The sequence below is a fragment of the Limosilactobacillus balticus genome (assembly GCF_014145615.1).
Taxonomy (GTDB): Bacteria; Bacillota; Bacilli; order Lactobacillales; family Lactobacillaceae; genus Limosilactobacillus; species Limosilactobacillus balticus.
Genome location: NZ_JACIVH010000066.1, coordinates 62,672 through 120,342, shown reverse-complemented (window position 1 = coordinate 120,342; position 57,671 = coordinate 62,672). Strand labels below are relative to the sequence as shown.

Below are 57,671 nucleotides of genomic sequence, written 5' to 3'. Positions count from 1 at the left end.
GCGAATTGTCTTATATAATTCGATCTTTTGCCGTTGATCAGCAATATAGTCCGTTGGTAGGTAAGCTTCAACCCCTAACTCAACTTCCGCATCAGAGTGAATAGTTTGCTTCTTACCCTGCTTTTTAGCTACCGCATCACTAAGCATCGCTGAATAAAGGTCATAACCAACAGAATCGATAAATCCATGCTGCTGTTTTCCCAAGAGGTTACCAGCTCCCCGAATAGCAAGATCGCGCATCGCAATCTTAAATCCAGATCCCAACTCGGTAAAATCACGAATTGCGGCCAACCGCTTTTCTCCTAATTCTGTTAAGACCTTATTAGGTTGATACATAAAGTAAGCATAAGCCACCCGATTACTACGACCAATCCGTCCACGAATCTGATATAACTGTGCTAACCCCATCCGATCAGCGTTTTCAACAAAGAGAGTATTAGCGTTGGGGATATCAACCCCCGTTTCAATAATAGAGGTAGTTACTAACACATCGTAATTTCCTTGAATAAACTCATAGAGGACTGTCTCCAGTTCATTTTCACTCATCTGACCATTAATATAGCCAATCCGTGCTTCAGGAACAAGTTCTTGTAACCATGCCACTGTCTCTTCAATGTCATGAACGCGATTATGAAGGTAATAAACCTGTCCGCCACGTTGCATTTCACGAATAATTCCATCACGAATCGCACCACTATTTTGCTCCATTACATAGGTTTGGATTGGGTAACGGCCAGCGGGCGGTGTTTCAAGAACTGATAAGTCCCGTACGCCCAGCATTGACATATGCAAGGTTCGGGGGATCGGGGTTGCTGTTAAGGTTAAAACATCAACATTATTTTTTAATTGTTTTAGCTTTTCCTTATGCTTTACCCCAAATCGCTGTTCTTCATCAACAATTAACAGCCCAAGGTCCTTGAATTCAACATCTTTTGATAGGATTCGGTGAGTTCCGACAACGACATCGACACTTCCATCCTTTAGCCCTGCTTCTGTCTCTTTGAGCTCTTTTGGCGTCTTAAAACGTGACATCAAGGCAATGTTGATTGGGAATCCCTCAAACCGGCGCACGAGGGTGTTGTAATGTTGCTGGGCAAGAACAGTTGTTGGTACCAAGAAGGCAACCTGCTTCCCACCAGTAACTGCCTTAAAAATTGCCCGCATTGCAACTTCGGTTTTACCATAGCCGACATCTCCTACCAATAGTCGATCCATCGGCTTTGGCTTTTCCATATCTTCTTTAATTTCATCAATACTTCGTAACTGATCACGAGTTTCATTATATGGGAAATTAGCATCAAATTGTTTTTGGAGATAATCGTCTTTCGGAAAAGCATACCCCTTCTCCGCTTCTCGCTTAGCATATAAGTCAACTAATTCATCAGCGATATCTTCAATTTTTGAAGAAACGCGCCGTTTAGTCTTTGCCCATTCGTTACCGCCAAGCTTGTTGATATGCGGAGTCTTCGATTCTGATGAGACATACTTTTGAACAAGGTTTAGCTGGGTTACTGGAACATATATCTGAGCGTTGTCCCGGTAATTAATGATCATGTAGTCTTGATGAACATGATCAACTTCCATCGTCTTAATTCCACTAAAAATCCCAATTCCATGATTGACATGAACTACATAGTCCCCCGGTTTAAGGTCAGTATAATTTTTTAATCGTTCGGCATTGGCAAGTTTTTGTGGACGATGATGAACTTTCTTTACTTGCTTAAACATCTCGCCTTCCGTAATAACAATCAGCCCAGCAAGCGGCATTTCAAATCCATTGTTTAAATTAGCAGCAACAATTTGAACAATATTCGGCTTGATGTTTGTTAATTCAGTTTCTGTTGCGGTGATCTCAAAGTCAGCAAGCGTTTGGGCAATTTGCTTTCGTCGTTCTGGACTATTAGCCATCAGGACCACCGTTTGCCCTTGATCAATCCACCGTTGAAGTTCGGCTTTCAGTAGTGGCATTTGTCCAAAGAAACGTTGCATGGTTCTGCTTTTTAGGTCGGTAATTTGGCTAAGTTTAATATTACCGAGACCTTTTTTAAATAGGGCGCCATAAATTTGCGGATGCAGGTCTTTTTTTATTATGGTCGATACGTCATTGCTAAGATCTGGAACATCTGTTAATTGATGGTGAGCAACCTTATCTTTAAACCAGCCTACATCTTCTTGGGTCATCTGCTTGGCAAATTGCTTTATCCGCGTCAAATCATCAAAGTAAATTGTCCCATCATCAGGAAGATAATCAAATAAGGAATGCTTAGCCGGATAAACCAGGTTGCTAAATTCTAAAAGTTCATTAGGCAAGTGCTGGTTCTTAAGCGCGTTCAATAATGGTTCAAAGCGGTTAGCCACCTGCTGTTTAATATCAGCATCATCAGCACTTAATTCTTTCACTACCTTTTTGTATTCAGCATCAAGCGCTTTAGCCACCCGCGAAAATTCAGTCGATGGGATGATAAAGTCTGTCGCTGGCAGTATTTGAACTTCTTCAACATTATCAATACTTCGCTGGGTACTAGCATCAAAATACCGGAGCGAATCAACTTCTGTATCAAAGAGATCAATTCTAACCGGATTATCAGTATTTAAGGCATAGATATCAATAATCGACCCACGAATTGCAAAATCACCAGGACGCAAAACCATTTTTTGATATTGGTACCCCATTGCGCTTAACTGCTGCCGAATTTTAGCTGGATCCACTTCCCCGCCAGGCTTAATTTTTAACGAGGACTGAGCAAAGTATTCCGGTGAAATAATATTGCGCCGTAATCCCGCGGCAGATGCAACCACAACTGCCGGTTCTCTATTAATCAACGCATTTAAAGCCAGTACCCGCTGAAGACGATAGTTAGGAGAACTAGTTGCTACTTCTGCCGCTAAAACCTCCTCAACCGGAAACTGGTAAACGCGATTAGCAGGAAGAAGGTTCTCTAAGTCACTAGCTAATTCCTGCATATGGGAAATTGTGTCGGTCACTACCAGAATTGGTTGTTGCCCTTCTTTAGAAAGAGCACTTAGTAATTCAGTTCGTGCCGATCCAGAAATCCCCGTTATCAATTGATGATGCTTGGGTTGGAGGTCAGCCGTAATTTGTTTAAATGATGGCGTCTTCTCGATTAAATTTTCTATCTGCACCATCAACGCCACCTTTCTATTTTAATTGTAAGTATTCATTAACTTGGCAAAGTCTTCTCCATTAATCCAGTCTTCTAATGCATGCTCAGCTTGTTCAACTGCTTGATCAAATTTTGGTCGTTCATCTTTAGAAAATTTACCTAAGACATGACTTACCACCGTTCCATGTTGGGGATGATCAATTCCTACTTTTACTCGGTTGAAGTTCTTAGTTCCTAACACGCTGATAATACTTTTAAGTCCATTATGGCCACCAGAAGCTCCATGTGTTTTTAAGCGTACTTTGCCAACTGGCATATCTAAGTCATCATTAACAATTACAAGATCATCCAAATCAATATCATAATAATCTACTAACGGTCCGACTGCTCGTCCTGAATCATTCATAAACGTCGTTGGCTTAACCAACATTACTTTTTCACCATTAATTACTCCACTGACTGCGACCGCTTCTTGTTTTAGGTGCGTAAATGCTCCCAGATGATAATCTCGTGCTAGTTGATCAACTACCATAAAGCCAGTATTATGACGGGTCTCATCGTATCGCGTCCCAATATTTCCTAAGCCAACAATCATTTTCATTGTTCTTTCATTCCTTTCACGCAAAAAAGCTGCACGGTCACTCTTCCCGTCCAGCATAAATTTTAATTAGTATTATACCCTATGTTACTTTTTTCAGCATACTGATTTGAATTAACAGTATAAAGTTTCTAATCTTTTTCTAATCCTTTTGATAGAACTGTGTTATTATAATGAGTGCATTTAATCGATAAAAAGGATGTTAATTATGATTTTCAATTCATTAATCAAACCAAAATCAACCTTAACAACTCTTCCAGAAACAGCAACATTGGATGAGGCACTGACTGTCTTGGAGGATACCGGCTATCGGTGTGTACCGGTTTTGGATAAGTCGGGGAAAATTTTTCGGGGAAACATTTATAAAATGCATCTTTACCGGCACAAAGCACGACAAGGGGATATGCATTTACCAGTAACTGCATTATTAAAGAATGCCACAAAATTCATCTCAATTAACGCGGCTTTCTTTTCCATCTTCTTTGCTATCCGTGATCTTCCATATATTGCAGTCCTCGATAAGGACAACCAATTTTATGGGATATTAACTCATAATAGTCTTTTGCGAATGTTAGCTGCTGGCTGGAACGTGAATAATGGGAGTTATGTTTTAACTGTTATCACCCCTGACGAACGGGGCGCTCTGGTAACTGCTGCCAAAGAAATTACTCGTTTTTGTCAGATCGTAAATGTCATTTCACTCGATCCAAAAGATGAAACAATGAAACGGGTCTTATACACCTTGCCTGCTGATGTTACTAAAGAAAAGATGGAACGAATTGTTAAACGACTTGAGAAAAAAGGGTTGGAAGTTTCGGAAATTGAAGACTTGCACCAAAGCTATTAAATTAAAGAGAGTGGGAAATAACCCTCTCGACAAGGCGGTTGGCTAAGCTAGAACGATGATTAGCACGGCACGGGCTGATTATCGTTCGTACTTAGAATTGAGTCTTGTGGTTATTTTTCACGTTATCTTACTATTGTTTATAAAAGCGATTGAGGCTGAGAGAAAACAAAAGTTTTCTCCCAGCCCCTTTTAATTCTCAAAATATTAATTTCCGTTGGCGATTCCTCACCCAATTTTCCCACCTGCTTTCAACACTTATTTTGCATTAACCAAAACGTTTCCTAAACCACTATCGAACTCAACTTCCCACTTACCAGCAGTGAGCTTAGGTGGTAAGACAAATGTTCCGGATGATACCATTTGGCCCTTGGTAAATGCTTTTCCTTGTTCAGCTAATTTTTGTACTAACCATTGAAGAGACTTAAAGGGATTGCCCAAAACTTCTGATGATACCCCTTCTTTTAATTTCTCACCATCTTTGAATAAAACAGCATGAACATTAGCAGCATCCTCAACGTTTTCAAATACACTATCTGCATCATGTTCTTCACCATATACAACAAGACCACCAACAGCACAATCAGCCATTACATTATATTTTCCTAAATCTGGAAACCAGTCGACAAAACGTGCATCAGGTAATTCTAAGGCACCCGCAACAGTTACCTTATGAAATAAATCTTCTAATGTATCACTAGGATGCAAGTCTTCTTTTGCGCGGAAGGTTAATTCAACCTCTAATAACGGTTCGTTTAACATCTGCAAGTCAACATCCGCTGGTGACTGGAGGAATCGTTCAGCAACTTGTTGTCCGTACAATGGTGAATCAGCATCAAACATGTCTTGAGTTTCTTTACTAGTTAACGAAACTTTATAGCCTGCAGTTGGCTTTCCTTTTAACTTTACTACCGCATCTTGAACTGCATATGCGGTTTCATCATCAGTAACAACATCTTTCCATTCTTCCTCGTTTAACGGCGTATTAGTGTCATAAGCTTCAAAAAGAGCCCTAGCAAATTCTTCCTGTCGTGCGTTTAATTCAGTCATAATAATTACCTCCAAGACAAAATATTTTCTTAAAATTTAGAAAGAAAAAAGCGTCCTTACATTGCTTTATCGCAATTGTAAGAACGCTTCTGCGCGGTACCATCCTACTTTGATCAACTCGTAGTCAATCCTCTCATTCACAAACAATCATTTGTGGCCAAAATAATGGATGGCAGCCAACCTCAGCTTACTTGGTTTCAGCCGGTAACTCAGGAACGATTAACAATTAGAAATCTCGATCAGCTCACACCACCCGCTAATTCTCTGTCACCAATTTCAAATCGTTATTTCCTTCAGCGCTTTTCTAATCTAAATTTAATCGTTGGATATAACATACCGGTCATTCCCTAACTTGTCAATAACTATTATGAGTTTTTTTTAATTTTGTTTGATATTAACTTTGGTTTCAGCTGGTTTCGTCTCGGCAAGGACCTTCCCATGACGAATATTATAAAGAACTTCAACATGCTTATTAAGGGCATTATAGAAGTCATGGGCATTTAATAAGATACAGTTTGCCGGTTTTCCTACTTCAATTCCATAATCATCACTAATATGCAATGTCTTCGCACCGTTATAAGTTACGTAATTAAAGGCATCTTGCAGTTGGTGGTAACCCATTAAGTGAGCAATATAAACACCCATCGTAACTGCATCTAACATATTACCATCACCGAGCGGATTCCACGGATCTTGGATATCATCCTCCCCAAAGGACACATTAATCCCCGCTTCTGTTAATTCCTTAATCCGGGTAACGCCGCGACGCTTTGGATAAGTATCGAAGCGGCCGCCAAGGTGAACATTAACTAATGGATTAGATACAAAGTTAATACCACTCATCTTTAATAGACGGAATAATTTATAAGTATAAGCATCATTATATGATCCCATCGCTGTCGTATGACTTGCCGTAACCCGGTCCTTCATCCCTCGTTCATAGGCTTCAGTCGCTAAAACTTCAAGGTTACGCGAAGCAGGATCATCAATTTCATCACAGTGAACATCCACTAAACGATCATATTTATCTGCGAGGGCCATTAAGAAATGGACAGATTGCCAACCATATTCAGTTGTAAATTCAAAATGGGGAATGCCACCAACAACATCTAATCCTTCCTTAACCGCCTGCTCCATTAATTCACGGCCATGAGGATAGCTGAGAATACCTTCTTGTGGAAAAGCAACCAACTGCAAGTCGATTTGGTCTTTTAATTCTTCACGCAGTTCAAGGAGAGCACGGGCGGCAATTAAATGGGGATCGGTCACATCAACATGGCTTCGGACGTGTTGAATTCCATGACCAACCATATTTAGTAATGTCTTTTTCGCACGCGATTTAACATCTTCCTTCGTTAAATCTTGTTTCCGTTCACTCCAAATCCGGATCCCATCAAATAAAGTCCCAGTTTCATTCCATTCTGGCTGACCAGCAGTAAGCGTAGCGTCTAAGTGAACATGAGAATCAACAAATGGTGGTAAAAGTAAATTTTCTTTACCGTCAATAACTTTTTCCCCGTCATGGGGTGTTAAGTTAGCTTTAATCTCACTAAATTTTCCATTAAGAATTCGAACATCGACTACTTCTTCATGATTATCAACATGGACATTTTTTAATAGCATAATTCATCTTCCTTTCGGTCAACCAGCAACATAATTCCATAATATAGGATACCACTCAAACACATATCAATAAATGTGGCCCCAATCGTATTTACGAAGATTGGCAACTGATGAACGCCTAAGAAGAAGGCAACCCCAATAGCAAAGACAATAATTGCTACCCAGTTGACGCCTCCCCGATACCAATATTTTCCACCAACTTTACCTAATTCAGCAACATCGTATTGCCGATGAGCGCGGAAATAAAAATCCGTACAAATAATAGCAATCGTAGGTCCTAATACCATCCCCACATAGTCAAGGAACGATTCAAAAGCACTCAGGAAACTACCGACAAACATCGGAATAAAGGTCACAACTGTCGCAAGCAATACTACGATCCATAATGAATACTTTAATTTGAGTTTTGTAAAGATATTTGAAAGAGCTGACCCTGCCGCTAATAAGTTAACAGCATTAGCCGTCATTGACGTTAAAATAATAACAAGGAGGGCAACTACCCCCAAGCCTAACTTACTAGCAATCGTTGACGGATCAGAGTTATTTGCGTTATATACCCCACTTGAAATTGCAATACTAATTGTTGAAATTAGGCCGATGAAAGCAAACCATACAACCCCTAGTAAAGCACCAAGGAACGGCGTCAAAGTTGCATTCTTTTCTTTAGCAGTAAAGCGGGTGAAATCAGCACCGGCAGTTACCCAGGCTAAATTAAAAGCTGCTACATAATCGACCGCCGCACCGACTGCCATTTTTGATTGCGCGGGAACATGCCAATTTACAATTTGACTAAAGGAAACAGTGCGAAAAACAGCTACTGACTCCCAAATGACGAACACAAGAACAAGGATTATTCCTAAGCGTTCAATCATTTGAACTGAACGTGATCCACTAGAAACACTAATAATGTGGAGCACGCTCATGATAATAATCCCGACTATTAACCCTAAATAGCCACCATGCTGTCCCCACACAGGCCATCCTAACAAGTCATGGAAAAGAATACTTACTGATTGGGCCGCGATAAAAGTATTAACTGCTGTCCAACCAATAAATTGGGTAATATTAACTAATGATGGGAGATAACTGCCCCGTTCACCAAATGAAGCTCGACTTAAAGTCATCGTTGATACCCCGGTCTTATAACCAATATAACCAACTAAACTTAAAAATACATATGATAAGGCGGATGACAGTACTAAAACCTTCATAGCAACCGCAAATCCACAAGCGGCGAGAACCCCGCCGACAAACCATGTTCCATTATTGGCATTTGCGCCGACCCACGTTGCAAACATATCCCAAGTATTAGTCTTTCTGTTCTTCATTGGAATACTAAAAATTGTTGTCCCCTTTTGCTCTTTCACAAGATGTCCTCCTTAGACTTAAAAAAGCTCTAGTCCCTTTAATGGTCCTAGAGCTTTACAAAAGAGGAAGCATAGTTTTTGTGCCCACTATGCTTATATTATTTTGTCTTTTGTAGTCTCTCTGGGCTACATTAAAAGAACCGTGGTTAATTTAATAGTGAGTATAAGAGTTCTAACGCAAATTGTCAAACTCATTTATTTTCATCATAGGCAGCATTTAACCCTACACTAATTGTTAATGCTTTATCCACCTTTGCCATTGTTTCTGGCGACAAATGAGCAATTCGGTCTTTCAATCGTTGTTTATCAATCGTTCGTAATTGCTCCAACAAAATGACCGAATCATGAGTTAAAGGTAACGACTTACCTTTTAATTGGACATGAGTAGGCATCTTCTTTTTTTGCATTTGGGCAGTAATCGCAGCAATGATTACTGTTGGACTATAATGATTTCCCACGTCATTTTGAAGAATCAGGACTGGACGAACGCCACCCTGTTCCGATCCAATTACCGGGGATAAGTCAGCGTAATAGATGTCACCCCGTTTTACTTTTCGTTTTGTCATTACCTTCGCTTCCCTTAATTATTTACTTTGGCGATAAATGCGATGAACCCGATTACTAATATTAGTTAGGATTTCATAGTTAATAGTTCCGGCCTGTTCAGCTAAATCAGTTGCTGTAATTTCTTGATCGCCGGACTTGCCCATCAATACTACTGGAGTGCCGACTGGGTAATACTTAGGAAGGCGAATCATCATTTGATCCATACATACTCGTCCTGCAATATCACAAAATTGACCGTCAACTAATACTTTATAACCAGTCATACACCGTGGATAGCCATCAGCATAACCAATGGGCAAGGTGGCTAACCATTCATCTTGCTCCGCCGTATAAGTAGCACCATAGCTGACAGATCTCCCAGCTTTTAATTGCTTAACAAAAGAAATTGATGAAACTAATGAACTAACAGGCTGTAAGTCAAGCGTCAATTTTAAGTCACGTCCAGATGGGTTTTGTCCATACATTGAAATACCCATTCTAACTGTATTAGCCGTGATTGTCTCCCGATGCCATAAACCAGTCGCCGAATTTGCCATATGAACATATGGTGGCAATTCGTCAAGACTAGCAACAAATTTATGCCAACGTTGGACTTGCTGATTAAAGTAATTTTCATCAGGACTATCAGCAGTTGCAAAATGGGTGAACATCCCCTCAAATTCAAATTCAGGATTATCAAGCAACTTAACAGCTTGCTTAAATGTATCTACCGCTGTAAAACCAATTCGTCCCATTCCTGAATCAATCCCAAGATGAACCTTTAATGGTTTCTTAGGCTTGGCAACTTGTGCTAGCCGATGATATTGTTCAAGCCAATCTAAGGAACCGACTGTTAAAGAAACTCCGGCTTGAGCAGCAATCAACGCATCTTCAACTGGTGTAATCCCAAGAACAAGCGTCATCGCTTCAATACCATTATCCCGTAATTCTAACGCTTCATCTAATATTGCCACGCATAAACCACTTGCGCCACTGGTCATTGCTGTTTGGGCAATTGGAATCAATCCATTGCCATAAGCATTTGCTTTTACAACGGCAAGGATTTTACTATTTTCCGGCAACACTTTTTTCTGTTCTTGAATATTATGACGTAATGCATCTAAGTTAACTATTAATGATGTATCTCGCAAACGTCCATTAACCATTTATTTATTCTCACTTTCTAAAATTACTTCTGTCATTACTAAGGTAGCAGTATGACTCACTGAAGCATGAGCATTACCATTATACGGCGATTTAGTCACAATCGGCGCCCCATATTGGTTATCAATGATTTCAATATCATGAAAGCCTAGTTTAGCACCAATCCCCGTTCCATATGCTTTAGCAAAAGATTCTTTTAATGACCACCGACCAGCAAGATATTCTACTGATCGCTGACCACTAAATTGACTATACTGTTCTAATTCAGGCGGTGTCAATACATGCTGGATGAATTGAGAATGCGCTGTCGCAGCTTTCTTAACTCGTTCAATCTCGGTTATATCAATTCCAATTCCCTTAATCATCGAGCGTTCGTCTCCTTAATTCTCACTATTATCTACCGCTTAATCTTATCGAAAATGAGCGCTTCTTGCAATTATTGTTACATTAGTTCATCATTGTCCTGTTATATAAAATTATAAATAAAGTTTATGTTTTTCTAGTTACAATTAGCTCAGAAAAAGTTATAATTTTAAGGCAATAAGCATTCTTATTTTTGAATATTTCATTAATTTTTTCTTAAGGATTTTATAGTAAGGTGAAAGTAACTCACCCTATTAGCCGAGATACATAATTAATGGTATTCTTGATATGAATGCCAATTACAAATTTACAAAGATGAGAGAAGGAGAACTATGGCTCAGATTATTCAACGCCATCCTGCATTACGATTCATCTTAAAAACATTATTTTACTTTGTAGTGCTTCTTTTATTAATCTATCTTTATGGTTATTATGGAGCAGGCCAAGAGCCATTTATCTACAACGAATTCTAATGCGGAGGAAATAGATAATATATGAGTAAGAATATTATTACCGTCTTTGAGCAAATCGCCAAAGACAACTCAACGCGGATCGCATATGATGAAATGGGCAAAACGACCACTTATGCGGACTTAAGCTCAGCGGTTGATACTTTAGCGGCGTGGCTTAGTACTCAATCTTTGCCTGATCGTAGTCCGATTCTTGTATATGGTGATCATCAAGTTGAAATGATTATTAGCTTTTTAGCAGCACTAAAAGCTGGACATACTTATATTCCCGTGTCCAACGATTCAGCAATTCCACGGATGCAATCAATCCTAGATACTGCTAAACCGGCGATGATTATTGCTGTTAATGATTTTCCAAGTAATGATCTTCAGTTTGATGCCCCAATTGTCGATCATCAACAACTTGAAAAGATTTTAGCAACACCACAAACTTTTGATACTTCAGCAATGATTAATGGTGACGAACTAGCTTATGTCCTCTTTACATCTGGAACTACTGGTTCACCAAAAGGGGTTGAAGTTAGTCACGATAATTTTATGACCTTTGTTGACTGGATGTTAAGTGACGAGTTTCAAATTAAAGAACATGCTAATTTCTTAGGTCAACCACCATACTCATTTGATCTTTCAAATATGTACTGGTTACCGGCATTACTTAACGGTGGGACAATCAAGGCGCTTCCTCACGAAGTTGTTGAGAATTTCGGTCAGATGTTTACTGCCTTACCAACCCTTGATCTGGAGGTATTTGTAGGGACGCCATCCTTTGCTGATATGTTAATGCTTAGTCCGGCATTTAACCAACAAAAAATGCCAAGTTTAAAGACCTTCCTCTTCTGTGGGGAAGAATTAACAGTAAAGACTGCTAAAGGTCTCCATCAACGGTTCCCAGATGCTAAAATCTTCAATACTTACGGCCCGACTGAAACAACAGTCGCCGTATCAGGAATCGAAATTACACCGGAAATCATTGAAAATAATGACCGCTTACCAGTTGGTTATGCTAAGCCAGGGGTCAAATTATCCATTTGGAATGGCAATCAAGAAATCACTACTCCTGGTGAACAAGGTGAGATTGTAATCAGTGGTAATAGTGTGGCACGGGGCTACATGAATAATCCAGAAAAAACAGCCAAGTCATTCTTTAAGATTGATGGTGTGCCTGCTTACCGGACAGGGGATGCAGGAACCCTTGATAGTGATGGCTTACTTCACCACAAAGGCCGCATGGATTTCCAAATTAAATTACATGGTTACCGGATTGAACTTGATGAAGTTCGTGCCTCTCTTGAAAAAAGTCCTTTAATCAAACAAGCAGTTGCGGTTCCAAAATATAATAAAGACGGCAAAGTTACGCACCTGATTGCTTATGTTATTCCAACTGAAGCGACAGACGATGAGGCGGGATTAACAAAACAGATTCGTGAAAGCCTAAATGGTTTAATCATGCCATATATGATGCCTACCCAATTCATTTACCGTGAATCATTCCCAATGTCTGCAAATGGCAAGATTGCAGTTAAACAAATGATTGCTGAGGCTAACAAGTAATGATTGATTGGATTTCAAACCTTCCTAATTTCAGTGCTTATGGAACCCCGGTATACTTCTTCTACTTACTTCTTGCTATTTTGCCGTTGGGAATCGGCCTTTACTTTGGGAAGAGGTTTAGCTGGTATGAAGCATTAATTAGTTTCATTTTTATCTTCTTAATGTTCGATGGTTCAAGCTGGCAACAAGGAATTTCATTAATTGCTTATGTTATTTACCAGACAATTATTGTGATGGCTTATCATCGCTACCGGCAAAATAATAATTCGAGTGGCGTTTTTTACTTTACTGCCGCCCTATCAATTTTGCCGATTGTAATTGTTAAGCTTTCACCAGCAATGGTTGGTCATAACTCCCTCCTTGGGTTCTTGGGAATTAGTTATTTAACTTTCCGGGCAGTCGGAACAGTAATTGAAACGCGTGACGGAATGATCAAAGAGATTTCCCCATGGAAGTTCATTCGTTTCATTCTCTTCATGCCAACCATTACTTCTGGACCAATTGATCGTTATCGGCGTTTTGAAAAAGATTATAAAAAGGTCCCGACTAGAGAGGAATATTTAAATCTTGTTAATACGGGAATCTTCTACTTATTCCTTGGGTTCTTGTACAAGTTTGTCATCGGTTATTTCTTTGGTCAGCGTTTTTACCCCTTCTTCGAAAAAGCGGCCTTGGCTGATCCATCATTCCCTTCTTGGAACTTAGTCGGTGTCATGTACACTTACGGACTTTACTTATTCTTTGACTTTGCTGGTTATTCATTGTTTGCAGTTGCTATTAGTTACTTTATGGGTGTACGCACCCCAATGAACTTTAAGCAACCGTTCAAATCGAAAAACCTTAAAGAGTTCTGGAATCGTTGGCACATCAGCCTTTCTTTCTGGTTCCGTGATTATATCTTTATGCGGTTCGTCTTTCTTGCCACCAAAAAACGATGGTTTAAGAATCGAAATGCCTTGTCATCAACCGCATATATGCTTAATATGTTACTAATGGGCTTTTGGCATGGAATTACCTGGTACTATATTCTCTATGGTTTTCTCCAAGGTCTGGGCCTAGTAGTCAATGACTGGTGGCTGCGTTTCAAGCGTAAAAACTTAAAACAGCTACCGCATAATAAGTTCACTACTGGAGTTGCTATTTTTGTCACATTTAACTTTGTAATGTTTACTTTCTTAATCTTCAGTGGGTTCTTAGATACTTATCTATTCAAATAATTTTAGGAGGATTTTAATTATGCAAGAACAAATCATTAATATTTTAGCTGATGCAACTGGTCGGGACACTGCAGACTTTAGTGATGCAAGTCAAAATCTTTTTGAAAGTGGTCTTTTAGATTCAATGGCAACTGTTAGCCTTCTGCTTGGTTTACAAGATGCTTTTGGCGTTCAAGTACCGGTTTCAGAATTTGACCGTAGCCAATGGGATACTATTGAAAAGATTGAAGAACGGGTAAAGGAGCTCCAAAATGCATAATGGCAAAAAGCTGTGGTCAATCTTTGGCCCGCTGATTGTCGCTTGTCTATTAGTAGTTCTTTTGTTTTCACTGCCGATTAGTAAAAAGCACTCAGCGGCGATTGAACATAAAGCTGCAGTATCACTAAGCCCCGTTGTTTTTAAGAATCAATCAATCAAACAACAAGCGCTCAGTGATAAGCATACCCACTATGTTCCATTCTTTGGTTCTAGTGAATTACGGCGAATGGATCGCTTCCATCCTTCTGTAATGGCTGCTCGTTATCATAACTATACCCCTTTCCTTTTTGGTTCACGGGGTACCCAATCTCTTCCGCAATTCTTTAACATTAATTCAATGGAAACGCAGATGAGAAATAATAAGGCAGTCTATATCATTTCACCACAATGGTTTACCAAGCAGGGTGTTCAACCACCAGCTTTCAAGTACTACAATGGTGAACTCGCTAACCTTAACTGGCTTCAACACGCTAATCCTAAATCACCATACGATCGCTACATTGCAACACGATTAATTGCAATGCTTGGAAAAGATGGGACTGTTTCTTCATATGCCAAAAAGATTGCAGAAGGAAAAGCCCTGAGCAGTTTCGACATGGGAATTATCCGCTTCCGGCTTAACATGCTGGTTCATGAAGATGCCATTTTCTCTGGTTTTCAATTGAATAACAACTATGGCAAGCATATCCTCCCAAACGTTAAGAAACTTCCTCCGCGTTACAATTACAATGAACTTTATGATGATGCAATGAACGAAGCCGCACGTGATACTAATAACAACCGTTTTGGTATTAAAAACAGCTTCTATACCCAGCGTGTGAAGAAAAACTTAGCGAAAACAAAGGGATCACAACGGAATTTCAATTATACTAAGTCACCAGAATATGGCGATCTGGAAGTAGTTTTGAATCAGTTTAAGAATACCAATTCAAATGTCCTCTTTATCATCCCACCGGTTAATTCAAAGTGGGAAAAGTACACGGGGATGGATATGAACATGTATTACCAATCTGTTGAAAAAATTAAATTCCAACTTCGTCAACAAGGATTCAATCATATTTTGGATCTTTCTCATGATGGTGATAAGCCTGGATTTATGGAAGATACCATCCATATCGGTTGGGCTGGTTGGGTAAAAGTTGATAAAGCTACTAATAGTTTTATTTCTAACAAGCAACCGCAACCACATTATCAAATCAATAGTAAGTTCCTTTCACCTGAATGGACTAACTTAACTCCAACTCCTGACAACTTACAGAAATTCCAAGAAAAATTACATTAATAAAAGCGAGACTTGAAGAATTTTCTTCGGGTCTCGCTTTTATTAAACTACTAAATCTAATTGATCGACAACGTCTTGCAATAAACTCATTCCTGCTAAACTATTGCCATGTTGATCAAGAGCTGGACTAAAAACACCAATACCACATTTTTGCGGGGCACAAGCCAATAAGCCACCGCCAGTACCACTTTTAATAGGGAGTTCAATTTTAATTGTGTATTCTTTGGATTCTTCAAACGAACCAACTGTTGTTAGCAATTCTTTTACCAACTCGTTATCTTCATGACTAATAAGACGCTCATGATCCCAAGGTTTAATTCCATCATTTGCCAAGACTGCTCCTAAGTTAGCCAGACTTTGCGACGTCACCATCATTGAGCTTTGCATAAAATAAGTTATCAATGTTTGATCAACAGTCTCTAAAATATCCTTATCTTTCATATAGTAAGCCAGTGCATGAAGGTCTTTATCATTCATAATTGCTGACCGAAATAAACGCTCATTCAGGCTAATGCATGGGTCATTGCAGATCTCACGGCAGAACCCGAGAAGGGCATTAAAACTATTCTGCCCCATCAACTGGTCAATTAAGGCTGTCGTTAACAAGGCGGAGGAATTATTAAGGTAATTTACTCGGTGTGCTTGCTCGGTCAACTCGTCATCCAATAGTACCGAACTTAGGCTATAATCTGCTGAACCATTTTCCAGTTCTGCTAAGACACGTTTATGTCCTAATCTCTTAATCGCTAATATTAAGGCGACGACCTTCGCAATACTCTCGATCGCAAATCTCGTTCCAGCCATTCCAGCGGTCCCAATTTCATCCTCGTCAACGTCATAAATGGCAATGCCCAGTTGCTGCGGATCAACAATTCCTAATATCGGAATATAGTTTGCAACCTTACCATGAGCTGTTTCAGCAAAGTTTTTATCAATCAATTGCTCTAATTTTTGCATCGTCAAAACCTCTCTCACGCAAGGCATAAATAACCCTGCAGCTCCTCAAGTACCAAACAAGAAAAATTAGCCCCCCTTTACACTTAATTTGCATGATGAAATAATAGCCGAATATCTACATGAGCTCATCTTCTCAGATACTAATCATCATAATAATCGTAACAAATCCATTATAAATAAATCAAATAATCAGCATAAATATTTTTATAAAAAGATAACGAAATACCCCGCTCTTATTTACACATTCCTAAATAAGAGCGGGGTATTTTTAATTTATCCTAAACCAGTTTAAGTTTATCAAACGACTAATTAATTTAATCGCGTTTCTTACCTAATCCTGAAAGTCCGAATAAGCCTAATAGACTGGCAATTGCTAAACCAGCAATGCTTAAGCCACGTTCTGTTTCATTACCTGTTTGTGGTAATGTTTCCTTGCTATTTGTATCAGCAGCTTTTTCTGTCTGTTGACCAATAGTAAGGTTCGTTCCATGACTTCCCGTTAGGTCGGCTTGGGTATTGTTACCTTGAACCGAAGCTTGAGTTGCATTGTTATTATCTTGGCTAGCACTGTTACCTTCAGTTGGCGTTTCAGTATTAGTTTGGTGGTTAGAAGAATTATCAGATTCAGTAGGAGCGTTTGAAACCTTAATATTTTCAATTGCCGCAATTCCAGCTGCCTCTGCTTCACCAATTGCACTAGCAGTAGTAGCATTGTCAATCGCTGTCCGCGCATTTTCTGCTGCTTGTTCAGCTTCATTAATCAACGCTTCCTTCGCTGCTGGGCTTAGGTTAGAATTGTTGATTTCTTCCTTCTTAGAATTCAAAGCATTATCAATGTTCTTCTTCGCTTGATCACGAGTCTCTTCAACAGTTGGTACTTGAATATCTAAGATTGCTTGTACGCCATTCTTCGCAGCAAGTTCAGCCGCGTCATTAGTTGTTGCCGCATCAATGTTCTTGTTTGCAGCAGCAGCTTCTGTTTGTGCTTGATCAATTAGCTTTTGTTTTTCAGCGGCGGTTAAGTTTTGAGCGGCGTTAATTTCAGCCGTCTTAGCTGTTAATGCATCGGCAATAGCTTGTTTAGCATCACTCTTTGCTGCATCCAGAGTTGGGATGGTTACATTTAAGATTTCGTTGATTCCTGCTGTTTCCGCATCCTTAACAGTAGCGTCAGTGGTTGCACTCTTAATATTATCAATTGCCTTATCTGCAATCTCGTCTACTTGGTTCTTCAATGCTTCTTTTTGCGTCTCAGTCAAGTTCTTAGCTGCTTCAATTTGAGTCTTCTTAGCATCCCGAACTTGTTCAACTGCTGTAATTGAAGCATCTTGAGCATCAGTTAACGTTGGTACTGTAATATCAAGAATTGCTTGAACACCGTTATCCCGAGCAGCATTGATTTCCGCACTAGTTTGGGCGTTATTTACGTTGTCAACAGCGGTCGTGTATGCTGCCTGAGCCTGTTGCTTAAGATCTTGCTTAGTAGTTTCAGAAAGATTATTAGCATTATCAATTTCACTGACTTTATCAGCTAATGCTCTATCAAGGACAGCAACGGCATCCTTTTGTTGATCTTCTCGACCAGGAACCTTAATGTCAAGGATTGCTTTAACACCATCAGTCTCAGCGTTCTTAACTGCTTCATTAGTTGTTTCCTTCGCAATATTATCCTTAGCGGTATTAGCCGCAGTTGTAGCGTCCTTAATTAAAGCATCTTTTTCAGTATTAGAAAGGTTAGTTGCAGCATTAATTTCTGCCATCTTTTCTTTCAATACCTCATCGATTACCTTAGTTGAAGCCTTCTTAGCATCATCAAGACTCGGAACAGTTACATTTTCAATTGCTTGAGCACCATTGTCTTCTGCAGTTTGAACATCATTATTGGTTGTAGCATTATCAATATTCTTCTTCGCTTGATCCGCTTCGTCTGTTGCTTGATTAATCAAGTCTTGCTTTTGACTATCTGAAAGGTTTTGCGCATTATTGATTTCATTCTTCTTTTCGTTGAGAACATCATCAATCAGATTCTTTGCTTGGTCCTTCGCGGTTTCAAGACTTGGGACTGTTACATTAGCGATCGCGTTAATACCATCTGTAGTAGCTGTTGTAACCTCACTATCAGATGTTGCTTGATCAATATTATCTTTAGCTGTATTAGCCGCGTTATTAGCTTCATCAATTAAGTTGGCCTTTTCCTCAGCAGTAATATTAGTAGCATTGTTGATCTCATTAACCTTATTAGTTAAGGCATCATCAATTGCCTTGATCGCTTCATTCTTAGCAGCTGATGTTGTTGGAACATTAATAGCGTTAATCTTTTCAATCCCAGCATTCTTTGCCTCTTCAACACCTTGGTTAGTAGTTGCGTTGTTAATAGCATTCTTAGCATTATCGGCAATGCGATTTACCTGATTGATTAGACTTTGCTTTTCATCAGAAGTTAGTTGTGAGGCGTTATTAATTTCTGTTTCCTTTTGTTTAAGGGCATCATTAATGGCATCAATGGCACTTTGCTTAGCATCAGCAAGAGTTGGTACTGCAATGCCTAAAATCTTATCAACACCTGCTTGAGATGCAGCTAATGCTTGATCATTGCTGGTAGCTTGATCAATCTTTTCAATGGCTGTATCTGCTTCTGCGTTAGCACGGTTAATTAATTCTTGCTTAGTAGCAGAATCGAGGTTTGAAGCAGCATTGATCTCATTAGTCTTGCTTTCTAAGGCATCCGCAATTGCTTGCTTAGCATTAGTCTTAACTTCATCTAAGCTTGGCACTTTAACATCAAGAATATCTTGAATACCCTTGTTTTCCGCATCCTTAGCTGTTTGATCATCCTTTGCTCCATTGATTGCATTAATGGCATTATCAGCAATTTGATCAACTTGCTTAGTCAACTCGTCCTTTTCATCTTGGCTCAAGTTGTTTGCGTTCTTGATTTCTTCCTTCTTCGCCTCACGTACTTCATTAAGAGCATCGATACTATCTTGCTTCTTTTCATTAAGACTTGGAACAGCAATATTAAGAATGGCTTCTACACCGTCTGCACTTGCTTTATCAGCATCGTCATTGGTTGTTGCCTTATTAATATTATCAAGGGCCTTATTGTATTCCGCATCAACTTGTTGAGTTAAGTTGGCCTTTTCATCTGCAGTTAAGTGACCTGCTTCATCGATTTGGGCAAGCTTAGTAGATTTAGCCTCGTCTAAGGACTTGATTGCATTCTGTTTATGATCTTCTAAGCCAGGAACCTTAGTATCAACAATTGCATCGATACCCTCTTTTTCGTCCTTGGCAACTTCTGCATCATTAGAATCATTGTTAATCTTATCCTTTGCCTTATCAGCAATATCAGTGATTTGGTTGATAAGATCATTCTTTTCTCGGTCAGATAAGTGAGTTTGCTCATTAATTTCCTTCGTCTTATCTGCTAAAGCATCATCAATTGCCTTCGTGGCTTTATCCTTAGCATCATCAAGACTTGGAACGACAATATTGGCGATCTTTTCTGCGCCAGCATCTCTTTCCGTAGCTACATCGTCATTAGTTGTAGCTTGATTGATCTTGTCTTTGGCTTCGTCAGCGGCGTTTTGTGCTTGGTGAATGAGGTCTTGCTTCTCTTGATCAGTCAAGTGGGAAGCATTATTAATCTCATCTTCTTTTTGCTTAAGAACGTCATCAATTAATTGACTAGCATCTTTCTTCGCATCATCAAGACTTGGGACAGTGACATTTGCAATAGCATCTACACCATCTGTCGTAGCCTTGTTGACTGCTTCATTGCTCGTGGCATTCTTAATGTTTTCCTTCGCCTTTGCTGCTTCCTCGTTGGCTTGATCAATCAAGTCTTGCTTTTGTTTATCAGATAAGTTGGTTGCATCATTGATTTCTTTAGTCTTGTTAGCTAAAGCATCATCAATTGTTTGGTCAGCTTGATCCTTGGTTGATGAAGTTGTTGGAACTGCAATATCGTTGATTGCAGCAACTCCGGTATTCTTAGCATCTTCAACCGCTGGAATGGTAGTAGCTGAATCAATTGCCTTCTTAGCTGCCTTTGCTTCTTGGTCAACTAAGTCATTCAAGTCCTTAGCTTCATCGGTGGTTAATGGTGCCTTTGCAATTTCAGCCTTCTTACCAGCAACTGCATTGTCGATAGCTGCATTAGCTACATCCTTATCAATGGTTAATGTACCAGCATCAGCTGCCTTCTTAACATCATCATCAGTCTTCGCATTATCGATGGCTTCTTGGGCCTTCTTAGCATCGGAATCGATTTGATCCTTCGCAGCTTGCTTTTCGGCATCAGTCAAGTTGTTATCTTGGTCAATTGCCTTCTTAGCATTTTCAACTGCTGTGTTAAGGTCAGTGGTTGCTTGGTCCTTAGCTGGTGACTTAGTTGGGATTTCAATACCATTAATAGCTTTAATACCATTGTCTTCTGCTTCGGTTACTGCGACATTGGTAGTTGCGTTATCAATTGCAGTATTAGCAGCGTTTTGGGCATCAGTAACTTCTTGCTTCAATGCAGCTTTTTCTTCGTCAGTTAAGTTTGAAGAATCGATTGCATTGTTCTTTGCTTCGGCTGCTTCTGCAATAGCTTTCTTAGCTGCTTCTTTAGCTGTTGACTCAGTTGGCACTTCAGTATCATTGATATTCTTAATACCATTGTCTTGCGCAGTGGTTACAGCTTCTGGGGTAGTGGCATTATTGATTGCTTCTTTAGCAGCTTGAGCCTTTTGATCGACTTCATTATTTAAAGCAGTCTTTTCTTCATCAGTTAATGGTGATTTAGAAATTTCGTCCTTCTTACCAGCAACTGCATTATCGATGGCGGCATTAGCAATGTCTTTATCAATGGCAAGCTTACTATTATCAACGGCACTGTTTACCTCATCATCAGTCTTCGCATTATCGATGGCTTCTTGGGCCTTCTTAGCATCGGAATCGATTTGATCCTTCGCAGCTTGCTTCTCTTCGTCAGTTAAGTTGCTATCTTGGTCAATTGCCTTCTTAGCATCGTCAACTGCCGTATTAAGGTCAGTGGTTGCTTGTTCCTTCGCAGCTGACTTAGTTGGAATTTGAATGTCTTTAATTGCAACGATGCCGTTTTCTTTAGCAGTTGTTACTGCTTCATCCGTTGTTGCACTCGTGATATTTAATACTGCGTTACTGTATTCTGCTTGAACTTTATCCTTCAAAGCATTCTTTTCATCAGTAGTTAAATCAGCAGCATTATCAATTGCGCTATTCTTAGCATCACGGGCTACATTCAACTCTTCAATCGCCTCTTGTTGCTTCTGAACTAGAGTTGGAATAGTGATGTTATTAATACTATCTAAACCTGCTATTTCTGCATTCTTGACTGCATCATTAGTTTGAGCAGCCTTAACTTCCTTAGTTGCATTATCAGCGGCTTCATTGGTTTGATCAACTAAAGCTTGCTTTTCTTCATCAGTTAAGTGAGCAGCGTTATTAATGTCATTTAACTTAGCATTCTTAGCACTTTCAATTGCATTAAGAGCATCAGTTTGCGCACCGTCTAGAGTTGGAATAAATAGATCAGTAATTTGCTTGATTGCGTCATCACGGGTTGCAGTAACTGCATCATTGGTAGTAGTTGCTGCATCATTAATCTTAGCAATTGCATCGTTAGCAATTTCGTCTACTTGATCAGTTAATTCTTTTTGCTCTTCAGCACTTAAGTTAGATGCAGCGGAGATTTGCTTATTCTTAGCATCTTGAACTTGTTTAATTGCATTAATTGCATCTTGTTTAACTTGATCTAAACTTGGAACAGTCACATTAGCAATATCTGCAATCCCCTTGTTTTGTGCTGCAGTTACAGCATCATTGGTAGTGGCATTGTTGATATTGTCTTTTGCATTTTTAGCTACTTCACTTGCTTGAGCGATTAAGTCTTGCTTTTCTTCAGTACTTAAGTTAGATGAATTATTAATTTCATCTGTCTTAACTTGTAAAGCATTGTCAATTGCAGTGTTTGCTGCATTTTTAGCATCTTCTAGTGAAGTAAAGCTAATGCCTTTAATGTTGTCAATTCCTGCATTGGCTGCATCGCGAGCAGCATCATTGGTAGTGGCATTTTCAACATTATTCTTAGCAGTAGTTGCTGCATCATTTACCTGATCAACTAATTTTTGCTTTTCAATATCATTCAAGTTAGAAGCATTGTTAATCTCATGTACTTTAGACTTCAATGCATCATCAATAGCTTGGTTAGCATTCTTCTTAGCATCATCAAGAGTTGGAATAGTAACATTTTCGATGTTTTGAACACCAGTAGTTGCAGCAGCTTTAGCATCATCATTTGTTTGAGATTGGTTGATGTTGTTAATTGCTTCAGTTGCGGCATTAGTTGCATCATTGATCAAACTTTGCTTTTCATCTTGAGAAAGGTTAGAAGCATTATTGATTTCGTCAGTCTTGGCATCTAAAGCCTCGTTAATGAGATCAATGCTTTCCTTCTTAATATCAGACAAGTTTGGAACTGTTACATCAGCAATTGCTTTTTCACCGTTGGTTTGGGCAGTCTCAACATCAGCATTAGTAGTGGCATTGTTGATATTGTCCTTAGCAGTATTTGCTGCTTCAGTTGCTTGATTGATTAAGTCAGTCTTTTCTTGGGTATTGATGTTAGAGGCATTGTTGATTTCATCAGTCTTCTTTTGAAGAGCATCATTGATGGCAGCAATTGCCTTATCTTTGACTGAAGAAGTAATTGGAATTTCGGTATTCATAATTTCATTTACACCGTTTGTTTGTGCAGTAGTTACTTCTTCAACAGTAGTCGCGTTAGCAATATTTTGTTTTGCATTATTTGCTTCAGAATTAATTAAATCAGTGTAAGCTTGCTTTTCTTCAGTAGTTAATGGATCTTGGATTTCCTTAAGCTTACCAGCAACTGCATTGTCGATAGCGGCATTAGCAACATCTTTTTCAATTGAAACCTTACCGCTGTTAACTGCATTGTTGACGTCATTGTCAGTCTTGGCATTGTTGATAGCTTCTTGAGCAGTCTTAGCATCAGAGTCAATTTGGTCTTTAACTGCTTGCTTCTCTTCATCAGTTAAGTTGCTATCTTGATCGATTGCTTTCTTAGCTTCATCAACAGCAGTATTAAGGTCAGTGATTGCCTTTTCCTTATTTGCCGATGTTGTTGGAACTTTGATATGGTCAATTGCACTAACACCATTGTCTTTAGCTTCAGTCACTGCAGCGTTGGTAGTTGCATTATCGATCGCTTGATCTGCGGCATTTTGGGCTTCAGTAACTTTTTGCTTCAAGGCAGCTTTTTCTTCATCTGTTAAGTTTGAAGAGTCAATTGCAGCATTCTTTTCATCAGCTGCCTTAGCTACAGCTTCCTTGGCCGCTTGTTTTTCAGCGGATTCAGTTGGCACTGAAATCTCATTGATATCCTTAATACCATTGTCTTGGGCAGTGGTTACAGCTTCTGGAGTAGTTGCAGTGTTAATTGCATCTTTAGCATCTTGGGCTTTTTGATCTACTTCATTGTTTAAAGCGGTCTTTTCTTCATCTGTTAATGGTGATTTAGAAATTTCAGCCTTCTTGCCAGCAACTGCATTGTCGATGGCTGAATTAGCAACATCCTTATCAATGGTTAATGTACCATCAGCAGCTGCTTTCTTAACATCATCATTAGTCTTTGCATTGTTAATTGCTTCTTGTGCATTCTTAGCATCAGAATCAATTTGATCTTTAACGGTTTGCTTTTCTTCATCAGTCAAGTTGTTATCTTGATCAATTGCTTTCTTAGCTTCATCAACTGCTTTATTAAGGTCAGTTATTGCTTGTTCCTTAGTAGTTGATGTAGTTGGTACTTTAATACCGTCAATTGCATTCACGCCATTGGTTTGAGCTTCAGTCACTGCAGCGTTGGTAGTTGCATTATCGATCGCTTGATCTGCGGCATTTTGGGCTTCAGTAACTTTTTGCTTCAAGGCAGCTTTTTCTTCTGCTGTTAAGTTTGAAGAATCAATTGCATTGTTCTTTGCTTCTGCAGCTTTTGCTACTGCTTTCTTAGCTACTTCTTTGGCTGCTGACTCAGCTGGTACTTCAGTATTATTAATATTCTTAATGCCACTTTCTTGTGCAGTACTTACAGCCTCTGGAGTAGTTGCATTATTGATTGATTCTTTAGCAGTATTTGCCTTTTCATCTACTTCATTGTTTAAAGCAGTCTTTTCTTCATCAGTTAATGGCGAGTTAGAAATTTCGTTCTTCTTACCAGCTACTGCATTATCAATTGCTGCATTAGCTACATCCTTATCAATGGTTAATGTACCAGCGTCAACGGCCTTCTTGACATCATCATTGGTCTTAGCATTGTTGATGGCATCTTGAGCGTTCTTAGCATCAGAGTCAATTTGATCCTTAGCAGCCTGTTTTTGTTCATCAGTCAAGTTGCTGTCTTGATCGATTGCTTTCTTCGCTTCATCAACAGCAGTATTAAGGTCAGTGGTTGCCTTTTCCTTATTTGCTGATGTTGTTGGAACTTCAATGCCTTCAATTGCACTGACACCATTGTCTTTGGCTTCAGCCACTGCAGCGTTGGTAGTTGCCTTATCAATAGCTTGATCTGCAGCTGTTTGTGCATCAGTAACTTTTTGTTTCAATGCAGCTTTTTCTTCATCAGTTAAATTTGAAGAGTCAATGGCATTGTTCTTGACTTCGGCTGCCTTAGCTACAGCTTCCTTGGCCGCTTGTTTTGCTGCTGATTCAGCTGGCACCTCAGTATCATTGATATTCTTAACGCCACTTTCTTGAGCACTAGTTACAGCTTCTGGAGTAGTTGCAGCATTGATTGCTTCTTTAGCAGTATTTGCCTTTTGATCTACCTCATTGTTTAAAGCAGTCTTTTCTTCATCAGTTAATGATGAATTAGAAATTTCTGCTTTCTTACCAGCGACTGCATTATCAATTGCGGCATTAGCAACATCTTTATTTATTGCTAATGTACCAGCATCAGCTGCCTTCTTAACATCATCATTAGTCTTTGCATTGTTGATGGCATCTTGAGCAGTCTTAGCATCCGAATCAATTTGATCTTTAGCTGCTTGTTTTTGTTCATCAGTCAAGTTACTGTCTTGATCAATTGCTTTCTTAGCATTTTCAACTGCTGTATTAAGCTCAGCGGTTGCTTGGTCCTTAGCATCTGATTTAGTTGGTACTTCAATACCATTAATTGCATTCACGCCATTGGTTTGAGCTTCAGTCACTGCAGCGTTGGTAGTTGCATTATCAATGGCTTGATCTGCAGCATTTTGGGCGTCAGTAACTTCTTGCTTCAAGGCAGTCTTTTCTTCAGCTGTTAAGTTTGAAGCGTCGATTGCATTGTTCTTTGCAGTCGCTGCTTCGGCTACCGCCTTCTTCGCTGCTTCTTTAGCAGTTGACGTAGTTACTTCAATACCATTAATTGCTTTAATACCATTGTTTTGAGCTTCAGTTACTGCTGCATTTGTCGTTGCATTGTCAATTGCTTGATCTGCGGCATTTTGGGCGTCAGTAACCTTTTGCTTCAAGGCAGCTTTTTCTTCATCTGTTAAGTTTGAAGCATTAATTGCATTGTTCTTTGCTTCTGCAGCTTCTGCTACTGCCTTTTTAGCTGCTTCTTTGACTGCTGATTCAGTTGGAACTTTAATGCCATCAATTGCAGTAACTCCATTATTTTGTGCTTCAATTACAGCATCATTAGTCGTTGCCTTAGTAATGTCTTCCTTTGCTTTATCCGCAGCCGTATTAGCTTCTTGTATTAACGCAGTCTTTTCATCAGTAGTTAGATCACTAGCTGAATTAATTTCTTTTAATTTTTTAGTTAAAGCATCGTCAATTGCTTTATCTGCATCAGATTTCACAGTATCTAAGCTTGTTGGAACAATCTTCTTAATTGCATCCACACCATCTTGGCCTGCTTGAGCTGCTTCGTTGTTTGTCGTAGCAGTTTCAATATTGTCTTTAGCCTTATTGGCTTCAGTAGTTGCTTGATCAATTAGATCTTTCTTTTCTGCATCACTAAGATTATCAGCTTTATTAATTACCTCAGTTTGAGCAGTAAGAGCATCATCTACTGCTTTATTAGCTGCCTTCTTGGCATCCTCTAAGCTTGGAACAGTAACATTATTAATATTAGTTGTTCCTTCATCTTGTGCAGTCTTAATTGCATCAGCTGTGGTTGCTTTATCAATGTCTTCTTTAGCATTATTAGCTGCATCGGTTGCTTCTTTGATTAATTGATCTTTAGTTGTTTGATCAATGTTAGTAGCTTCGTTGATTTCTTTGGTCTTAGAGTTAAGAGCATCATTAATTACATCTTTTGCAGCATTTTGACTATCAATAACGCTTGGTACCTTTACATTGTTAATTGCATCCACGCCAGCTTGGCCTGCTTTAGTTGCTTCGTCATTAGTTGTAGATTTTTCAATAGCATCCTTTGCGGTAGTTGCTGCATCAGTTGCTTCTTTAATTAACTGAGCTTTAGTTGTTTGATCAATATTTTCTGCGTTATTGATTTCCTTGGTCTTATCAGTTAATGCTTGATCAATTTCTTTGGCTGCGTTAGTTTTAGCATCATCTAAACTTGGAACAGTTACATTGTTAATGTTCGTAATTCCTTCAGTCTTAGCAGTATTAACTGCATCGGCATTAGTTGCTTGATTAATAGCAGTATTAGCATCCTCTGCGGCTTTCTTAGCATCGGCAATTAATTGATCCTTAGTAGCTTGATCAATATTAGTAGCGTCGGTGATTTCGGTAGTCTTAGTATTTAAAGCCTTTTGAATATCTTCAGTAGCAACATTCTTTGCATTTGCAAGGTTAGTATCACCATTCAAGCCATTGATTGCATCAGTAATAGCCTTTACTGCATTGTCTACTTCTGCCTGAGTTGCATTAGTTTTATTTAAAACTGTTTGTGCAGCTGTAACTGCACTATCATATGCAGTCTTTTGAGTTTCGTCTGCATTAGTATAGTTATTGCTGTCTTTTACAGTTGCAGAATTGTCAACTACTTTTTGAAGCACTGACTTATTAGTTGCTTCACCCTTAAGATTACCCTTAGCAGTATTAATGGCATTTAAAGCATCTGTAATTTGAGTAGCAGTTGCATTTGAGTTATCTAAAACTGCTTGACCGGCACTGATTGCATTATCATATGCAGTTTTAGCTTCATTAGAACCATTGTAGTATGCCGCATCATCTGTTCTTATAGTCGATGCTTCACTAACAGCTTTTTGAAGGGCTTCTTTGCTTGCAGCTTTTTTAGTATCCCCGTTTAGGGCTTCTTTAGCAGTATTAATCTTGGTCAATGCATCATCTACTTCAGTTTGAGTAGCACTATCGTTACTTAAAACTGTTTGACCTGCGCTAATTGCATCAGTGTAGGCTTTTTGTAAATCAGCATCCGCATCAATGTAGTTATCGCTTGATTCTACTGTTGATGCTTGGTTAATAGCATCTTGAAGTTCAGTCTTGTTGGTAGGTTCACCAGTTAAAGCTTTTTGAGCATTTTGAATGGCAGTTACAGCAGCATCAATATCACTTTGATCATAGTTTTCTGTACTATTTTTAATGTTATCAAGAATATTTTTACCAGTTGAAATTGCATCAGTATATGCCTTTTGAGCTTCTGCAGTAGCGTTGTAGTAACTTGACTTGGCTTCTTCTGTTGGAGCATCATCTACTAATTCTTTAAGAGTAGTAGTATTAAGCGCACGTAATGCTGCCACACTTTCAGTTTGAGCTGATTCAACGAAATCTTTTGTGGCAGTTACAGTAACATTTGTATCGTCAGTCAGGCTGCTTGCAAGTTTTGATAAATCAATCGAGAAGTTACCACCCGTTGAACCAGTTTGTGCAGCATAATCAACAGTGTCTGAAGTTACTGTACCATTAGTATTAGTGTACACAGTGTAGTTTCCGGCTACTGGAACATTAGTGCTTTTGCCGCCAACGGTAACAGTTACATAAATTGGATTGTCACTACCACTAGAAGCGACAGTACCAGTTAACACATTGTCCTTGCTTAAGTGGAGGTTAGAGAGAGTAACATCTTCACCAGCTTGAACTAGGTTAATCAAGCTCTTGTTAGTAAGTCCATCAGCTACTTGCTTAACAGTATTTTCATCTTGAGCAGTAATAATATAGGAAGTAGCATTACCATTTTTATCGTAAGTTACATCAATCTTACCTAATGGCTCAGAAATTGTTCCATCCGTCGCAACTGTCTTAACACGCTTAAAGTTTATAGTACCGTTTTTAATCAATGATTTACCCGCACTGGTATTAGCTGAAAGATCAATGGTAAATGCATCTGGTTGATCTGAAGTAAATGTACTACCGCTGGAAAGATTAATTGCAGTTACAGGACCGGTACCATCACCACTAAGCTTGAAAGTAGAATGTGGATCAAGTTTAACAGTTCCTGTACCAGAGATTGTCATTAAATGACCACTATATGAACCTAAATTTGTTGATTCTAAAATAAAGCTTGCGCCATTACCGACATTAATAGATGCATCCCCATTAATATAAACTGGATCATCCCAACCATCTGAACGATAATATGGAGAACCATCTGAAGTAATTTTTAAAGTACCATTGTTGTTAATAGTAGCACCAGAGTTTAAATCCAAGGCACTTGATAAACATTTATCACCACTATCCATCGTTAATGGAATATTAAGAGTGGCATCTTTTTCAATATTTAATGTGGTTGTACCACTTGATGCAATTCCACGGCCAATTCCATTTACATTCATAAAGTTAGATTCTGGGCCAGTAGTAGTGTGGGGTTCTAAGGTTACATTTGAGCCTGTTTTCACATCGATGGTGGTAGTTCCGCCATCAATTTCAATAACGTTACTATTAACTGTCTTTAAATGAACATTACTGCCTTCGTCAAAAACAATACTATTGGTACCATTCCTAAACTGAAGAACTTGTTGGTTACCATTATTACCTTGTGCAGAACGTGTTTTTTTATCAATTGGTCCTACATAACTTGCTACCGAGGTAGCATTCACCGTATTTTTAAAGGTTACAGTTGCACTATATCCACTATCGGTATAGACAAGTTGTGAACCAGTATAGTTAACATTATCAAAAGTATATGAACCAGCACTACGAACGATACCGAAGTAGCTTTGACCATAAAGATTAAGGTCTTTAAATGTTACACCGTAATCACTACTGTACATATTGAATCCATATCCAGCAAAATCAATGGTGTGTTTTGTACCAGGAGTAGCAGACTGAATAGTAATGTCGCGTTTATTTGAAATGGAAGTATTAGTATAGTTACTAGTTGTCTTTGTGCCTAAATTAATATCAGCATCAATATTGATGGTAGTAGCTGTACCTTTTTGAATAGCATTGATCAATCCATCTGCATCACTAACTGTTACTACATTAGGATCTTCTGCTTCCGCTGTTACATTTAATGCAGCTACATTAGACGAAGCAGGAACCGCAGCAAATGACGTCAAATAATTTGCTCCAGGCATCGAATTTCTGTTAGTAATCGTATTTAGGACTTGCCGAGTTGCATCAAGACTCGCATTCGCATCCTTAGAACTATTTTCTTGGCCCACTGGTTGTGCTGGTGCTGGAGTTTGCACTTCTTGACTAGTACTTGATTGATTTTCTGACGTAGATTGATCCTTAGTTGCTTCTACAGCTGAAGTTGAAGCGGGGGCATTATTGCTAGCAGTTGCTGCTGGTTGACTATTAGCTGACGCTTGACTTTGAACTGCACTATTAGCACTAGTTGCTGATGTGGATGATTGACTAGCATTTGCAGCAGCACTGCTTAAAGCGACTGCTGACTTATCGGCTAAACTGTTATCATCCATATTACTTGCAGCAACTTGGTCACTAGCATTGGCATTGGTAGTATCAGCGTGTGCTACTGCTTGCCCACCACCGTAAATACTAAAAGTAATTCCAAGCAAGACTGATGCGACACCAATATTTAACTTACGAATTGCAAATCGTTGCTTTTCATTGCGCCGATTCTTTTCCGCAATTAATTTTTTATTATTTTTTGATACCATTCTAGCTTCCCCCTTGTGTTATTAAAATAGGTTGCCCTTTATTAATGTATCCAACTAAGACAATAATTAATCAACTTATTAACAACTATTGCGAAAAGTGTCTAATACATTAGGAAAAAGCAACCTAATTACTCTTATTTTTGTAGTATCTAGTAACAGATTCCGCTGATAACGAAATTCAAAGAATCCGTTTAAATATAAATACATGATAAGTATAACTGAATTACAATCAATAAGCAATCAAACAAAAAAGCCCTTGGTCAAATCTCAACCAAAAGACTTCTTAGTTAATTTAATTTTCTTTCCGATGTCGGATGTTAAATGAATGACGACTAGAATGGCTCTTACCATGGTTATCGTTCCGGTGACCACCATGTTGGTGACGACGGAAATTCTTACGCCGGTAGTGGTTACCACCATGTGAGTTATTTCGGTTACCATTACGGTTATTCCGCTTGTTGCGCCGTGGAAGAGGACGTTCAGGGGTTATCTTGACGGGAACCTCACTCGCTGCTTCCTTCGTCATGTTATTTAACAATGCTGCTACTAAATCAGTTGCATTATGAGTTTCTAATAACTTTTCAGCTGCTTCTTCATAACGATCAGTTGAATCTTGCGCGATTAATTCATCAATGTCATTAAAGGCTGAGGCAACCTGGCCCTTAAAGGCTTCTTCAGCTGTTGGTGGCTTGAGTGGCAACATCCGTACTCGGGTTAATTTTTCAATCTCATGAAGGTAATCCATCTCATTTGGGGTCACAAAGGTTAAAGATACACCGTGATGGCCGGCCCGACCTGTTCGGCCAATCCGGTGAACATAGCTATCTGGGTCAGACGGAATATCGTAATTATAAACATGCGTAACCCCCGAAATGTCTAAACCCCGGGCAGCCACATCTGTCGCGACTAAGATATCAAGTTCATTGTTCTTAAACTTCCACATGATCTTAGAACGCTTATCCTGAGTAAGATCCCCATGAATACCAGCCGCATTATATCCACGTGCAATCAAGCCCTTCGACAATTCATCTACCCGCCGCTTCGTCCGACCGAAGACAATTGTTAAGTCGGGATCCTGTACATCAATTAAGCGGGTCATAATGTCAAACTTTTCATAATCACGGGCGCGAACATAGTACTGATCAACTAAATCAGTAGTCAATTCCTTGGCCTTGATCCGGACAGTTTCTGGATTAGACATAAATTGAACCCCGATTCGTTTGATTTCTGGTGGCATGGTTGCTGAGAAGAGCAATGTTTGCCGATCATCCGGTGTTTCCTTGATGATTGATTCAATATCTTCTAAGAATCCCATATTTAGCATTTCATCTGCCTCATCGAGAACCAGGGTCTTAATGTGGTCAAGTTTAACTGTATGACGGTTAATATGGTCCCGTAACCGTCCAGGAGTTCCCACGAGAATTTGGGGGTGTTGTTTCAAGCTCTTAATTTGGCGCCGAATATCTGCCCCACCATATACTACTTGCACGCGAACATGTTTATCTTTACCAAGACGATAAAGTTCTTCTTGGGTCTGGATCGCTAATTCACGTGTTGGTGAAATGATAATTGCTTGAATATTTGGATTTTCAGTATCAACGTTTTCAATAATTGGCAATCCAAAAGCAGCCGTCTTACCAGTCCCAGTTTGTGCCTGGCCAATAACATCCTTACCTTCAAGAACCATTGGAATCGTTTGTTCTTGGATTGGTGTTGCTTCTTCGTATCCGCTCCGTTTGATTGCTTTTAATAGGCTCTCTGATAAGCCTAATTCACTAAACTTCAAAAATTTTCCTCCTAAAAATGACCAGTCGATTCATGATATAAGCATCAGTAATCGACTGGCAAATATATTAACTATTCTGCTTTTAATGCCGTCAAGACTTCTTCTAGGTGAATGCCATGGCTTGCTTTCAATAGAACAATATCTTCACCCGTCAAAGTAGCCGTAAGATCAGCAATTAATTGTTGAAGGTCACTGGCAGCATAATGATGGATATCTTCAGCTGGATAACCTTCTTGGATCAACTTATCTTTAAGATTTTTCATTTGTTCGCCTACAAGGTAAACACTAGCAATCTTTTGGTGGTCAATCTCTTCTGCTAAGCTCGCATGCAACTTTGGCGCAGCATCCCCTAATTCTAGCATGTCCCCTAATACGGCAATTCGGCGACCATCTACTGGCGTTTCCGCGATTGTTTTAAGGACTTCTTTGGCAGCGGTTGGGTTTGAATTGTAAACATCGCTTAAGATCTGTTCACCATTCTTTCCTTTAACCCATTCAGCACGATTTTCCGTTAATTCAACGTTGGCCAACGCTTGCTTCATATGGGCGGGAGTAATATGCAGAATCTTACCCACTTCCATAGCCGCTAACGCATTATTAATATTGTATTCACCAACCATTGGAATAGTGAATTCTTCATCTGGCCATTCGTTGACGGTAAATGATAACTGTCGTGGTTCATCGTGGACACTTGTTGCATACAAATTATTGCTTAGTTGCCGACCAAAGCGCATCTGTCGTTGGGTAAGATCTTTTACCCGTTCCTCTAATAATGGTTCATCCCCATTAAATACTAGTGTTCCATCTTCCTTTAGGCCATGGGCAATTTCCATCTTTGCATCAGCAATCTTATCACGAGTCCCGAAGAATTCGATATGTGCTTCCCCGATCATTGTAATAACGGCAATGTCAGGATTTACAAGCTTACTCAAGAAGTCAAGTTGGCCAAAACGATCCATGCCCATCTCAACCACCACTGCTTCGGTATTAGACTCCATGTTAAGAAGCGTTACTGGAACCCCAATCTCATTATTAAAATTAGCATATGTCTTTGTGACATTAAACTGTGTACTTAAGATTGACGCAATCATATCTTTAGTCGTCGTCTTACCATTACTTCCCGTAACCGCAACGACAATCGGATTGATCTTATGCAAGTAGTATTTACCTAGTTCTTGAAGGGCCGCTAGTGGATCATTAACGACTAATAACGGGTGCGTCTGATCTGTTATCTCATGGTCACTAGCCCATAAACTAGCTACTGCACCATTGGTAAAAGCACTCGGCACGTATTGGTGGCCGTCTTGAACACCTTGCAACGGAACAAATAAGCTCCCTTGATCTAAGTGGCGACTGTCAAATGACACACTAGTCACTTCTACGTCCTTCCATTGTTCAATGTCATTTTGTGCGTTGATCGCCTTGGCAATTTCCGCTAATTTCATTTTCATGAAAAAGATACCTCTTCTTTTGATACTTTGGTCTAGCTTTTTAATTATATCACCCTCACTGATATAAGGCGATTAAAAACGATGAGTCATGACTAAAAATAGCAGAGACTGAGAAAAAGCAAAAGTTTTTTCTCAGTCTCATCTCATTTATAATTTTATTACATTTGACGCAACCGTTCAATTCGCTTATCTAGCGGTGGGTGGGTGTCAAATAGATTTGAAAAAGGATGGTGCTTAGCGTTCTTTTCTGGATCGCTAATATATAAAGCTGAACTGCTTGGGTCCACATGTTTCATTGGTACGGCAGTTTTTAGCTTTTCTAATGCACTGATCATCCCTTGTGGATTACGTGTTAATTCAACAGCCCCAGCATCGGCTAAGTATTCCCGATTACGTGAAAGGGCCATCTGCGCAATGGTTGCTGCTAATGGCGCTAAGATAATCAAGAGAATCGAACCAAGGATTGCGAAAACACTTGATGGATTATCCCGGTCATCACTACTGCTCCGGCCACCAATCCACCAGAAATTTCCAGCAAAATTGACAAGCATCGCGATTGCTGATGCTAAGGCTAATGCAATTGTTTGCAGACGGATATCATAATTTCGAACGTGAGTCATTTCATGGGCCATTACCCCTTCTAGTTCCTCACGATTCATTTTTTCCATCAAACCAGTAGTAGCGGCCACGGCAGCATGCTCAGGATCATTACCAGTCGCAAAAGCATTGGGACTTGGGTCATTGATGATATAGACTTTCGGCATCGGTACCCGTGCAACCAAGGCCATATCTTCAACGATATGCCAAAGTTCTGGCGCATCACTCGCTGACCGTACCTCTGTCGCATTATTCATCCGCATCACTACATCAGTCGATTGACCAATGATTACAGACATATAGATCACCGCAATAATCGCCGCAATGATCATACCGCCAATTGCTGTCCGTGCAAACAAATATCCAATCGCCGCGCCGATTAAAGCAAGCAACACAAAGAACCCAAACATCACCAAAATTGTTTTTCGTTTATTACGGGCAATTTGCTGATATAACATGCTTAATCACCTAAATCATCAAATGAAACTTTTGGCACAGCCTTGGCTTCTTCTGGCACTTGTAAGTAATCCATTTGTTGGAAGTGATGAATTTTAGCCACAATATTGCTTGGGAAAGATTGGATCTTAGCATCTAAAGCCGCCACAGTACTGTTGTAAAGCTGCCGTGAGTAGGCAATCTTGTTTTCAGTATTGGTTAATTCTTCCATTAATTTTTGGTATTCAGCGCTTGCTTTTAAGTCTGGATAATTTTCAGCAACGGCAAACAATGTCCGTAAAGTTCCCGTTAACTCATTGGAAACTTCCATTTTTTTAGCATGATCACTGTCTGGAATACTATTTAATTCCGTCCGCAGCTTTGTTACCTTTTCCAAGGTCCCAGCTTCATACTTGCTGTAGCCCTTAACTGTTGAAATTAAGTTAGGGATCAAGTCGTTACGTCGTTGTAATTGAACATCAATTTGACTCCATGATTCTTGTGCGTGTGTCCGCAATTGAATCAAACTGTTGTAAAGTCCTGCATAAATAGCAATCAACAAGACAATGACAACAATTACAATAATAAGGGTCATTTTTGTTCCTCCTCTAAAAAATATTTGTCCTTAATTTTACCAAAAACTTAAGGATAGTGTTAGGATTACCGAATATTTTAGCAAAATATTATCATTTTCGGTATGATAGAAGTATAAATGAGGTGATTACATGAACGTTTTATTTGTCTGCTTAGGAAACATTTGTCGGTCACCAATGGCCGAGGCAATGTTTAAGCAAATGGTTGATGAGGCAGGATTAAATGGCAAAATCAATGTTGATTCTGCTGGAACAAGTAACGAAGAAGAAGGAAATGGCCCCCACCCCGGTGCCGCAAAGACAATGCACGCACACGGGCTATCAACGGATGGCTTAATCTCACGCCCAATTACACGACAAGACTTCGAGTGGGCTGATTACATTATCTGCATGGATAATATGAACAAGTACAACTTGCAACGCATTGCACCAGCGCAAGATCGTGATAAAGTCCATTTAGCATATGAAGTAATTCCCGGCAAAGAAGATCAAGAAATTCCTGATCCTTGGTATACTCACCGCTTTGAAGATACTTATAATAGCCTAAATGAGACATTACCACTATGGCTGGATAAAATTACTAAAGAATTATCATAATAACAAAAGAGGTTTGGAAAATAATTCCTTGCCTCTTTTTACAGTTTAAATTGATTGTATCCGGTAATTTCAACATCCTTAGCTGTTAGCTGAACCTTCATCAGCGCGCCATTATGTAAGTTTTCGTACTTATATCCAGGTTCGCCATACATCCCCGCAATATATTGGATGATCGATCCATGAGCTACTACAACCACATTACTCTCGTCAGGTAAGCTTTGCAAAAAGGCAATTGCCTGCTCTACACGAGTATTTAGTTCATTACTATCTTCTGCAAGATGGGCAGGATCGGCGGCTTTCAGTAAGTCATGCGCTTTTTCAACACCAAATTCATCAACTAATTCACCAATGCGCCGAAATCGCTTGCCTTCAAGATAGCTTGCCCAGATGGCTCCTTCCTCATTACTATGACCTTCAAAAGACCCATAAAATACTTCGCGGAAGAACTCCTTTTGAATTGGTTCCTTCATCGTCGCGGTTGGGTGATCCGCAATTAAAAGCCGTGCAGTGTCAACCGCGCGTTTTAAATCACTGGAGAAAAGGTAATCGATCCTTAAATCAGCTAAAACTTGCCCAATCTTTTTAGCATTCATCTTGCCTTTTTCTGTAAGCGGGGTATCTGACCATCCTTGCAAGCGGGCAAACTGGTTAAAGTACGTCTCACCATGCCGGACAAAGTAAACTGTGATTGCCATTCCATAACCTCCATTATAATTAGGCAACTGCTGGCGTGCCTAACCATTCAATCATATCTTTCATTTTAGCAGTTATCGCATCTGTTCCGGGAAGTAATAATTTCCGTGGATCATACCCTTTTTGCGCTTTATTGAGGTCTAATTCATTTTCAATATACTTCCGGGTTGCATCTTGGAACGCTAACTGGAATTCAGTATTGATATTTACCTTTGCAATCCCCATTGAAATTGCCTTTTGAACCTGTTCTCTAGGAATCCCTGAACCACCATGAAGCACTAGTGGAATATCAATCGCATTCGCAATTTCTTGAAGACGATCAAAGTCTAACCCTGGCCAGTTAGCAGGGTAAATGCCGTGGATATTACCAATCCCACAAGCAAGACGGTCCACCCCCATTGCGGCAAACGCCATTGCATCTTCAACGTCAGCGAGTTCTCCACTACTAGTATCCTGATTTTCTCCCACTTTACCGATTTCGGCTTCAACTGCAATGCCGCGTGAATGCGCTAATTGGACAATCTCTTTGGTTTTGGCATAATTTTCTTTAATCGGTAACTTATGGCCGTCAAACATAACTGACGAATATCCTAAGTTAATACATTCAATCGCTGCATCATAGTCACCATGATCAAGATTCAGGATAACGGGAACTTTAATTTCCATTGCATCCATCTGATCTTCAACCATATCTTTGACAAATTTATAACCACCCATATACTTGGCGGCTCCCATTGAAACTTGGATCAGTACTGGGGTATTAGTCTCAGCTGCTGCCCGCAAAATTGCCCGTGTCCATTCAAGATTATTAATATTATATGCCCCAATTGCATAGTGATTCTTCCGGGCATCATCAAAAAGTTTATTTCCGTTATCAAAGTAAGCCATCATTTTTCCTCCTAAATTACCTGTAACTTCTGCTTGCTCGCTAATTCGATATAATTGATCATTTGTAAAAAGCTTTCAATCTCGAGACTTGCACGTCCGATTAATGCCCCGTCAACATTTGGTTTACTCATAATTCGGCCAATGTTTTCGGGATTAACGCTGCCACCATAGAGTATTCGGACTTGCTCGCCAATTTCATTACCATACATTTCCACCAGGCTTTGACGAATTGCTTGACAGCCCTCTTCAGCAATGTCCGGATTTGCTTGGTGCGTGCTCCCAACGGCCCAACTTGGTTCATATGAAATAACAATCTGTGATAGCTTGTTAGCTGGTACCCCTTTAAGGACGCTTTTTAGTTGACGAAAGACATAATGAATTTGACCGTTAACTTCTGTTTGGACCATCTCTTCATCTGTACAAATGATTGGAAGAATGCCGGCATTGAGGGCTGCTAAAACTTTTTGATTAATCGAATCATTACTTTCATTGAACAGGCGTCGGCGCTCTAAATGTCCTAGCATCACATATGTCACACCCGCATCTGCCAAACTCCGCATACTAATTTCTCCAGTATACGGTCCCTCTAACTCAGCTGATGCATTTTGGGCAATAATTTGTAAGTTGGAAGATCCCGCCACTTTTTTCATGTTATATAGCGAAACTGCTTGTGCTGCGATCCCGATTTCTTTATTTGCTGGGAGCTTTTCTTTAATTGCTTTAACAAATGCGACGGATTCATGAACGTTTTTATTCATTTTCCAATTCGCAATAATAAACGGTTTGCGCATTCCTTTACCTCCTTAAAACAGTAGCCTAAATAAGCGTCGACTGTATTCTTCTTTTACATCAAAAGGTCCAGCTGTTACGCTAATTCCTTCACGATGGTTCCCCAAGAAATCCGTATCAAAATCACGGGCAGTCTCAGGAGTCGTACCAACTGCGATCACCCGACTGGTATCTTCGTTCAAGTAGTCGCAAATATTACTATCAAGAAATACCCCATCTTCATTTGAATTGATGTCGATTTTAACGTCTTCTTGTTCATTATTCATAAAGATATTTCCTGCTTTATTAGCTGGAATATAGCTTCGTTGTCCACTGGCAAGACCAACATAAGCGGCATTATCATCACTAATATGATTATTAACTGGTTGTTCACTTGCCTGTTCGTGGGCAAATGCAATTAATTTTGCCATTTCACTCTGGAGATTCTTCCGGATAAAGACATTGTTATAGAAACAGGAAGAATCGTAAGGAGCACTTTCTGTCACATTTTGTTGATGAAGGCGGTGGTAGTAAGGGTCTTTTTCAGCAACATTCGTATTGCTTAACCATTCCACACTACCATTAATTAGGTTATGAACGAGAAGGATACCCTTAGATTCGAGCTTAAGCGCACAATCTGATAATAAGAAATTGTTATCAATCAAGGTCACACCCATTGAATCTTTAATTTCAATATCTTCCCCAAGAGCTGTAACTAAGTCCTCGCGATTTTCATCTGTAACCTCGAATGAATCTGGCAGTGAATTGTTGTAGAACACATTCCGTGAAATTTGGGTATCTTCAACCTTGCCCCCAAGCCAAATTCCGCGCGTGCAATCATGAATGCAGTTGCGTAAAATCTTAGCCCCAATCGCTGGTGAAAGGTTGATCGCACTGACATCATCACTGACAAGGTTTTGCCGGACGTTAATGTTATAAATACTATTGTGTTCAATAATCGGTGATGGGTTGCCTTCAACACCGATTATTCCGGTCTGCCCACAATCATGAATCGTATTATTCTTAATCTGATGTGAATAAACCTTATCATCATCAAGTGTTGGAACAATATTTCGACCAAGGGAGATCCCGGAACACTTAGCGTGAGAAATGTCACACTTAGCAATCTTCCATCCTTGACCACGATTGGTACCAAGAATCCCCTTATTATATTGCGAAGATGCCCACCGACAAGCAGCTTTAGTCATTGTAAAGCCCGATAGGATAATATGATTAAGTCCCGCTTTTTCTGGGTAGAAACACGTCTCCCGGAAAGTTAGTTCAACATATTCCTCATTAGGATTTTGCGCTCGGAAGTTCGCATAGATTACGGTTGCATCTTCTGCTGGCAACTGTTCGGTATACCAGGTGTAACAGGTAAATTTCCGGTCTCGTGAAAGTTTATTTTCGCTTGGTGTTTCAACTTTTGCTAACTGATCAACCTCGTACATTGCTTTATTATTTAGGAAGATTTCACCAGCATGATTAAAAGTTTGATCGACTAAAACGTTGTATGGATTATAGTTACCAAAGTTGGCATTAGGGAGTTTTAATTGCCATACCGGACCAGCAACATGTTGCCAGCCAGTAACACGGTCAGCTCCCGTGATGATTGCCCGATTTTGCTTAGCGGATGCATAAATAATCGGCTTATCACTAGTTCCAGAATGTTGCGGATGAACTTCTTCATGATATTCACCCGGCATTACTTGGACATAATCCCCTGGTTGAGCAATATCTGCCGCTTGTTGGATGTACTTAAACGGAAACTCTTGTGAACCATTACCATTTTCAGAAGCATTAATATCAACAAAAATTTGCATTTTATTCAATCCTTTCTACCATGCATAACTTTCCACAGCTTGTCGTCCCTTGCCAGTCGCGTTATCCAGGATTATGCGCTGTTCAATCCTTGCCACATTCTGTTTTGTTTCTTTAACCATATCTGGATTAACTGAAATATAATCAATTCCTTGTTGAATTAAGAAAGATGCTAATTCAGGATATTCAGACGGTGCTTGCCCACATATTGATACCGTCTTGTTATCTTGGTGAGCAGTCTTAATAAGGTGACTAATCGCCCGTTTTACCGCAAGATTGCGTTCATCAAAGAGGTGAGCCACTGTATCATTGTTCCGATCACAGCCTAAAATAAGCATTGCTAAATCATTGGACCCAATCGAATAACCATCAACGTACTTGTTAAACTGATCCGCCAAGATGATATTACTTGGAATCTCGGCCATCATGTATACCTTAAAATCAGGCCCACGGTGTAACCCAGCCGCTGCCATTAATTTTGTAACTTTATCCGCTTCGGCAACGGTACGAACAAACGGAATCATTACATTGAGGTTCTTTAATTGAAATTCTTGACGCACCTTTTTTACCGCCGCCAGTTCTAGCTTAAAAGCTTCGATATATTTAGGATCATAGTACCGAGAAGCCCCACGCCATCCCAATAAGTCGGCAGGTTCATGCGGCTCATATTTATCACCGCCCGTTAAATTACGGTATTCTCCTGACTTAAAATCAGAAAAACGTAAAACCATCGGCCGCGGAGCAATCGCCCGGGCCACTTTAGCAATCCCATCCGCTAACATATCAACAACTTTTTCGGGATGACCAGTTTCAATTAAATAAAGGGGATGGTCATGAATATAAGTCGTCCAAAGAAATTCTTCTCGCATTAAGCCAATGCCATCAACCGGCAGTGCAGCATATTTATCTGCTAGTTCTGGATCGCCTAAATTCATCATGACTCTGGTTGCTGTCGGCGCGTAATATTCTGCACGGTGACATTCCGTTGTCTCTTTTTCGCCGTTAAATTGTTCTGCGAGATCACCTTGATAAACGACCCCATTTTTAGCATCGACGGTTACCTGCTCACCATCTTGCAGCATTTCAGTAACTGCTTGCCCACAGCTCTTAGTTCCAACGATACAAGGGATCTGCATTTCACGAGAAACAATCGCGGCATGGCAGGTCATTCCACCATTATCGGTGATGATTGCGGCTGCTTTTTTCATTGCCGGTACCCAGTCAGGGGAAGTCATCAACGTTACTAATATTTCTCCTGCTTCAAATTCATCAATATCTTTAGGATCTGCAATTACATGCACCTTTCCAGTTGAAACACCTGGACTTGCTGGTAACCCTTTGATCAATATTTTTTCGGTTTTGTTCATTGAGACAGTGGACTCCTTTGTTGCTTGCTTATTATTTTTATTTGACCAAACTGTTTCGGGACGCGCTTGCACTAGCCATAATCGATCTGTTCGTGCGTCTAACGCAAATTCCATATCCATGTAACAGCCATAGTGCTTTTCAATTTCTTTTGCGTATCCCGCTAATTCATGAATTTGGTCTTCGGTTAATGCTGGCTGGATTGCCCGGTCTGCTGGTACTGGTTCCTCATGCACTCCGCCACCAGGGGTTTGACACAATTCAATTGCCTTTGGAACTACAGAACGTTCTACTACTTGAAGGTTATCTTTATTAATTACAAAATGATCCGGTGTTACTTTTCCTAAAACAATGTATTCACCTAATCCCCAAATCGTATCAATAACAATTTGGGCATCATTTCCGTTCGCCACGTTAACTGAAAACATAACTCCAGAAGCTTTTGAGAAAACCATCATCTGGATAGCCGCCGATAAAGCCACTTTTTCATGAGGGAAATGTTGCTTATGCCGATAATAGGTTGCCCGATCGGTAAACAAGGACGCATAACATTCCTGAACCTTTGCTAATACCATTTCAGCACCACGCACGTTCAAATACGATTCTTGCTGCCCCGCAAAAGAGGCATTTGGTAAATCTTCAGCGGTCGCACTTGACCTAATTGCCACAAATGGTTCAGTTTCACCCATTTTTTCTGATAAGGCTGCATAAGCTTTTTTGATTGTCATAGCGATCTCACTTGGCATCGGTGCTTCGACAATCATCTGCCGAATATGTGAGCAAACTCGATGAAGTTCGTCAGCATTTTCATAGTCATTAATTTCAGCTAATAATCTATTAATTTGGTCGTTTAATCCCGTTTCCGCCATAAATTGACGATAAGCGTGAGTGGTTATTGCAAATCCATATGGAACTGGAATTTTCATTGCAGAAGTCATTTCACCTAAGGAAGAGGACTTCCCACCAACGAGATTAACGTCAGAGCGATGCAATTCATCAAACCATAAAACATTCTTTTGTTCGCGTTTTTCCATTACTGCATCTCCTTAAATTCAATGTATCTCCTTCTTAGGTGGTTCTTGAAAAAGAGTCAAGAAATTTATTTGCAACAAAAAAATGAGCAAACGGTGGCATTCTTGTCCGTTCGCTCATCTGTTTACTTAAAATTTATTTTAATTTGGCTGTTTTTTACCGTCATTGTGTTTTTCTTAATTTGGAATGGATTACAAATACAGGCAAAATCCACAAAATAAAAAGAGGATAGGAGAAAAAACTTTTGTTTTTTCTCTCAGCCTCAACTACTTTTATGAACAATAGAAAGATAACGTGGAACTAGCTTCGCGTCGCCACAAGGCTCGAGTCTAAGTACGAACGATAATCAGCCCGTGCCGTGCTAATCATCGTCCTAGCTTAGCCAACCGCCTTGTCGAGGAGGTTATTTCCCACTTCTTTTTAACGACCTGTTGTATATTTCTCGCTAAAATTCTTTTGCACATTTTGTGGTGCCTGCGTAAATGGTTCTGATTTAACAAATTTACCACGGATCATCAACCGATTGGCCCCGGTAGCGTCACAGGTAATCAAAGTAATAATCTTTTCCGGCGTATTATCTACCACATCAACCCGGGTCGCCGCAATGAATTCACGTTGATAAATCTTATATTCATAAACGCGATCCATGTTAGTGATATAAATCATCTGCCCCACCTTAGCATGATAGTACAATGGCGAAAATAAGATTTTACTCCCATGGGCCATATTATGACCAGCTAACGCATAGTTACCTTCCCCCATTTTCATGTCTGGACGAAGGGTTCCTGCTGCTAACGCGAGGGTTGTATTATCAACCCCATTAGCAATTGGAATCGTCATGTTAATAGCCGGAACCGTAATTGCTCCAATGGTATTAATCGATTGCTTATTTGCGCGAGCTTTCGCAGCCGTTTGTAAGTTAAGGTCTTTAACACTTTGAAAATCATAGGTTGCTTTTTTCTTTTGGTTGCTTTGAACTGTCTGACGGGTAATCTCAGGTTTATAACTACCTACTAAGTAAGACTTAATCTGTTGGTTAAAAATTAAAACAACTGAAATCAATAACAGTACAACAACCGCTGTCCACCGTAACCATTCAAATGATCGCTTTTTATCTTTTTTCACGATATTGAACTCCTTACTTCTTATTATGAACTTAGTATAACCTGCTTAATTAATTTTGAGTAGCCCCCTGCTTATTTTGTGAATTAGGATTACCGTTGTCATTTGGATCAAGCAGATACTCTTCAATCAACCGTACAATCTGTTTATTTTGTGGCAAGTTAGAGTGTTGCGCATCTTTCCCCGTGACCGTCATACTCGTATAATGGGCAACTTGTTTTTGGTAAATATACTTACCGGCATCGACGCTTCCTTCTGGGACGAGACCATCCGATGTATAAGTTTCTGTCCCCGCGACCGAATAAACTAATAGGTTTTTAGGAATCCTACTCCGATACTTTACAAAATCAGAAAACATTTGCGTTGGATGGCTAACAGAAGATTCCGCAAAGTTGTATGGCGTTCCCAGTGTCATTAACCTTTTAATTGTAATCGCATCTTTATATTCAGAGTAGTAATGTTCCAACCAATAAGTCCATACTAAGCCCCCATTGGAATGGCCAAACGCCTTAAAGTTATTAAAGTTGTACTCTTCCGTCAATCGTTCAAAAACCTGGTTAACCATTTGCGCTTGCTTCTTTATATTTTGATAACCATCACGATTATTTTCAAAGCCAATTACGATAATCGGTTCGTTATCGTCTCGATTTATCCATCCCTGCGAAACAATTTTACCATTGTTCTTTACTTCTAATCGCAACACACTATGCTTCTTAGGGCTATCTTCGTTAAGCTTACGAATAAGCGGATTAAAACGGTTTTGTGTTGCCGAACTTCCAGGAATCATAATTATCGGTGACATTCTAGAATTATGCTGGGCTGCTAAATATTTATTTGTATCTTTCATCCAAAAATATGCTGGAATTGCCATTAGGACTAAGATTAACATTAAGCCAATTAATACCAAACGAGTATGAAGAATTGGTTTAGTCATTCTTTTCATGACTAATCACGTCCTGTTCTGCTAATGTTAAGCGATTTTCAACTACTAGGGCCATTTTTACAAAGGGGATATAAACAACAATATCGATTAAAAGCAATACCAAGGTAAAAATCAAAATTCCCCAATTACCATTTGTCCCCAAAAAACTAATAAGCGGTCCTGGGGTCCCCTGTAAAACCGGATAAGGAGTTGAAGGGATTAAGTGAATCGTGATCGCTAAACTAGCAAGGAGAATGTTTACAATCGGTAAGAAGACAAAGGGGATAAGAAATAATGGATTAAACACAACCGGTAAGCCAATCATTGTTGCATAGTTAAAATTAAATAATGTTGGTAAGGCCGTCCACCGCGCAACACGATGCATATAGGAGCCATTAGAAGTTAACAAAATGGCAACTATTAAGGCCAGGATCAACCCATCACCCCCGAAGTTAGCAAATGAATTATAAAGAGAACTGCCTAAAAACTCATACGGTACATTCCACGGCGTTCCATGGGTGAGTGCATAGTTCAAGTTAGCAGTAAACGAATCTCCTGATGTTAATGCCATCGAAGTGTATGGAACACCTAATCCTAACCAATCAAATATTGTTAGACCCATCGTAGCTAATAACGTCAACCATAATTGCCGATGTTCTTGGGCGGTCGTAACTAAGGTAGAGTAACTCGTCGCCCAAGCATGATAAATCGTGTTGGAATTTAAGAAAAGAGCAACCGCCACTCCAAAAATAAGACTAATTGTCATTGGCAGCATTGAACTAAATGACCGTTCTTGTAATAACGGCAGTGCATTAGTATTCTCACCATCTTTTGGCGGAGTTAACCACCGATAAAGCTGGCCGATTCCATAACCAAGGATCAAAACGATTAACAGACTATTGCCGCTAAGGAGCCGCTGATAAAAGCTGAGTGAAAATTGTGGGGATGACTTACCATAACGATACGACATCAGTAAGAGGGTTAAAATAGCTGTTATTCCAGCAAATTTACCATCCCGGCGATATCTTTTGGCAGTGAACTTCGCTGCCATATAGACGGTATAGATCCCCAAAATTCCTAACGTCAATTGACTAATACTAGTTAATACAAATTGAATAACCCGTAACACGTTCTGTGGTATTACATCAAGAAAAGCAATATTATAAATAAACCCATCTGGTTTAAAAATAGTTTTCAAAATCATCTTTGCCATTGTTCCAATAAAAACAATGGGGAAAATCATAATTAATGTCTGCCGGGTTATCCGAACAAAAGAATAACGATGCAGGGCAATTATCTGATTAATTATTTTTTCATGCATAGGTAACCCCCCACTTTCTCAATTATCAATATTATACGCAGAGAAAGCTTAATACTTATAAGACACAAAATAACGTTGATAATAATTTATTGGGCTAAATGCAAAAAGCCGGGAAAAACTTTCGTTTTCCCGGCTTTTTTGCATAATAAGAAGTTCGATTACTTGAGACCGTACTTCTTGTTGAACTTGTCGACAGCACCGTCGGCTTGGGTAAACTTTTGCTTACCAGTGTAGAATGGGTGTGAATCTGAAGTAACTTCAACCCGAATTAATGGGTATTCATTACCGTCTTCCCACTTAACAGTTTCACTTGAAGTGGCTGTTGAGCCAGAGAGAAACTTGTAACCAGTAGATGAATCTTCAAAAACTACTGGATGATAATCTGGATGAATTCCTTGTTTCATAATTTATTACGCTCCTTTTGCCATGAATCATTGCCTGAAACATAGATAATCAACTTTAACAGGATACCACGATTTAAAGAAGTACGCAACTTCTAACCAATTTTTACTGAAGAATCGTCCTCAATAGAAACATTGGCATGAAGGCGGTTAAGCTTCCATACAATTCGATCGTAACCACGTAAAATATTTCCGGCATTATTAATTACAGTTTGTCCATCTGCCATTAATCCAGCAATGGTTAAAGCCGCTCCTGCACGAATCTCACCTGCAGAAACCTCTGCGCCATGAAGCTTTTCTGTATGTTTAACGACGATCATCCCATCATGCGCTTCAATCTTCATCCCCATTTTTTGTAATTGGGAAATATGTTTTACACGCTTGGGATAAATAGTATCAACAATCGTACTATCACCATCAGCAAGTGACATCAACGGGGTAAGCGGCTGTTGTAAATCAGTAGCAAAACCAGGGAATGGCATCGTCTTAACAGTAACTGGATGTAAATAACTGGATTTTGGTACATAAATCTTATCGCTATCAATTTGAAGTTCAACACCCATTTCAATCATTTTACTTGTAAATGATTCTAAGTGTTCAGGGATAACATTGTGGATCATAACACCATCGCCAAGCGCTGCTGCCAATGATAGGTATGTTCCTGCTTCAATTCGATCTGCAATAATTGTATGAGTATTCATTGACTGAAGTGTCTTTACTCCAGTGATACGGATAGTATCAGTTCCAGCACCCCGAATTTTGGCGCCCATATTATTTAAGAATGTTGCTAAATCAATAATTTCCGGCTCACGAGCTGCATTTTCAATAATCGTTGTTCCTTCAGCGCGAACAGCTGCTAAGGTAGCATTAATCGTTGCACCAACTGATACCATATCTAAAAAGATCCGAGACCCATGTAAGCCATTCGGCGCATCTAAATGAACAGTACCCTTTTCTTCGCTAACGGTTGCTCCAAGTGCTTTAAATGCTTTTAAGTGTTGGTCAATTGGGCGGGGGCCGATATTATCGCCTCCCGGAAATGTTAATGTCGCGCGATGGAAACGACCTAATAATGCACCCATAAAGTAATAGGAAGCCCGAAGACTTTTAATTGCCTTGCTTGGAAGTTCAGCTTCTACGATTTGTGTTGGATCAATATCTAAAACTCCGTGACTAAACTCGGACTTTACATTCATTGACTCCAAAATAATCATCAGATTGTGAACATCCAAGATATCTGGAACCGTGTCAAACTCTACAGGGGTATCCGCAAGAATAGCAGCTGGAATTAATGCCACTGTACTATTTTTGGCACCACCGATCGTGACTTCGCCAGAAAGACGGTTTCCTCCTTGAATGATCATTTTCTTCATTTCTGCGTTTCCTCACTTAAAAATTTTAGTCTGTTTTTCATTTAAGCTAAGTTAATGATTATTTCAGTTACAAAACAGTCAACTGTAATGATAATGAAATATCAAGAGAATTACAACCTTTTATAAACAATCTTAAAAAAAATCATAAGGTCAGGTCAAAAATTAGCATATTTAACTTAAAATTTAACAATTTTACTAAATAAAAACAAGAGAAGTGACATTCTTGCCCCCATCTCTTGTATTAAATATATTATACACTTTAAATTTTTATTTGTCCTCAGCGGCTGCTTTCACAAATGCAGCAAATAATCCTTCTGGGTGGTTAGGACGAGACTTGAATTCTGGGTGGTACTGAGCAGCCACGAAGAACTTTTTATCAGGAATTTCAACTACTTCAACTAAATTCCGATCTGGGTTCACCCCAGAGATAACCAAGCCATGGTTTTCCATTTCTTGACGGTAGTCGTTGTTAAATTCATAACGGTGACGGTGACGTTCACTGATCATTGATTGGTTACCATAAGCCGCTGCAGCAACTGTTCCTGGCTTAAGCTTACATGGATATGCACCAAGCCGTTGTGTTCCTCCCATATCTTCAATGTCCGCTTGGTCTGCCATCAAGTCAATAATATTGTGTTTAGTGTTTGTATCAAATTCAGTTGAGTTTGCATCAGTGTAACCTAATACATCTCGTGCAAATTCAATACATGCTGTTTGCATCCCTAAGCAAATACCGAGGTAAGGAACATCATTTTCCCGAGCATACTTAATTGCAGTGATCATTCCTTCTACTCCCCGGTTTCCAAAACCACCAGGAACAAGAATCCCATCGTAATCTTTCAAGGTCTCTTCAACATTTTCTGGAGTAATGTTTTCAGCATTAAAGTGATCAATCTTTACCTTTGCATTTACAGGATAACCAGCATGACGTAATGATTCATTAACTGAAATATAAGCATCCTGTAAGTCAGTATACTTACCAACCATCGCAATCTTAACGGTCTTAGTTAAGTCATGTTCGATATGATTTACCATTTCTGTCCATTCTGTCATGTCAGCTTCTGGTACATCTAAACCAAAGTGGTCGACAACCAATTGATCCATTCCTTGCTTTTGTAAGTTTAACGGAATTTCGTAAAGGGTATGAACATCCATTGATTCAACAACGGCTTTAGGATCAACATCACAGAATAAGGCAATCTTCTTCCGCATATCATCAGTAATTGGTTGCTCTGTCCGCACAACTAAAATATTGGGTTGGATTCCTAAACCACGTAATTCGCGAACACTGTGTTGAGTTGGCTTAGTCTTCATTTCACCAGCAGCACGAAGATATGGGACTAAGGTAGTGTGGATGTACAACACATTTTCACTACCCACTTCTTCTTTCATTTGGCGAATAGCTTCCATGAATGGTTGTGATTCAATATCCCCAACTGTCCCACCAATTTCAGTAATTACAACTTCAGCATCAGTACTTTCACCAGCGCGCTTAATCTTATCCTTAATGGCATTAGTGATGTGTGGAATAACTTGTACTGTCCCACCAAGGTAATCCCCACGGCGTTCCTTACGAAGAACTTCAGAGTAGATTTTACCCGTTGTAACATTTGAATATTTATTGAGATCATTATCGATAAAACGTTCATAGTGACCAAGGTCCAAATCAGTTTCTGTGCCGTCATCAGTCACAAAAACTTCACCGTGTTGGTATGGACTCATCGTACCGGGATCAACATTGATGTAAGGATCGAATTTTTGGATCGCAATCTTTAGGCCCCGATTTTTTAATAATCGTCCTAAAGAGGCAGCAACGATTCCCTTTCCTAATGATGATACAACTCCACCGGTTACAAAAATGTATTTCGTCATTGTCGTCTACTCCTTTTTTATATTTGCGGGTGTGATAATAGAAAAAACTCCCTATTTCAAATAAAACACTGAAACAGGGAGCTTATTTATCTACGAACTTATTGGCCTGTCTTTACAGGCGCCCAAGAAAGATAATACAGGGTCAACAAATAATAGTCAAGCACAAAGTTGAAAATTATTCGTCATCCTCGTCTTCATCTTCTTCATCATGTAATTCTGATAGCTGACCTTCAATACCATCATCAAGATCATCATCGTCGTCACTGAAGTCATCAGTGTCGTCATCATAATCATCTTCAGAATCGGCATCATCGTCAGTATCAAGATCCTCATCTTCAGGATCATCATTGTCATAGTCAATTACATCGTCATCGTCATCGGTGTCTGCGAGGAAGGCATTGACTTTACGCCGCTTCTTCTTTGGACGATCATCCTCTTCATCTTCTTCGTTTTCACCAACTGTGGCTTCATCGATAGATTCGAATGGATACCAAGCACGCAGACCCCAGGTGTTGTCACCAAGGGAAATAAAACTGCCATCAACATTTAAGTCAGTATAGAACTGTGCAAGACGTTCACGAATTTCCTCATCACTCTTACCCAGATATTGCTGAACCTCGTTGGTCAAATCAACAAACGCCATTGCTTCTCCATGGTGAGCTAAAATAGCGTGTGCGACTTCAATCATTGAAAGTTCTGATTTGTCCTGACCGTCAAAAACCTTTAAATCCAAATTGGTGCACATCCCTTCAAAAAGTCTAAACTACATCATACAATATTAAGCAGCAAATTGCAATTCTAGTTGGTAACTCCCTATTAATTGTCCCGCTTGTTTTAGTTGATACTTAACAGAAAGGTGACCAGCCGGGGCCTTTACATCAACGTCTTTTTCCAAACTTTCTGTTAACACATCAATTTTAATCATGCCGTATTCTGTTTGATACCGCATGATGGTTTCTTGTGTTGGGTCTAAAAATAGGTTTGTTTCGACATTTCCACGCCTTCTTAAGCGAATCAGCTCATCTTCAAATTTAATTTGCACCGGCGTTTCTTGACCATCTTGGTGTTCAATGTACCGTAAATAATACTTGCCATTCATTTCAACAAAAGTACCTTCTTCAGTAAAGGTAAATTTTTCTTGCTGTCCATTCTGATCAATGATCGTTGAGAGATCCACATGGACAGGAATTACACTTTTGATAATAACCTCCTCCTTTCACTTTCTTCATCGTCATTATTATACTCTTTTTACTAATAAATACCCCGTGAAACGTCCATGTTCTCACGAGTTCTTGTATAATATAGATATATTATTTCACAGAAAAGAAGAAGTACGATGCCTAATTTTAAGAATCAATGTTTTCAACAGTTTATTCAACCTTTATCTCCCGCAGACAATCTTTCGTCTTTCATCTATACCAACGCTTTGTTACGTTCAGCCAACGACCTTAAATTCCCCCTTCTTCATTTTTGGACATTAGAAGATACGGTTATTTTAGGATTAAAAGATCAACGCTTGCCACATTTATCAACTGCCCTTACTACACTTACGCACCATGGTTTCCACTATTTCATGCGTAATTCAGGGGGATTGGCAGTTGTGAGCGACGACGGTATTTTAAATCTGTCAATTTTCTATCCCTGGCACCTTGAAGACCATGAATTAACTATTGATGAAGCATACCAGCGGATGGTTGACCTAATTCAGGCAGCTTTCCCTAACCTAGCAATCGCTACTAGGGAAATCACTCATTCGTACTGTCCGGGAAGTTTTGACATCAGTGTTAACGGCCAAAAGATCGGCGGAATCTCTCAACGCCGAAACAAATTAGGCGTTACAGTAATGCTCTACTTAAGCGTCGGTGGTAATCAACAAGATCGGGGTAAGTTAATTCGTGACTTCTACGATACAGGATTGCAACAAAATCAAAACAAGTGGCATTTCCCAGATGTTTGGCCGGGGGCGATGACGACTGTTTCTAAAGTACTTAATACGCAATTAAGCGTTCACGATGCAATTCAGCGAATCCAATCAGTCGTTCAAATTACTACTCCTAACAGCCTCAATAACTTAATATGGTCACCTAATTTTATATCAACCCTCAATAAAGAACTAATCAGCATGGAACGTTTACAAGAACGTTTAGAGAAAGAAGATTAATATGAATCACTTTTATGACGAAAAACTTCGCCGTGAAAAGGTTTTTCGGGATCCAATTCACGGACAAATTATTGTCGATAATCAAATTATTATGGACTTAATTAATACTCCTGAGTTTCAACGATTACGACGAATCAAGCAACTAGGAACATCCTCATTTACCTTTCATGGTGCCGAGCATTCCCGCTTTGGCCATTGCTTAGGAGTCTATGAAATTACCCGCCAAATGTGCAACTATTTTCAACGAAACTATCCTAGTCAGCAGCCTGGCGATGGCCTATGGGATGATCATGAACGACCGGTTGCTTTATGCGCAGCCCTCCTCCATGATTTAGGGCATGGGCCTTATTCCCACACATTTGAACATATTTTCCATACAAACCATGAGCAAATTACACGCCAGTTGATCACTGATAGTAGTACTAATATCAACAAGATATTACAACGGGTTTCACCTGACTTCCCCCATCAAGTTGCCAGTGTAATCGATCATACTTATGAAAATCCTCAAGTAGTTCAAATGATTTCAAGTCAGGTTGATGCGGACCGGATGGACTACTTACAGCGAGACGCGTATTACACAGGAACAAACTACGGAAAGTTTGATCTTGATCGTGTTCTTCATGTTATGCGACCGGTTAAGAGAGGGATTGCCTTTGAAATTTCGGGGATGCATGCGGTAGAAGATTACATTATCAGCCGACTTCAGATGTATCTGCAAGTCTACTTCCATCCCGTTTCCCGTTCAATGGAAGTTATCTTGGACCACCTCTTGATGCGGGCAAAACATATTTACCAGCATCCAAATGACTTTGAACCTGACTTCACCCCTCATATGCTGATGCCATTTTTTAATGGTAAGTTCACCCTGGATGACTATTTGGCGCTTGACGATGGTGTTTTAACCACTTATTTTATTCATTGGACCCATTCTCGTGATGATATTTTAAGTGACCTTGCTAGTCGTTTTCTTAATCGCCGTCCATTTAAATCAGTCATTTATGATCAAAATACACAAAAATTTTTACCTACTTTGCGCAAACTCATCCAAACTGCTGGATTTAATAGCCAGTACTACACCGCAGTTAACGATAGCTTTAAACTCCCATATGATACTTATCATCCACAAGATTCTAATACCCAAACGCAAATTGAGCTTCTCCAACCTAATGGCGATTTTATTGAGTTATCCCAAGTTAGTACCTTAGTCGCTAGCGTATCCGGACGAGAAGCCGGAGATCAACGGTTCTTTTTCCCAAAAGAGATGCTTGAAACGCGAAACAATATTGAAATTTTCGAACCAATCTATGAAGAATTCCAAAGCTATATCAAGAATAATCATATTATTAACCCAAAGGAGCAAAAATAATGCCAATTAAATTAGTCGCAATCGATATCGACGGAACATTAATCAATGACCAGCGTGAAATCACACCACAAACTGTTGCCGCAATAAAAAAAGCCAGCGTACAAGGAGTAAAGATCGTCTTATGCACTGGCCGCCCAATGACTGGCGTAAAAGCATACCTTGACCAATTGGGCTTAAATGATTCAGATAACGAATTTGTTATTAGTTTCAACGGTGCACTAGCCCAATCAACTAGTGGCAACGTCTTGGTAAATTACACAATGTCTTTCGATGATTATGCCGACTGGCAAACTTATTGTATTAAAGAAGGCGTCAAGTCCCAAATTGAAACGCGAGATTACATCTACACAATTAATCGAGATCTAAGTCCATATACCGTCTACGAGTCAGATCTTGTAAGTATGCCAATCCGTTACCGCACCTTTGAAGAACTTTCCAAAATGCAAGATCAATACGTTATAGCCAAAGCAATGATGGTTGATACTAAAGAACAAATTGACAAAGCATGGACAGAGCTTCCGGCAGAAATGCGTGATCGCTTTTCAATTGTCCGCAGCGAAGACTTTTATTTGGAATTCATGAATAAACAAGCAAGTAAAGGAAATGCCCTTCAATTACTTAGTAAAGAACTAGAAATTAAAAAAGAAGAAGTAATGGCTCTCGGTAACGCGCAAAACGATGATTCAATGATCGAATTTGCTGGCTTGGGAGTAGCAATGGGAAACTCAATTCCTGGCACCTTAAAGATCGCTGACGTAACAACCGCTGATAATAATCATGATGGGGTTGGCAAAGCGATTGAAGAATATGTTCTTAAGTAAAACAGAGATAAAAAGCAAGAAGCGTACTTTCGAAAAAGTTACACCTCTTGCTTTTATTTTTTGTCATCTTTTATATATTAAGCGATCTTTGTTACCGCTCCAGTTTGGCTATTGTATTGGTAAATACCGATTAAGTTAGCAACAGTGTTATCACTATTGTTTTGACGTACTTCAAATTTGTAAACATTACCAGTCTTACCAGTTGGCATAATTTGGTAACCTTGGGAGCCACTAAAGCCCATCTTATTAGCAAATTGTTGTACTACATTATCACTAGTTGCATCGGATGCAGCTTGGTTAGCAGCAGAGGATGATTGTTGGGTTGCTGAGCTTGTAGAACCAGACTGCTTATTTGTTTGCTTGCTATTAGTAGATGATGAAGTTTGAGAACTAGTAGAACCTTGTGCAGAACTTACTTTACTTTGTAAGTCAGCGTATGCATTGCGCATTGCCGGACTAGTAGACTTTTGTGATTTCAAATTGTTCTTAGCACCATCATAATCGCCATTTTCATATGCTTTTTGGGCATCCATATAGCTTTGTAAATCATCAGCAAGTGCTTCCGTTTGAGCATTATGATCGTTTAATTGGCTTAATTGTTCATATGCTCCTTCATAATTATGATTTTGGATAAGCTTATTAGCTGTACGATAAGCCTTTGAAGCTTTACTTTCGGAAGAACGGACAGACGACGATGTGCTGGAAGAACTTGTATCACTACTTGACGCAGATTGTTTACCACAACCAGCTAGGGCAAAGATAGTAGCGACTGCAGCTGTTCCAACCATTGCTTTTTTGAAAAACTTAATTGTTGTCATTTTTCTCCTCCTTATTTCACATCGTATTATAACATGAATTGATAATGACTGTTTGTCTTTCCTAAATCTTTATCTTCTTTTAAACACAGAAATGGGAAACAAGAAAGGCCGAAAGAAAACGAAACTATTTTCCTTCCGACCTCACTTTATTTACTAAATTCAGTTTACTTTAAGTATTATTACTTTTCCAATTGTGCACTTTGGAATACTTGCTTAAATAATGGACTAACAGGACGATTTTCGTTAATCCGTTTGATTGCATCCCCAATTAGTGGCGCAACTGATACCTGCTTGATTTTATCGATTTGTTTTTCCTTTGGTAATTGGATTGAGTCCGTCACAACCACTTCTTTAAGCGGTGCATTACGTAAACGTTCAATTGCTGGGCCAGATAATACCGCATGAGTACATGATGCGTAGACTTCTTCTGCTCCTGCATCTATCAAGGCTTGCGAACCTAAACTAATAGTTCCTGCAGTATCAATCATATCATCAATCATAATACATTTTTTACCCTTAACGTCCCCAATAATATTCATGATTTGAGCAACGTTCGCCCGTGGACGCCGCTTATCAATAATCGCAATTGGCGACTTTAAGAACTCAGCAAGTGCTCGTGCCCGTGTTACTCCACCATGATCAGGAGAAATAACAACTGCATTTTCAGCAACACCCTGGTTGATAAAATACTCTGCTAAAAGAGGAGCACCCATCAAATGATCGACAGGGATATCAAAGAACCCTTGAATTTGTGCGGCATGAAGATCAAGTGCAATAATCCGATCAACACCGGAATTTTGCAACATATTAGCAACTAATTTAGCAGTAATTGGTTCACGGCTCCGTGCTTTTCGGTCTTGACGGGCATAACCATAGTATGGCATCACCACATTAATCGTCTTGGCACTAGCACGTCGAAGCGCATCTACCATAATTAACAACTCCATTAAGTTGTCATTAACTGGGGCAGAAGTCGACTGGATGACATAAACATTGTCTCCCCGCACACTTTCCTCAATATTAATTTGGATCTCACCATCACTAAAACGATTAACAGATAATTTTCCTAAATCAACACCGACATGCTTAGCAATCTTTTCTGCTAAGGGACGGTTTGAATTTAACGCAAAGATTTTTAAATTTTGATCAAAATATTGCTGTGTCATTAGGTCCTCCGCTGATTAATAAAAGTTATACTACTACCACTTACATAATATAAATTAGTGAGGCAAAAAGCAAGTTACCACGGGAGCTTCTTAGCATAATTTTCTTTATTAACCTGCCGTGCCCGCGCAATTGCCATATCATATTGTTCCGTACTATCTGTGATGGTCGAACCTGCAGCCACAAATGAATCTTTAGCAATATTAACTGGAGCCACTAAGTTACTGTTACTACCGATAAAGGCATGGTTACCAACATTGGTATGGTGCTTATTTGTCCCATCGTAGTTAACAAAGACTACACCACAGCCAACATTAATATTCTTACCTAAAGTAGCGTTACCGATATAAGTCAAGTGACCAACCTTTGTTCCTTCACCAATGTAAGCCTTCTTGACCTCACAGAAGTTACCAATGTGAACATTTTCGCCAATTTCGGCTTCTGGACGGAGATGGCTATTAGGACCAATATCACTGCCATTGTGCATTTCTGCTTCTTGAAGAGTAGAAGAAATAATTTTAACCCCATCGTGAATCTTGGAATCAGTGATCCGTGAACCAGCACCGATATAACAATCGTTACCAATTTCTGTATGACCCTTGATTACAACGCCACCTTCAATAACGGTATCACGACCAATCTTAACATCAGCATCAATATAAGTTGTTTCAGGATCAATCATTGAAACTCCTTCACGCATCCAATGAGTATTAATCCGGTTACGCATTACCTTGTTTGCGCGTGCAAGAGCAACTCGGTCATTTACCCCCATTGATTCATCAAAGTTATCCATCTTGTAGGCTGTTACAATCTCATTTTCTTGTTTTAAGATGCCAATAACATCAGTTAAATAATACTCACCCTGCGCATTATCATTCGTAATCTTGCTAAGGGCTGCAAATAGTTTCTTGTTATCAAAACAATAAACCCCAGTATTAATTTCCTTAATTGCCTGTTCTTGAACAGTGGCATCCTTTTGTTCGACGATGCGTTCAACGATTCCAACATCATTTCGAACTATCCGACCATAACCAGTTGGGTCAGGAGCGATAGAAGTTAAAATAGTGGCTGCCGCATGCCGTTGTTCGTGATATTCGAAGAGCTTTTCAAAAGTCTCAGCGGTAAATAATGGAGTATCACCGCTAACTATAATAGTTTCACCATCTTCATTTGCAAGAAGGTCTTTCGTTTGCATTACGGCATGCCCAGTTCCAAGTTGTTGTTCCTGAAGAGCATACTTAGTACGATGTCCCAATTGTTGTTCAACTGTCTCCGCTCCAAAACCAACAATCGTAATAATATTATCAATCTTGGCCTTTTCCAATTGGGTTAAAACATGCTCAACCATTGTCTTACCACAAACTTGGTGTAAAACTTTGTATAACTTTGAGCGCATCCGTGTACCTTTACCAGCAGCTAAAATAATTGCATTACGTTTTGTCATTTCCTAATTCTCTACTTTCTTATCAAACACGTTTTCCATGAAGCTTCCTGCTTGTGCTGCAATTTTCTTCTCCGTGCCATCTTTAGTTTCCACTTTGATTAATGAAGTACAGTTATCGACTAACCGTTGTCCGTTTACTGGACGCCCTTCTGCAAAGACAGTGATTCCAACCAAGTTAGCATCAAATTCTTTAATCAAAGATTTCATCCCATTAATCGTACCGCCGCCCTTCATAAAGTCGTCAACAACCAAGACATTCGCCCCAGCTGATAATGTACGACGGGACAATTCCATCTTCTTTATCCGTTGAACGGAGCCAGAAACATAATTAACACTTACAGTAGGTCCTTCAGTAATGTG

41 protein-coding genes (2 of these 41 running past the window's edge) are annotated in these 57,671 nt (G+C 39.5%); 10 read left to right on the top strand and 31 right to left on the bottom strand.

Annotated elements, in window-relative coordinates; genetic code table 11:
- Both mfd and pth read right to left on the bottom strand, forming a co-directional pair.
- Positions 1-3,147: the 5' portion of a transcription-repair coupling factor gene (gene mfd / locus H5S10_RS06630; protein WP_182589122.1), read on the bottom strand. The gene continues 393 nt to the left of window position 1, outside the view; the window shows 3,147 of its 3,540 coding nt (coding positions 1-3,147); its start codon is at positions 3,145-3,147; the stop codon falls past the left edge of the window.
- Between the two features lie 18 nt (positions 3,148-3,165).
- Positions 3,166-3,726 (bottom strand): aminoacyl-tRNA hydrolase, encoded by a 561-nt coding sequence (gene pth, locus H5S10_RS06625; RefSeq protein WP_182586938.1) that lies wholly within the window; start codon positions 3,724-3,726, stop codon positions 3,166-3,168.
- A 205-nt stretch (positions 3,727-3,931) separates the two neighbouring features.
- Here pth and cbpA point away from each other — a divergent pair, with 205 nt between their 5' ends.
- Positions 3,932-4,570, top strand: coding sequence for a cyclic di-AMP binding protein CbpA (cbpA, locus tag H5S10_RS06620; protein ID WP_182586939.1), 639 nt, complete (start codon positions 3,932-3,934; stop codon positions 4,568-4,570).
- Positions 4,571-4,825: 255 nt separating this feature from the next.
- Here the strand turns inward: cbpA and H5S10_RS06615 are convergent, their stop codons facing one another.
- The 6 genes from H5S10_RS06615 to acpS all read right to left on the bottom strand — a co-directional run bounded on the left by H5S10_RS06615 (position 4,826) and on the right by acpS (position 10,682).
- Entirely contained in the window at positions 4,826-5,617 is a 792-nt protein-coding gene (locus tag H5S10_RS06615; RefSeq protein WP_182589121.1) for a 2-keto-4-pentenoate hydratase, read from the bottom strand.
- Positions 5,618-5,995: 378 nt separating this feature from the next.
- Positions 5,996-7,240: a cytosine deaminase gene (gene codA / locus H5S10_RS06610; RefSeq protein ID WP_182589120.1), complete on the bottom strand. Its 1,245-nt coding sequence runs from the start codon at positions 7,238-7,240 to the stop codon at positions 5,996-5,998.
- On the bottom strand, positions 7,231-8,607 hold the full coding sequence (locus H5S10_RS06605) for a cytosine permease (RefSeq protein ID WP_182589119.1): 1,377 nt from the start codon (positions 8,605-8,607) through the stop codon (positions 7,231-7,233). Before H5S10_RS06605 ends, codA begins: the two co-directional genes overlap by 10 nt.
- A 191-nt stretch (positions 8,608-8,798) precedes the next feature.
- Positions 8,799-9,173, bottom strand: a complete 375-nt coding sequence (locus H5S10_RS06600; RefSeq protein ID WP_003667249.1) for a type II toxin-antitoxin system PemK/MazF family toxin — start codon at positions 9,171-9,173, stop codon at positions 8,799-8,801.
- Between the two features lie 18 nt (positions 9,174-9,191).
- Complete coding sequence (gene alr, locus H5S10_RS06595; RefSeq protein ID WP_182586942.1) at positions 9,192-10,319, bottom strand: alanine racemase; 1,128 nt, start codon at positions 10,317-10,319, stop codon at positions 9,192-9,194.
- Positions 10,320-10,682, bottom strand: coding sequence for a holo-ACP synthase (acpS, locus tag H5S10_RS06590; protein ID WP_003665630.1), 363 nt, complete (start codon positions 10,680-10,682; stop codon positions 10,320-10,322). It abuts the gene before it with no gap.
- Positions 10,683-11,012: 330 nt separating this feature from the next.
- Between acpS and dltX the strand changes: the two genes are divergently transcribed.
- Genes dltX through dltD form a run of 5 tightly spaced genes read left to right on the top strand, consistent with a single transcriptional unit; the run spans position 11,013 to position 15,459 of the window.
- On the top strand, positions 11,013-11,153 hold the full coding sequence (gene dltX / locus H5S10_RS06585) for a teichoic acid D-Ala incorporation-associated protein DltX (protein WP_003665629.1): 141 nt from the start codon (positions 11,013-11,015) through the stop codon (positions 11,151-11,153).
- Between the two features lie 21 nt (positions 11,154-11,174).
- Positions 11,175-12,701, top strand: coding sequence for a D-alanine--poly(phosphoribitol) ligase subunit DltA (dltA, locus tag H5S10_RS06580; protein WP_182589118.1), 1,527 nt, complete (start codon positions 11,175-11,177; stop codon positions 12,699-12,701).
- Positions 12,701-13,918 (top strand): D-alanyl-lipoteichoic acid biosynthesis protein DltB, encoded by a 1,218-nt coding sequence (dltB, locus tag H5S10_RS06575; RefSeq protein WP_003671258.1) that lies wholly within the window; start codon positions 12,701-12,703, stop codon positions 13,916-13,918. Before dltA ends, dltB begins: the two co-directional genes overlap by 1 nt.
- Positions 13,919-13,937: 19 nt before the next feature.
- Positions 13,938-14,177 (top strand): D-alanine--poly(phosphoribitol) ligase subunit DltC, encoded by a 240-nt coding sequence (dltC, locus tag H5S10_RS06570; protein WP_003665624.1) that lies wholly within the window; start codon positions 13,938-13,940, stop codon positions 14,175-14,177.
- On the top strand, positions 14,170-15,459 hold the full coding sequence (dltD, locus tag H5S10_RS06565) for a D-alanyl-lipoteichoic acid biosynthesis protein DltD (protein WP_182589117.1): 1,290 nt from the start codon (positions 14,170-14,172) through the stop codon (positions 15,457-15,459). The genes dltC and dltD overlap by 8 nt, the downstream gene beginning before the upstream one ends.
- A 42-nt stretch (positions 15,460-15,501) precedes the next feature.
- On the opposite strand, the gene H5S10_RS06560 is transcribed toward dltD, so the two are convergent.
- The 6 genes from H5S10_RS06560 to H5S10_RS06535 all read right to left on the bottom strand — a co-directional run bounded on the left by H5S10_RS06560 (position 15,502) and on the right by H5S10_RS06535 (position 35,361).
- Entirely contained in the window at positions 15,502-16,443 is a 942-nt protein-coding gene (locus tag H5S10_RS06560; RefSeq protein WP_182586946.1) for a glutaminase, read from the bottom strand.
- Positions 16,444-16,730: 287 nt separating this feature from the next.
- Positions 16,731-30,497 (bottom strand): DUF1542 domain-containing protein, encoded by a 13,767-nt coding sequence (locus tag H5S10_RS06555; RefSeq protein WP_182589116.1) that lies wholly within the window; start codon positions 30,495-30,497, stop codon positions 16,731-16,733.
- Positions 30,498-30,789: 292 nt separating this feature from the next.
- Complete coding sequence (locus H5S10_RS06550; RefSeq protein WP_182589115.1) at positions 30,790-32,283, bottom strand: DEAD/DEAH box helicase; 1,494 nt, start codon at positions 32,281-32,283, stop codon at positions 30,790-30,792.
- Between the two features lie 71 nt (positions 32,284-32,354).
- Positions 32,355-33,734: a UDP-N-acetylmuramoyl-tripeptide--D-alanyl-D-alanine ligase gene (locus H5S10_RS06545; RefSeq protein WP_182589114.1), complete on the bottom strand. Its 1,380-nt coding sequence runs from the start codon at positions 33,732-33,734 to the stop codon at positions 32,355-32,357.
- A gap of 158 nt (positions 33,735-33,892) precedes the next feature.
- Positions 33,893-34,789, bottom strand: a complete 897-nt coding sequence (gene htpX, locus H5S10_RS06540; RefSeq protein WP_182586514.1) for a zinc metalloprotease HtpX — start codon at positions 34,787-34,789, stop codon at positions 33,893-33,895.
- A gap of 2 nt (positions 34,790-34,791) precedes the next feature.
- A complete protein-coding gene (locus H5S10_RS06535) occupies positions 34,792-35,361 on the bottom strand; it encodes a LemA family protein (protein ID WP_003667234.1) in 570 nt (189 codons plus the stop codon).
- 130 nt (positions 35,362-35,491) lie between these two features.
- Between H5S10_RS06535 and H5S10_RS06530 the strand changes: the two genes are divergently transcribed.
- Positions 35,492-35,956: a low molecular weight protein-tyrosine-phosphatase gene (locus H5S10_RS06530; protein ID WP_182589113.1), complete on the top strand. Its 465-nt coding sequence runs from the start codon at positions 35,492-35,494 to the stop codon at positions 35,954-35,956.
- Positions 35,957-35,994: 38 nt separating this feature from the next.
- Here the strand turns inward: H5S10_RS06530 and H5S10_RS06525 are convergent, their stop codons facing one another.
- The 13 genes from H5S10_RS06525 to H5S10_RS06465 form a co-directional block, all read right to left on the bottom strand.
- Positions 35,995-36,651, bottom strand: a complete 657-nt coding sequence (locus tag H5S10_RS06525) for a histidine phosphatase family protein (RefSeq protein ID WP_182589112.1) — start codon at positions 36,649-36,651, stop codon at positions 35,995-35,997.
- A 19-nt stretch (positions 36,652-36,670) separates the two neighbouring features.
- The gene (fba, locus tag H5S10_RS06520; protein ID WP_182589111.1) at positions 36,671-37,537 is read right to left on the bottom strand and encodes a class II fructose-1,6-bisphosphate aldolase; all 867 of its coding nucleotides are present in this window, start codon (positions 37,535-37,537) and stop codon (positions 36,671-36,673) included.
- An 11-nt stretch (positions 37,538-37,548) separates the two neighbouring features.
- Complete coding sequence (gene tpiA / locus H5S10_RS06515) at positions 37,549-38,328, bottom strand: triose-phosphate isomerase (RefSeq protein ID WP_182586517.1); 780 nt, start codon at positions 38,326-38,328, stop codon at positions 37,549-37,551.
- A gap of 12 nt (positions 38,329-38,340) precedes the next feature.
- Positions 38,341-40,128, bottom strand: coding sequence for a right-handed parallel beta-helix repeat-containing protein (locus H5S10_RS06510; protein WP_182589110.1), 1,788 nt, complete (start codon positions 40,126-40,128; stop codon positions 38,341-38,343).
- 15 nt (positions 40,129-40,143) lie between these two features.
- On the bottom strand, positions 40,144-42,525 hold the full coding sequence (gene ppsA / locus H5S10_RS06505) for a phosphoenolpyruvate synthase (protein WP_182589109.1): 2,382 nt from the start codon (positions 42,523-42,525) through the stop codon (positions 40,144-40,146).
- 418 nt (positions 42,526-42,943) lie between these two features.
- Positions 42,944-43,648 carry a class A sortase gene (locus H5S10_RS06500; RefSeq protein WP_019254257.1) on the bottom strand — a complete coding sequence of 235 codons (705 nt, stop codon included), beginning with the start codon at positions 43,646-43,648 and terminating at the stop codon, positions 42,944-42,946.
- Positions 43,649-43,697: 49 nt separating this feature from the next.
- Positions 43,698-44,588 (bottom strand): alpha/beta hydrolase, encoded by an 891-nt coding sequence (locus H5S10_RS06495; RefSeq protein ID WP_182589108.1) that lies wholly within the window; start codon positions 44,586-44,588, stop codon positions 43,698-43,700.
- On the bottom strand, positions 44,572-45,888 hold the full coding sequence (locus H5S10_RS06490; RefSeq protein ID WP_182589107.1) for a PTS transporter subunit EIIC: 1,317 nt from the start codon (positions 45,886-45,888) through the stop codon (positions 44,572-44,574). The genes H5S10_RS06495 and H5S10_RS06490 overlap by 17 nt, the downstream gene beginning before the upstream one ends.
- A 158-nt stretch (positions 45,889-46,046) precedes the next feature.
- The gene (locus tag H5S10_RS06485) at positions 46,047-46,292 is read right to left on the bottom strand and encodes a type B 50S ribosomal protein L31 (RefSeq protein WP_003665599.1); all 246 of its coding nucleotides are present in this window, start codon (positions 46,290-46,292) and stop codon (positions 46,047-46,049) included.
- A gap of 92 nt (positions 46,293-46,384) precedes the next feature.
- Positions 46,385-47,662, bottom strand: a complete 1,278-nt coding sequence (locus H5S10_RS06480; RefSeq protein ID WP_182586522.1) for a UDP-N-acetylglucosamine 1-carboxyvinyltransferase — start codon at positions 47,660-47,662, stop codon at positions 46,385-46,387.
- A 267-nt stretch (positions 47,663-47,929) separates the two neighbouring features.
- Complete coding sequence (locus tag H5S10_RS06475) at positions 47,930-49,534, bottom strand: CTP synthase (RefSeq protein ID WP_182589106.1); 1,605 nt, start codon at positions 49,532-49,534, stop codon at positions 47,930-47,932.
- A 175-nt stretch (positions 49,535-49,709) separates the two neighbouring features.
- A complete protein-coding gene (rpoE, locus tag H5S10_RS06470; protein WP_003674609.1) occupies positions 49,710-50,267 on the bottom strand; it encodes a DNA-directed RNA polymerase subunit delta in 558 nt (185 codons plus the stop codon).
- A 45-nt stretch (positions 50,268-50,312) separates the two neighbouring features.
- A complete protein-coding gene (locus tag H5S10_RS06465) occupies positions 50,313-50,711 on the bottom strand; it encodes a DUF1934 domain-containing protein (protein ID WP_134988485.1) in 399 nt (132 codons plus the stop codon).
- A gap of 159 nt (positions 50,712-50,870) precedes the next feature.
- On the opposite strand from H5S10_RS06465, the gene H5S10_RS06460 reads away from it, so the two are divergent.
- Genes H5S10_RS06460 through yidA form a run of 3 tightly spaced genes read left to right on the top strand, consistent with a single transcriptional unit; the run spans position 50,871 to position 53,885 of the window.
- Complete coding sequence (locus tag H5S10_RS06460) at positions 50,871-51,695, top strand: lipoate--protein ligase family protein (RefSeq protein ID WP_182589105.1); 825 nt, start codon at positions 50,871-50,873, stop codon at positions 51,693-51,695.
- A 1-nt stretch (position 51,696) separates the two neighbouring features.
- Entirely contained in the window at positions 51,697-53,064 is a 1,368-nt protein-coding gene (locus tag H5S10_RS06455) for an HD domain-containing protein (protein ID WP_182589104.1), read from the top strand.
- Positions 53,064-53,885 carry a sugar-phosphatase gene (gene yidA / locus H5S10_RS06450; RefSeq protein WP_182589103.1) on the top strand — a complete coding sequence of 274 codons (822 nt, stop codon included), beginning with the start codon at positions 53,064-53,066 and terminating at the stop codon, positions 53,883-53,885. Before H5S10_RS06455 ends, yidA begins: the two co-directional genes overlap by 1 nt.
- Positions 53,886-53,962: 77 nt before the next feature.
- Here yidA and H5S10_RS06445 read toward each other — a convergent pair whose 3' ends face one another.
- The 4 genes from H5S10_RS06445 to purR all read right to left on the bottom strand — a co-directional run.
- Positions 53,963-54,703, bottom strand: a complete 741-nt coding sequence (locus tag H5S10_RS06445; protein ID WP_182589102.1) for a hypothetical protein — start codon at positions 54,701-54,703, stop codon at positions 53,963-53,965.
- Positions 54,704-54,882: 179 nt separating this feature from the next.
- Positions 54,883-55,869 (bottom strand): ribose-phosphate diphosphokinase, encoded by a 987-nt coding sequence (locus H5S10_RS06440; protein ID WP_003665588.1) that lies wholly within the window; start codon positions 55,867-55,869, stop codon positions 54,883-54,885.
- Positions 55,870-55,943: 74 nt separating this feature from the next.
- Positions 55,944-57,311 carry a bifunctional UDP-N-acetylglucosamine diphosphorylase/glucosamine-1-phosphate N-acetyltransferase GlmU gene (glmU, locus tag H5S10_RS06435; RefSeq protein ID WP_182589101.1) on the bottom strand — a complete coding sequence of 456 codons (1,368 nt, stop codon included), beginning with the start codon at positions 57,309-57,311 and terminating at the stop codon, positions 55,944-55,946.
- A gap of 3 nt (positions 57,312-57,314) precedes the next feature.
- Positions 57,315-57,671: the final stretch of a pur operon repressor gene (gene purR / locus H5S10_RS06430; RefSeq protein WP_182589100.1), read on the bottom strand. 489 nt of this gene lie beyond the right edge of the window; 357 of the gene's 846 nt are visible here — the last part of the coding sequence; its start codon lies off the right edge, out of view — the gene reads right to left on this strand; it ends in the stop codon at positions 57,315-57,317.

What these genes read in the sequence shown, in the direction of transcription:
- pth (WP_182586938.1), bottom strand. Translation starts at nt 3,726, where the DNA reads ATGAAAATGATTGTTGGCTTAGGAAATATTGGGACGCGATACGATGAG.
- cbpA (WP_182586939.1), top strand. Translation starts at nt 3,932, where the DNA reads ATGATTTTCAATTCATTAATCAAACCAAAATCAACCTTAACAACTCTT.
- H5S10_RS06615 (WP_182589121.1), bottom strand. Translation starts at nt 5,617, where the DNA reads ATGACTGAATTAAACGCACGACAGGAAGAATTTGCTAGGGCTCTTTTT.
- codA (WP_182589120.1), bottom strand. Translation starts at nt 7,240, where the DNA reads ATGCTATTAAAAAATGTCCATGTTGATAATCATGAAGAAGTAGTCGAT.
- H5S10_RS06600 (WP_003667249.1), bottom strand. Translation starts at nt 9,173, where the DNA reads ATGACAAAACGAAAAGTAAAACGGGGTGACATCTATTACGCTGACTTA.
- alr (WP_182586942.1), bottom strand. Translation starts at nt 10,319, where the DNA reads ATGGTTAATGGACGTTTGCGAGATACATCATTAATAGTTAACTTAGAT.
- acpS (WP_003665630.1), bottom strand. Translation starts at nt 10,682, where the DNA reads ATGATTAAGGGAATTGGAATTGATATAACCGAGATTGAACGAGTTAAG.
- dltX (WP_003665629.1), top strand. Translation starts at nt 11,013, where the DNA reads ATGGCTCAGATTATTCAACGCCATCCTGCATTACGATTCATCTTAAAA.
- dltA (WP_182589118.1), top strand. Translation starts at nt 11,175, where the DNA reads ATGAGTAAGAATATTATTACCGTCTTTGAGCAAATCGCCAAAGACAAC.
- dltB (WP_003671258.1), top strand. Translation starts at nt 12,701, where the DNA reads ATGATTGATTGGATTTCAAACCTTCCTAATTTCAGTGCTTATGGAACC.
- dltC (WP_003665624.1), top strand. Translation starts at nt 13,938, where the DNA reads ATGCAAGAACAAATCATTAATATTTTAGCTGATGCAACTGGTCGGGAC.
- dltD (WP_182589117.1), top strand. Translation starts at nt 14,170, where the DNA reads ATGCATAATGGCAAAAAGCTGTGGTCAATCTTTGGCCCGCTGATTGTC.
- H5S10_RS06560 (WP_182586946.1), bottom strand. Translation starts at nt 16,443, where the DNA reads ATGCCTTGCGTGAGAGAGGTTTTGACGATGCAAAAATTAGAGCAATTG.
- H5S10_RS06555 (WP_182589116.1), bottom strand. Translation starts at nt 30,497, where the DNA reads ATGGTATCAAAAAATAATAAAAAATTAATTGCGGAAAAGAATCGGCGC.
- H5S10_RS06545 (WP_182589114.1), bottom strand. Translation starts at nt 33,734, where the DNA reads ATGAAAATGAAATTAGCGGAAATTGCCAAGGCGATCAACGCACAAAAT.
- htpX (WP_182586514.1), bottom strand. Translation starts at nt 34,789, where the DNA reads ATGTTATATCAGCAAATTGCCCGTAATAAACGAAAAACAATTTTGGTG.
- H5S10_RS06535 (WP_003667234.1), bottom strand. Translation starts at nt 35,361, where the DNA reads ATGACCCTTATTATTGTAATTGTTGTCATTGTCTTGTTGATTGCTATT.
- H5S10_RS06530 (WP_182589113.1), top strand. Translation starts at nt 35,492, where the DNA reads ATGAACGTTTTATTTGTCTGCTTAGGAAACATTTGTCGGTCACCAATG.
- H5S10_RS06525 (WP_182589112.1), bottom strand. Translation starts at nt 36,651, where the DNA reads ATGGCAATCACAGTTTACTTTGTCCGGCATGGTGAGACGTACTTTAAC.
- fba (WP_182589111.1), bottom strand. Translation starts at nt 37,537, where the DNA reads ATGGCTTACTTTGATAACGGAAATAAACTTTTTGATGATGCCCGGAAG.
- tpiA (WP_182586517.1), bottom strand. Translation starts at nt 38,328, where the DNA reads ATGCGCAAACCGTTTATTATTGCGAATTGGAAAATGAATAAAAACGTT.
- H5S10_RS06510 (WP_182589110.1), bottom strand. Translation starts at nt 40,128, where the DNA reads ATGCAAATTTTTGTTGATATTAATGCTTCTGAAAATGGTAATGGTTCA.
- ppsA (WP_182589109.1), bottom strand. Translation starts at nt 42,525, where the DNA reads ATGGAAAAACGCGAACAAAAGAATGTTTTATGGTTTGATGAATTGCAT.
- H5S10_RS06495 (WP_182589108.1), bottom strand. Translation starts at nt 44,588, where the DNA reads ATGAAAAGAATGACTAAACCAATTCTTCATACTCGTTTGGTATTAATT.
- H5S10_RS06490 (WP_182589107.1), bottom strand. Translation starts at nt 45,888, where the DNA reads ATGCATGAAAAAATAATTAATCAGATAATTGCCCTGCATCGTTATTCT.
- H5S10_RS06485 (WP_003665599.1), bottom strand. Translation starts at nt 46,292, where the DNA reads ATGAAACAAGGAATTCATCCAGATTATCATCCAGTAGTTTTTGAAGAT.
- H5S10_RS06480 (WP_182586522.1), bottom strand. Translation starts at nt 47,662, where the DNA reads ATGAAGAAAATGATCATTCAAGGAGGAAACCGTCTTTCTGGCGAAGTC.
- H5S10_RS06475 (WP_182589106.1), bottom strand. Translation starts at nt 49,534, where the DNA reads ATGACGAAATACATTTTTGTAACCGGTGGAGTTGTATCATCATTAGGA.
- H5S10_RS06460 (WP_182589105.1), top strand. Translation starts at nt 50,871, where the DNA reads ATGCCTAATTTTAAGAATCAATGTTTTCAACAGTTTATTCAACCTTTA.
- H5S10_RS06455 (WP_182589104.1), top strand. Translation starts at nt 51,697, where the DNA reads ATGAATCACTTTTATGACGAAAAACTTCGCCGTGAAAAGGTTTTTCGG.
- yidA (WP_182589103.1), top strand. Translation starts at nt 53,064, where the DNA reads ATGCCAATTAAATTAGTCGCAATCGATATCGACGGAACATTAATCAAT.
- H5S10_RS06445 (WP_182589102.1), bottom strand. Translation starts at nt 54,703, where the DNA reads ATGACAACAATTAAGTTTTTCAAAAAAGCAATGGTTGGAACAGCTGCA.
- H5S10_RS06440 (WP_003665588.1), bottom strand. Translation starts at nt 55,869, where the DNA reads ATGACACAGCAATATTTTGATCAAAATTTAAAAATCTTTGCGTTAAAT.
- glmU (WP_182589101.1), bottom strand. Translation starts at nt 57,311, where the DNA reads ATGACAAAACGTAATGCAATTATTTTAGCTGCTGGTAAAGGTACACGG.